The organism is Sorangium sp. So ce296 (assembly GCF_051529605.1).
Lineage (GTDB): Bacteria > Myxococcota_A > Polyangia > Polyangiales > Polyangiaceae > Sorangium > Sorangium cellulosum_D.
In genome coordinates, this window is sequence record NZ_CP150325.1 from 7,085,200 (window position 1) to 7,141,921 (window position 56,722).

Sequence of the window (56,722 nt, forward strand, 5' to 3'; positions counted from 1 at the left end):
TTCGCCTCCCGCGCGGCGTACCCGCTCGCGAGCGCGGCCTCGAGGTGCGAGAGCGCCTCCTCGGGCTCGTGCAGCGCGAGGTGCCCGCGCCCGAGCGCGTAGTGGCCCGGGCCCTCGACGAGATCGCCCCCGGCGTCGCGCAGGGCCTGCATCTTCCGGTCGATCTCGCCCATGCGCGCGCGGATGACCTCCTTTTCGCGCGACACCTCGTGGAGGGGGAGCGCGTACGCGTAGCGCATGAAGAGCTCCATCTCCTTCACGTCCTGCCCGAAGCCCTGGGCCAGCGACGCCATGTGCGCCGAGCGCTCGGCCTGGCGCGCGGCGGCGAGCTTCGCGCGCAGGGCGACGGCGCCCGAGAGGGCGAGCACGAGGAGGGCCGCCGCGGCCGCCGCGACCGCGAGCTTGTGCTTCTGCGCCCGCTTCAGCGCGCGGTACGCGAGGCTCGCGGGCCGCGCGTCGATCGGCTCGCCCGCGAGGTAGCGCCCGAGATCGAGCGCGAGCATCTTCGCGGAGTCGTACCGCCGCTGGGGCTCCTTCTCGAGGCACTTCATCACGATGGTCTCGAGATCGAGCGGGATGCGCCTGTCGATCTGGCGCACCGGCACGGGCAGCTCGTTCGCCACCCGGGCGACGAGGCTCGTCACCGACGGGTCGACGAACGGCGGGCGCCCGGCGAGGATCTCGTAGAGCGTGGCGCCGAGGGAGTAGACGTCGGTGCGGCGGTCGAGCTGGCGCTGGCCGCCGGACACCTGCTCGGGCGCCATGTACGCCGGCGTCCCCTCGCCGCTGGTCGTCGCCCGGCCGTCCGCGGCGATGTCCCGCGCGAGCCCGAAATCGAGGAGGTAGGGGCGGAAGGCGCCGTCGGCCGTCCGCTCGACGAGGATGTTCGCCGGCTTGATGTCGCGGTGGATCAGCCCGAGCCGGTGGGCGGCGTGGAGTCCGTCCGCCACGTCGGCCACGATCTTCACCCGCTGCTCGAGCGACGTCTGCTGCGCCACGCGGTGGAGCGGCAGGCCGTCGATGTACTGCATGGCGATGAACGGCTGACCCTGCGCCTCGCCGACCTCGTACACCTTGCAGACGTTCGGGTGCTCGACCCGGGCCTGGGCCTGCGCTTCCCAGATGAAGCGCTGGGCGAGATCCGGGTCGTTGCCCCGGATGAGCTTGAGCGCCACGTACCGCTGGAGCCGCGGGTCCTTGGCCTTGTAGACCGTGCCCATGCCGCCCCTGCCGATGAGCGACACGCACTCGTAGCGGTCCCAGTCGCGGATGGGAAACCGGCTCGGCACGCGCGACGACGGCGGATCGACGCACGCGAACACGGTGTCCTGCGTGGCGCCCGAGCCTCCCGGCGCCGCGGAGCGCGACGGCCCGCTCTCGGGCGCGAGCGGGACGGGCCTCGACGTGGGCTCCGGGTCCGCCGGACGCGCGACCTTCGCGCTCTCCGGGCTCGCTCTCCCCGCTCGGCTCATGAACCGGACCCTCTTCAACATCGAAGGCGGAGCCCCCCGGGCTCTGGGCGCCGATCCCGCCCGAGGAGGGGCGCGACGACCGCGCGCGAGCCGCTGCACGATTCATAGCTCATCGCCCGCGAGCGCACCGACATGAACCTTCGCATCCGCACCTGCCTCGGCAGCTCCCAGCGCGATGGCCTCGACTCGTCATCTCCCGAACGCCTGGTCGCCAGCCGGTGAGCGTCTCGCCTGGGCGTGAGCTACGAGCGATGTCGTTACAGAACTGTCGTGCAACGGTAAGCTGTGGTTTATGTCCATGTCAACACCCGGGCGGCCCGAGCCCCGGTATCGTGCTGTCGTTCAGGACGGCGCGGAGGTGCGATGCTGGCCGCGGGGCGATGTCCGCGCGGCGGGCGCGCAGGTGCGGGGGGCGCGCTGCTCAGGGCGGACGCAGGAGATTGACGCGAGCGACAACGTCCGTGGCGATTTTGGTGAGGCGCACGACGTGACGCCGGGGTGGGTCCAGATGCGATGCTGCGGATGGGCCCGCTTCCGGGGCGCTCAATACTTGACGGTGCAGCCGAACGCCTCGGTCTCTTTCGTGGAGACCGGCTTTCCGGCGGTGAGCTCGGCGAGCGCCGCGTCGACGTAGTTGGTGACCTGCTCGTCCGGCTCGGGCTCACCTCCCTTGGTGCTGTCGATGGCGCCCGCGTAGACGAGCGTGCCCTGCGGGTCGATGACGTACATATGCGGTGTGCGCTGGGCGCCGTACGCGCGCCCGACATCGCCCTTCTCGTCGATGAGGAGCGGGTAGCTCATCCCGAACTCCTGCTTTGCTTTCACGTTCTCCTCCCGGGTGGTGCCCTGCTTGCCCGGAGCGCCCGAGTTGATGGCGAGCCACACGACGCCCTTCTGGATGTGCTGCGCCGGCACGCCCTTCAGGCCGCCCTTCCTGTGGGAGAGCTGCACGAACGGGCAACCGGGGTTGAACCACTCGAGCACGACCGTCTTGCCCTTGTAGTCGGCCAGCTTGACGGGCTTCCCGTCGAGGTCCGGCAGCGTGAAATCGGGCGCGGGCTGGCCGATCTTCGCCTGGGTCGCCGGCGCCTGGGCCGCCTTCGCCTCCGCGGGCTTCGCCTCGGCGGCCTTGGCGGGCTGCGCCGCCGCGGCGCCGTTCGCCGCCGGCGCGCTGGGCTCGCCGGGCTGAGTGCACGCCGCGAGCGCCGCGGCGAGGAAGGTCAGGGGAATGAGCTTGTGCATGCCGAGACGCTTACCACGCCCCGCGATGAGCGCATGCGTCAGGGGAACTCCGGCCAGCGATCTCCCGTCGCCCACCGGTACCGCAAGCCGAGCTGCCCGAGATCCGCGCCCAGCAGGCCGAGCCGATCGGGCGTCGCCGCCACCACCATCGCCGTCCCCACCGCGTCCAGGTGGTGTGTCAGCGCGATGGCCAGCATCGGGCCGACGCGCACGACGACGCTGCCGCGGCCGGGGTTGCCGATCACCTCGGCGGCGGCGCCGAACCGGAGCTCGCCGAACTTGTCCATCTCCCCCATGAACCCGAGCCGCGCGCGGTAGAGGTACGGCGGCTTCATCACCGTGTGGAGCGCCTCTTCGTAGAGGTAGAACCCCTCGGGCGCGCCGAGCACCGCGTAGCCCGTGGCCACGCCGAACAGGCTGCCTCCGAGCAGGGGTATCGAGCCCGACACCTCGATCTCCCCCGCGACGTAGCGCGACAGGGGACCCTGCATGAGCTCGGTCTCCCTGCGCGTGTACGACGCCCGGGGCTCGAGGAAATACTGGCTCGCCGAGAAGGCGTATCGCGCGCCGCCGCGGATCTCCACGCTGGGCAGCGCCGCGCGGAGGCCGACGTACTCCGCGCCGCCGCTCGGCGACACGCTCGCGTAGCCCTCGATCCCGAGCCAGGACCAGTGCGGCTTGCCGTAACCGAGCGCGAGGCTCGGCCGGTAATAGATGACGCCGAGCTCCAGCACCGCGGAGACGAACGGGCGCGCGCCCGCGCTCCGCGCCCAGTACGAGCGCTTCTGGAGCAGGTCGACCCCCGAGGACACCGGCGGCGCATCGGCGGCGGGCGGCGGCAGGTCGGCCGGGTCCTGGGCGCGGGCCCCGGCGGGCGCGAGGGCGAGCGCGGCGAGCGCGGCGGCGGCGGCGAGCGTGCGGCGCAGCGCCATCGCTAGAACCTGCCCACGAGGTACCCGCCGAGCGGCGCGGGCACGAAGCGGATCGAGACGCCGTCCCCGCGCGGCGCGCGCGCCGACGTCGAGGCCGGGGCGCCGCCGCGGTAGTGCAGGAGCCACGGGAGCCCGAGGCCCGTGAGGGCGCCGACGGCCGCGCCGGTGAGCGCGTCGGTCGCGAAATGCTGGTCCGAGACGACCCGCAGCGTCGCCACGGCGGTCGCGGTGCCGAGCGACGCGGCGCACGCGAGCGCGTCGGGCGCGCCGCCTCCGTACAGGGGCAGGTGCGCGTGGTGCGAGCACACGAGGCCCGCCGCCGTGAACGCGGTCGAGCTGTGGCCGCTGAAGAAGCTCCGGTAGCGCTTGCTCCCCCGGCAGTCGTGGTCCTGCTGCTCCTCCGGCCCGGTGCACCCGGCGCGGTAGGGGCGCTCGCGGCTCGTGAGCCCCGCGACGACGCCGTTCAGCGCCGCGTTGAACGCGAGCGCCTCGATGTCGATCATCGCGATCTCCCACGCGACGCTGCCGCGCCCGTGCCCCCACCAGGTCACCAGCAGGGCGTCCACCGCGAGGTGGTTGGTCATCAGCGTGAGCAGGAGATCGCTCGCGTCCCGCGCCGTCTCGCGCTGGCGATCGCTCCGGATGCGGAGCGCCTCTCGCGCCGAGCCGTCGAAGCCGTTCACGGTCGTCCACCGGCCCTCCGAGGGCGGGATGGCCAGCGTCCCGAAGGCGGTCGCGGCCAGGAGGCCCGTGGCCACGTACTCGCTCACGCGGAAGCGCGGCCAGCGCGGGTCCCACGCGACCTCGCGCCGCGCGCGCTCCGGCGGCGCCGCGGTCGTCCATGCGGCCGCCGCGGCGCCGGGCGCCGCCGGGGCCGGCTCGGCCCGCGCCGCGCCGGGCGTCGCCGGGGCCGGCTCGGCCTGCGCCGCCGCCGCGCCGAGCGCCGCCGCCGCGGCGAGCGCGCCGGCGGCGGACCGTAGGGCAGCGGTGCACCTCAAGGGGCGGACCGCGCGATCAGAAGTCGGGGTGGCCGATGACGAGGAACTCCAGCGGCCCGGCGCCCGCGTTGCGCAGCCCGTGGTGCACGTTCTTGTCGACGTGCATCATCTGGCCGGGGCCGAGCGGCACCTCGCGGTCGCCGACGATGCCGAGCGCCTTGCCGGACAGAATGTAGATGGTCTCGCTCGTCTCGGTGTGGAGCTCGCGCGAGATCTCGCAGCCGGGGTCCATCGTGCCCTTGTAGAAGCCGAAGGCCTGCCCGAGCCCCTTCCCCAGCAGCTGCGCGAAGAAGACGCCTCTGTTGGGCAAATACTCGGTGGCGTCTTCGTCGGCCGCGGTCAGCACCACGGCCCCGTCGATCTGCTGCCTCATGGCGATCCTCCTCCTCGGCGAGTGAAGCTGCTGGAGAATCCATCAGTTACAGAAGCGTGCGGCGTCCTGTCAACGGCGCTCCTCGCGAGGAGCGCGACGGTGACGATGGCATTTCAGAACGGCAACACCACGCTCGCGGCGGCGCGGAGCTCGTAGCTGAACGACATCGTCTTCAGCCCCTTCGGCGGCAGCTCGACGCGGCCGCGGAGGAAGCCGTCCTCCTCGTCGAGCGTCCAGCCGGGGGCCTCGCCGAGCGCGATCTCGACGTCGGCCACCTCGCTGACCGGGATCCGCTCGGTGACCAGCACCCGCTTCACGTCGCTGGAGAGGTTGGAGAGCGAGAGCTTCACGCGCCGGCGGATCTTGCGGCTGCCGGTGATCGCCGAGGTGTCCTGCTCCTCGTCCACGGTGCGCCGCACGCGCACCGCGTCGTCCACGCCGAAGCCGAGCTCGAACGGCTCCCCGGCGCCGACGAAGTCGAGCCGGGCGCGGCCGATGAGGCTGCCGCCGCGCGCGACCTTGACCGGGCCCGCGAGCAGCGGGCGCGGCCGCCCGCCGGCGCCGCCGCCGTCCAGCGTCACGGTCGCGCGCAGGTGCGCCGCGGGGTGGGCCTCGGGGTACAGCACGAGCGCGAGCTCGGCCGGCAGCGCGCGCCGCGCGATCTCGATGCGCGTCGGGCGGCCGTCGGAGGGCAGGGTCACCGGCTCCGCCGCCTCGAAGATCAGCGGCTCGCCCCCGTCGTCCACGCCCGGCATCTCGTCGACCGCCCGCGCCCCGCGGCCGAGCCCGGCCGTGGCGATGGCCTGGTCGCGCGCCTCGACGACGACGCGGCGGCGGTCGACCTCCGCCCTGCGCCGCGCGCGGAGGACGTCGTCCGCGAGCAGCGGCGCCTCGGCGCTCCGCGACGGCCGCGCGGTCGAGAAGCGCGCGGTGACATTCTCCCAGGCCTCGCCCGTCGCCTGCCACGCCGCGGCCCAGGTGGTGAGCTCGACCGAGCCGCCGGCGCCCTGCGCCCCGGCGCCGCCCGCGCCGCCCGCGGTCGCGCCGGCTGCAGCGGCGCCCGCGGGAGCGACCGAGAGCCGCGCCAGGTGCTCGGGGCGCCAGATCGCGCACGCGACGCGGTACGTCAGCTCGATCTCGACCGGCTGCGGCGCGGGCGCGTGCACCTCGACCTCGACCACCGCCTCGTAGCGCGGCTGCTCGATCGACCCCTCGCGCAGCCGCGCCGCGGCGCGCCGGGCGTCGTCCTCGGCGTGCGCCCGCGCCGCGCGCGCGTCGGCCGACGCGCCGAGGGCCTCGGCCAGCGCCGCGTGCAGGGCCTCGACGCCGGCGCGCCACGAGGCGAGCCGCGCGGGCTCGCCGGCGTCCTTCGGGACCTCGCCCATCGCCTGCGACCACTTCGCCAGCAGCTGGTCGAGGTGCGCCTCGCGGCGCGACGCCCGGTCCCGCGCCCGCTCGGCGGCGCCGGCCCGGCGGGACGCCTCTCGCTGCTCGCGCTCCAGCGCGTCGATCGCCTCGCGCCCGAGCGCCGCCTCCCGGTGCGCCCTCCACCGCACGCGCGCCGCCGTCACCCGGACCGCGCCCTCGGCGCCCGCGCCCGCGACGCGCGCCTGCACGGTGCGCTCGTCGACGAACACCGACACCCCGCCGATCGCGATCCACTGCGCCCCGGCCCCGACCTCGACGCGCGCGGCGCGCACGACCTCGGCGCGATCCTCGAACAGCGTCACCACGCGCGCGGCGCTCGGGTGAGGCGCCCCGTCGGCGGCGCCCGCTGCGCCGGCGATCGCGCCGCCCTCGGCCCCGCCGCCAGCGTCCCCTCCGCCGGCGCTCCCCTCCGCCCGGTCCGAACCGATCGCACTCGTTGCCGTCGCCATGGCGCGCCTATTTCTCCTGTTATTCCCGACGGTTGCCGCCGACGATCTCGTTCTTGGAGGAGAGCGCCACGCGGTAGGTGAAGGCGACCGAGGCCTTGCCGCCGGGCGCGATCGGCACGCGCCAGCGCAGCCCGCCGCGCACGGGCTCGCCGAGGTCCTCCTGGGTGTACGGCTCGGCCCTCGGGTGCGACGAGACCAGCTTGATCTCGACGTCCTTGTCGTCGGTCACCGGGATGCGGTCGAGGACCTCGACCTCGACGCCCACGCCGAGCGACGAGGAGAGGTCGATGGTGATCGCGTGCTCGACGGAGAGCGAGCCGCCGAGCAGGCCGGCGCTCGACTCCTCGACGCGGGCGTTCCTCGCGACCCGGATCCGCTCCTCGACGCCGAGGCCGGCGCGGAGGAGGCCGCCCCGATCGACGTGCCCGAGCGAGGACTGCGCGGCGAGGGCGCCGTCGACGAAGATCTCGACCGGCCCGGCGAGCAGCGGGGCGTCGAACGGGTTCTCGACGCGCGCCTCGCGGTAGACCTCGGCGGCCTCGCGCGGCACGGCGACGAACCGCGGCGTCGCCGGGGCGCGCGCGGCGCTCAGCGCGACGCGGTGGAGCCTGCCGTTCGACGGCACGTCGGCGGCGCTCTCGCCCGCGTAGAGGTGGTCGAACTGCCCGCGCGAGTCGCGCGGGTCCACGGCCCGGGGCGGCGGTCCGAGGTCGTCGATGGCCATCTGCGCCCGCCGCGCGGCGCGCCTCGAGGGCCCGGGCTCGTCGCGCGCGAGCCGGCCGCGCTGCGGGCCCGTCCCGGGGAGGTGCAGCGCGTCGAAGTCGAGCCACCCTTCGACCTGCGCGGGCTCGACCGGCGCCGGGGCCGCGCCGGCGCCCTCGAGCTCGCCGCCAGGGTCGAGCAGCTCGTCGGCCGCGCCGGCCCAGCGCTCGACGCTCGCGTCGTGGGCGAAGGCGGCCATGGGCGCCTCGGGCGCGCTCGCCTGGAGCGCCTGCGGCGGGGGCGGGCCGCCGTAGCCGCCGCCGAACGAGGGGAGCGACAGCCCGCGCGACTTGCGCGCCGCGGCGGCCGGCATCGGCGCGGCGAGCGGCATCGGCGCGGCGGCCGGCGCCGGGGGCGGGGGCGGCTTCGGGGCCGCGGCGCGCTCCCGCCGCATCGGCGGCGGGGCGGCTCCGGCGCGAGGAGGCGGCGGCAGCGCGGCCCCGCCGGCCGGAGGCGCCATCCGGGCCATCGCCTCCCGCAGATCGTCGCTGGTCTGGCCCGGCGCGGCCCGGCTCAGCGTGGGCTCGTCGTCGTCGTCGGGCGCGGGGGGCGGGAGCTCCGCCGGGGCGGCCGTGGTCCTCGCGGCCGGCGGGGGGAGGGCGGCGACGAAGCGGTCGAACCCCTCGAACATGGCGTCGAGGCCCTCCGGCGCGGGGCGGTAGCCGCGGCGCGGGGGGCGCTGCGCGCGGCCCAGCCGGAGCGAGGCGAGCTCCGGCAGCCGCGTGTCCTGCACGAGATCGGCGGTGGCGAGCGCGACGCGCACGCCCTTCCAGTCCTCGCCGGACGCCTGTGCGACGAGGGCGTCGAGCTGCAGCGCGACCTCGGTCGCGCCGCGCGAGAACCGCGCCGCGTAGGCGGGCCACCACCGCGCGGCGCCGACCGCGTACTCGAGCCGGAGCGCCGGCGCGCCGCCCGACCCGTCGCGCGCCGGCGCGAGCCGCACGACCACGTCGAGGCGCGCCGGCGCGCGCTCCTCGATCTCGCCGCTGGTCGCCTGGGCGGCGTCGAGCTGCGCGGAGAGGAGCTCCTTGCGGGCGCGCTCGAGCTCGTCCTCGAGCGCGGCCAGGCGGGCGTCGAGCGCGGCGAGCTCGCCCGAGAGCAGGCCGCTCACCGCGAGGGCGTCGCGGATCCGGGCCGCGGGGTCGCCCGGCCGGAAGCGTCGCGCGAGCTCCGGGTGGAGCGCGACGGCCCCGAGCTGGTCGCGCCAGCGGCGGAGGTGGTCGTGCTCGGCCGACAGGCGCTCGATCGCGAGCTCGAGCGCGCGGAGCTGCGCCGAGAGCGCGCCCCGCGAGACGGGCGCCGGGGGCACGACGAGCCGCGCGCGCACGCCGACGACCTCGCGCGGCGCCGCCGCCGCCTCCGGCGGGCCGCCCGCGGCCGCCACGAGCGCGCGGAAGCTCCCCGGCTCGGCGAGGGGCGTGACCCCCGGCACCGAGATCTCGAGCGCCCCGCGGGGCAGGGGCGCCGCGAGCTCGACGCGGCGGGTGACGATCGCCCCGCGCGCGTACACGACGACCGACTCGATACGGCTAGCGCACGCGATCTTCTCCGCCGTCATCCGTTCGTCCCTCGCCCGCGAACGTTGTGTGGAGGCGCGACGGTATCACGCCGCGCCCGGCGCCCGATAGCGGGCTATCTCCTCCTGTCGAGGAAGCTGAACCCCGGGAGCGCGTCGATGCCGTACGCGCGGAGCGCGAGCGCGTCGAGGCGGTGGAAATCGCGCTCCCGGAACGAGCCGCGGAGATCGCCGATCAGCTCCTCGGGGACGCTCGCCGGCGGAGGCAGGCGGATCCGCCGCAGGTACTGGGCCTGGAAGCGCAGGTAGCCGCCGCGCATCTTGACCGCGTACGACCACACGAAGAAGAGGGCGACCCTGGAGCTGAGCAGCCCGCCGAGCGCCTCCATGTCCCAGGCCTCCGACGTGACGAAGTAGAGGTTGTGGTGCGGGAGGAACCTGCCCCCCTCGTAGACCACCTCGTTGGATCCTGCGATGTCGGGGATGAGGAGCTTCGGGGCGGAGGCGAGCTCGGGGACCACGCGATCGATGGTGCGAAACCAGCTCGCGGCGCTCCTCTGGGCGATGTAGCGTCTCCTGATCTCGGCCTCGTGGGCGCGCAGGTATCCGGCGAGCTTCGGATATTCTTCCAGATTGACCACCTTGCCGTCGTCGCCGAACGTGTTGATGACGAACCGCCCGGCGTCCCGGACGCGGCCGCCGTCGAGCTGGTCTCGCATGACGAGCGGCACGAGGCGATCGGGCTCGATATCGACCTCGTCGCCGACGATGTAGATCCGGTCGCTTCCGGTGGCGACGCCGATGCCGACGCGGGTCCCGCCCACCTCCTCGATCGGCGCGAACCGCGCCTCGAGGGCGCGCAGGGCCTCGAGGTGCTCCGGGGAGCTGAGCACCCACGGGTCGTCCCCCTCGAACCAGGAGGGGTACTCCGCCACGGCGACGCCGGCGCCGCGCTCCGGCGCGCCCCGCAGGGCCGCGGACGCGGCCTCGCACTCCTCCGGAGAGGCGGTGTGCAGCGTCGCGACCGGGACGCTCCCTGTCTTGCCGGGCGACACGGCGAAGATCGAAGGATAGGCGACGACGTCCGACTCGAACGGGGAGGCGCGGTGCAGGTCGACGTAGCACTGCACCCGGAACCACGTCGAGAGCATGCGGCGGAGCGGGGCGCCGTACCGGTTGAGGGTCCACCGGTCGGCGCAGATGAACGAGAGGACCCCGCCGGGCGCGAGGAGATCGAGGCCGCGCTCGATGAACGCGACGTAGAGATCGGCGCGGTCGTAGAGCGACCTGTACCGCTGGCGATACTCCTCCTGGAGCTCGGGCGAGAGCTGCTCGATCCGGACGTAGGGTGGGTTTCCGACCACCGCGTCGAAGCGGCGGCCCTGGCTTGTGAGCAGGAAGTCGCCGTGGGCGATCCAGGCCTCCGCGAGGCGCTCTGCGTCGCCGTGGGGCAGCCCGAGCCGGGCGAGCGCGCCGGCGACGGCGAGGCGCGAGCGGTCGACGTGATCGCGCGCGACGTCGTACGACCGGATCGCGGACGCGATTTGCAGGAGGTCGCGGTCGTGGCGCCGCGCCGACTGGATCAGGCGCTCGGCGGCCGGGACGAGGAACGCGCCGTGGCCGCAGGCCGGCTCGAGCAGCGACAGCGACGCGAGATCCCGGTCCGCCGTGTAGCCCGCGAGATCGAGGATGAGATTGACGACGTGGGGTTTGGTCAGCACCACGCCGTGGGTCTCGCCCGACGAGCGCTCGCCGTAGTCGTAGGCGCTCGGCGGGAGCATGACCGTCAGATCGAGGGCTGTCTGCATGGGCGCCGCGTGGAGATGCTAGCCGCGATCGGCGCCCTCCGGCGATGCCCGCCGCCGCGCTCGCCGCTCTGCGCCGGCGTCGGAGGCCGCGGCCGCCTGCCGCGCGCCGCCGCGAGGGCGTTTCTCCGCGATCGGGGGAGACGCGGATCGCGTTTCACGGGGCGTCGCCATTGAATAGGGTAGAGTCGCCCCGATGGCCTTCCCCCTGTGTCTCTGTTCCGGCGATCGCGCCGCGGCGAGCGCCGCCTGCGAGGGCGCCCCGCCGCCGCCGGCCGCCGCGCCCGTGCCGGGCCGCCGGCCGGTCGAGGTGGCCGCGTGATCCTCGGCATCGGCATCGACGTCTGCGGCATCGGACGCATGGAGGAGGCGCTCGCGCGGTGGGGGGATCGGTTCTGGGAGCGCGTGCTGTCCGAGCCCGAGCGGCGCTCGCTCGCGCACCGTGTCGACCGGGCGACGGCGCTCGCGGGCCGCTTCGCCGCGAAGGAGGCGGTGGTGAAGGCGCTGGCCGGGGCGCCGGGGGTCGGCTGGCACCACCTGGAGGTCCGCGGCGCGCCGCGCACGCCGCCGACGATGGCGCTCCACGGACCGGCGCGCGCGCTCGCGGATCGCCTGGGCGTCACGCGGGTGCACCTGTCGATCACGCACGACGCCGGGGTGGCGGCGGCGGTGGTGATCCTGGAAGGGGACGGCGAAGGCCGATCCCCGACGACGAATGACGCGGGCGGCGAAGGCCGATCCCCGACGACGAATGATGAGGACGGCGAAGGCCGATCCCCGACGACGGATGACGAGGGCGGCGAAGGCCGATCCTCGACGACGAATGACGCGGGCGGCGTAGGCCGACCCCACCTGGACGACGAAGGGAAAGAGCGCTCGTGATTCCGGTCCTCTCGCGCGCGCAGATGCGCGCCTTCGACAAGCACGCGATCCACCATTGCCACGTCCCCGGCGTGGTCCTCATGGAGAACGCGGGCCGCGGCGCCGCCGACGTGATCTCGGCGATCATCGAGGCGCGCAGCGCCGCGCCGTCCGGCCACGCCGCGCTCCCCGGCCACGCCGCGCGCCCTGCGCCGCCGCCGCACCTGGGCGCGCCCGCCAAGGCGCTCTGGCCCGCGACGCTGGCCTCCGGGGGCGGCCCTCGCTCCGGGAGCGTCCCGCCGCCGCCGAACGGCCGCCGCGACGCCGACGACGCCCGCGCCGCGCGGGTGCGCGCCTTCCCGGTGCGGCACGTCCCGAGCCCCGGCCAGCCCGCGACGTACCCGCTCCACGCCCGCGTCGTCGTCGTCTGCGGCGCCGGCAACAACGGCGGCGACGGCTTCGTCGTGGCGCGCCACCTCCTCGCCCGCGGCGCGGAGGTCCAGGTCTTCCTGGCGGCCTCGTCCGAGAAGGTCACCGGCGACAGCCGCATCAACCACGACGCGTACGTCGATCTCGGCGGCGCGCTGACCGAGCTCCCGCCGGGCGCGCCGCTCGCCCCGCTCGAGGCCGCGCTCGCGGAGGCCGATCTCGTGGTCGACGCCCTCTTCGGCACGGGGCTCGACCGCCCGATCGAGGGCCACCTCGCCGACGTCATCGGCGTCCTCAACACGGCGACCTGCCTCTGCATCGCGCTCGACGTGCCCTCGGGCCTCGACGCCGACAGCGGCGCGCCGCTCGGCGCCGCGGTGCAGGCCGACGAGACCGTCACGTTCGGCCACCTCAAGATCGGCCTGCTCACGCCCGAGGGCGCGCGGCTCGCCGGCAACGTCCATGTGGTCGATCTCGGCGTCCCGGACCGGCCGATCCTCGCCGAGGTGGGCCACGTCGCGGAGGTCATCCGCAAGGAGACGGTCGGCGCGTCGTTCCGCCCGCGCGAGGCGAGCGTCTACAAGCACCAGGCGGGCAACGTGCTCGTGATCGCCGGGTCGTCCGGCAAGCTCGGCGCCGCGCTGCTGACGGCGCGCGCGGCGATGCGCACGGGCGCGGGCCTCGTGACGATCTGCACCTGGGCCGACGCCGCGCCCGCGATGGAGTCGCGCGTCGTGGAGCTGATGACGACCTCGATCGATCCGGACCGCATCGCCGCGTCGCTCGACGGCGCGCTCGCCGGGCGGCGGGCGGTCGCGATCGGCCCTGGCCTCGGCCTCGACGAGCGGGCGCGGGCCGCGGTGGATCACGTCGTGCTCGGCTGGGACGGCCTGAAGGTGGTCGACGCGGACGCCCTGACGCACTTCGCTGGCCGCCCCGAGGCGCTCGCGACCGCGCGCGGGCGCCTCATCCTGACGCCGCACTCCGGCGAGCTCGGCCGGCTGCTCGGCCGCAGCGCGCGCGCCGTCGAGGAGGACCGCTTCGGCGCCGTGCGCGAGGCGGTGGCCCGCACCGGGGCGATCGTCCTGCTGAAGGGGGCGCGCACGGTCATCGCGCTCCCGGACGGCCGCATGCTCATCTGCATGGCGGGCAACCCGGCGCTCGCCACCGCCGGATCGGGCGACGTCCTGACCGGGCTGATCGCGGCGCTCCTGTGCTCGATGGAGCCTTCCGCCGCCGCGAGCGCGGGGGTGCTGATCCACGCGCTCGCCGGGGACGTGTGGCGCGCGCAGACGGGCAGCGATCGGGGGCTGCTTGCGAGCGAGATCGCGGAGCTCGTCCCGGGCCTGATCGCCGCGCTCGCTGCAGGAGTCGATCCGCTGTCCGGCCAGGTCTAGGCGAGGTGTCTCTCCGCATCGCGTACGGCGACGCGGAGAGGCGAAGACTGCCAGGGCGAAAGGGACGCTGAGAGAGCCCAGAAGAGCTCTTTTACGGCGTCGCCTTCGCCCCGGCGGATAAGCCCCTCTCGTCCGGTTGGTTCTCTTCTCTTCGCGTCCTCGGCGCCTCAGCAGCTGCTCCCCTCTCTTGGCGCCTTCGTGGTCTATGCGACCTTCGTTACTTCTTCAGCCGCTTGAACGCGTGCGTCCACCGGTTGTTCAGCAGGCCGGGGACGCACCAGAGCATGCAGAGGGGCTCGATCGCGCGCGCCGCTTCCGCGCTCTCCATGTCCTCGGTCTCCTACCCGAACGCGTCGAGGATGGTCTCCACCGCCATCTTCGTGCCGGCGTCGTCGCCGCAGATGAACATCGTCGGGCGGACGCCATCGAAGTCCGGATCGACCATCCATACGCTGCCGACGCACGAGAACGCCTTCACGAAGTGCGCGTCGGGCGCGCGCTGCGCGAGCCTCTCGAGCTACGACTCGTTCGGCCCCGTAAAGAACTTGAGCTCCCCGTCGACGGGCGGCTCGTCCGCGATTGGGGGTCGTCGCGTCGATCACCGTCTTCCCCGCGAGCGCCCCGGGGCCCGCGAGATCCACCGCCTGCTACGCCGCTGTCCCCTTCACGGCGAGCACGACGATCTCGCCGGACTGCGCCGCCTCTGCGAACGTCTCCACCGTCGCCATCGGGCCCGCGTCCGGTGGATGTCGAGATAGTTGTCCGGTAACTCGGTCAGGTCGTCATGAGTGCTTTGGCCTCGTGGCCTCCAAGTAGGGTTTGTTGTCGCTGACGCGAGGGCGGCTGAAGGAAGGCACGACGCACAGGCGCCGGAGGGGCGAGCATGGTCGAGCCCTTCATCCACCAGGCAGCCAGAGCCCACGTTCTCGAGGCCAAAGGTATGCTCGACGAGGCGAGCGGCAGCCAGCATCGACTCCTCGGTCTCGACCAAAAGCCGACAATCTTGCGGCTGAAGACGTCCACCACCAGGTACAGGAAGTAGAACTCTCCGCGCACCGCGCTCTTCATGTAGATGATGTTGCGTTCTTGCCGGCGGCGCGGCTCTATTGGACTGTTCGATAAGTTTTTTAACATATTCCCCGGGGTGGCGTAAGCTTCGGCATGCGAGGACGACCACCCAGGAAGATCGAGCTGTCGCAGGAGGATCGGGCGTACCTGGAGCGGCTGGTGCGCGATGGACGGACCGAGCAACGCGTGGCTCGCCGAGCTCGGGTGCTCTTGGCCATGGCAGACCCGGCGACGGTCGTGGAGGAACTGGCGACGCACGTGGAGCAGAGGCGCGAGAGCATCTGGCACCTCTGCCGTCGGTACGAAAAGGTGGGGGTTCGGGCGGTCGAGGACGCCCCTCGCGAGGGTCGGCCCCGGGCTTTTTCCCCCTCTGCAACGCGTCGGCCTCGAGATGCTCGCCTGTTGTGAGCCCGCAGGGCTCGGGCTGCACATGACGCACTGGTCGACGCGCAGCCTGGCGAAGGTGGCGGCTGAGCGTGGGCTGGTGCCGAAGATCGCGCACTCGACCGTCTCGCTGATCCTGCGTACCGCCGATCTGCAACCCCACCGTTCGCGGTACTGGAAGACGCCCACGATCGATGCCGACTTCGAGAGGAGGGTGACGCGCATCCTGTGGTGCTACGAAAGAGCCTCGGATCTAGCCGCGCGCGGCGAGCTTGTACTTTGCTTCGACGAGAAGCCGAACATCCAGGTGCTCGAACGCCGGCGACCGACGCGCCCCGTGAGGCCCGGCCAGGCCGAGCACCAGGAGTTCGAGTACATCCGGCACGGGACGGTGAACTTCGCCGCGGTCCTCGATGTGCACACGGGCAAGATGCGCGGATGGTGCCCCAACCGGAACGATAGCGAGCACCTGCGCGCGATCCTGCCCGAGTTACTCCACGAGTGCTGCGATGCGCGACGCGTGCACCTGATCTGGGACGGAGCCCCGTCCCACGTCGCACAGGAGACCACCACCCTGCTGCGTACCCTCTACCCGCACGTCCGCGTGCTCGTGACGCCAGCGCACGCCTCGTGGCTCAACCAGGCTGAGTTGCTGCTCCGCGCGTTCAGCGAGCGCTACCTGAAGCGCGGCAGCTGGAACAGCCGCCAGCAGCTCGTCGAGCACCTGGACGCGAGCTGGCGAGAGTACGACCAGCTCTACGCTCACCCGTTCAGGTGGTCCTGGACGCGGCAGAAAATGCACCGCTGGGTTGAGCGGCATGCCGCGTGATTATGTTAAAAAACTTATCGAACAGTCCACTATGAGCGGATGATCGAGGAGGGCGACGCTGTGGCGGAGAGCGACGCGTTCCGGGCGCGCTATGCGGCGGGACGGAAGGCGTTCATGTGTGTAAATGGGCTACATTTATGTACATGCATGGCGAGCGATGCCCCACAGCAGGGTTCGAGATTTACTTCTCTCCGTGGCCGGATACGCTTGCGCCGTCCGGCCCTGAGTCCCTGATGACATCAGGTATATCCGTCGGGCTGTGACCAGGAGGCTGCCATGAGGATCAAAGTGTGTGTGACGCCGAAGGTGAAGAAGACGAAGAACGTTGCGCTCGTCGGTATCACCTGATTCGATCATTACCAAAGATTCGGCTCTTGCCCGGATACCGACCACCGGGTCTGTGACCAGGAGATTGCCATGAAGATCAGAGTGTGTGTGACGCCGAAGGTGAAGAAGACGAAGAACGTTGCGCTCGTCGGCATCACCTGATTCAACCAGTATCGAAGGAGGGGCGCGGCGTTCGTCGAGCGATAGGCGCCGCGTCCCTCCGCCGTTTTGGGGGCGCCGCTCGGAGCTTCGGCGGTGAAGAAAGAGCCATGTCGATCCATCTGCGCCAGGATATCGAGATCATCGTCCACGACGACATCACCGAGATTGCCGACCGCGCCACCGGGCTCATCATCAACCTCGACGGCCGCCATCCGCCTCCCTTCGATCCCGGGAACGCAGAACTCTGGGACACGCTCCGCGCGCTCGCCTTCCTCGAGGAGGGGCTCTCGCCGTCCGAGGTGCGCGAGCGGCAGCGCGTCCATCGAGAGCAGGCGCTCGCGGTCGCGCAACAAGAGCGCTTACGAGCGCTCGTCGCCTTTGCCGTCGAGCACGTGCCCCATTATCGCGAGCGGGCCGCGCAGTACGCCCCAGGCCTCTCCGATGTACCCGAGATCACGAGGCTGCCCATGCTCCGCAAGTCGGATATCCGCGCCGGCTTTCCGCGGGGCCTGGTCGCCGAGGGCATCGACGTCGCCCGAGGCCTCGAAGACAAGAGCCTGGTTTGGGTTGCGACCAGCGGCACCACCGACGAGCGCCTTCAGGTGGTCTCGGACACCACGCTCGATAGCCTGCCCCCGCAATACGAAGAGCTCTGGGGCCTCGCGCTCGGCGACGAGACGCCCAAGACAGCCGTCTTCACCTCGCCCACCTGCGTCGATGCCGAGTGCCACCTCGGCAAGTCTTCGTACGAAGATCGGCTGCGCGGCGGGTACACGCTCTTCCTCAACTCTTCCGACGACCTGTTCGCCATTGGCAGAGACCGAATCAATAACATCGCGGAAGAGCTCCATCGCTTCAAGCCCGATTTTCTCTGGATCAACCCGGTTTATGCCCACTGGCTCGGGCGGCGCTGTCGCGAGCTCGACATCGCCCTGCCCAAGGTGAAGCTGCTGGTCTCGACCTATCAGTACCTCTCCGTCTTGCAGCGCCGCGCGCTTGCCGACCTCTTCTCGGCGCCCGTCTTCAGCTACTATGCCGCGACCGAGCTCGCCGGCTGCCGCGCGGGTATCGAGTGCTCGCGCGGGCGCCTCCACGTCCGCGGCGATCAGGCGCTCATCGAGACCGTGGACGCGCAGGGCCGCTCCACCGACGGCCGCCTCGGCGCGCTTGCGATAAGCACGCTCGAAGGACGCGTCCTTCCGCTGATTCGGTACCTGGTCGGCGACCTGGGGCGATGGACCGGCGAAGCGTGCGACTGCGCCGCCGCGGATTGGCCATGCTTCGAGCTGCACGGGCGCGCCAAAGATCTCTTGCGCCTCGAAGACCGCTGGATCACCACGCGCCAGGTGGATGATGCCATCGGTGATGCCCCCGGGCTCGACTTCTACAAATGCGTCCAGACCGGCGCCTCGGAGCTCCGCATCGAGGCCATCCCCGCGCTCGGCGCCGAGCTGCGCATGGGCGATATCGAAGAGCGCCTCCGCAGCCGCCTCGGTTTTGCCATTGCTCGCGCCAAAATCGTTAAACGCCTCGACCCCGAACCGTCGCTCAAATACCGCTTCACCCAATCGCGCGTCCACCCGCCCGTCGAGTTCGTATGAATCCCGCACTCCGGGCCGACTTCCCCTTGCTCGAACGCACTCTCGACGGCCGTCCCCTGGTCTACCTGGACTCGGCCGCGACCGCGCTGAAGCCCCGCGCGGTGCTCGCGGCAGAAGAGGCTTATGCCACGCAGATGACGGCCAACGTGCACCGGGGAAAGCATGCCCTCTCCGAAGAGGCTTCGGTCGCCTACGAAAGCGCGCGCAAGCGCATTGCGCGCTTCTTCAACGCCGACCCCGAGTGCCTGGTCTTCGTCAAGAACACCACCGAGGCCATCAACCTCGTCGCCGTTGGGCTCTGCCTTTCGAGCGATGATGTCGTCCTCAACGCCGGTGGCGAGCACCACGCGAACCTCGTCCCCTGGATGCGGCGTGCCCGCGTCGAGCTTGTGCCCGGTGATCCCTGCGAGCCCGTTTCGCTCGACGCGGCCATGGCGGCCATCGCTCGTCATCGGCCCAAGGTTCTCGCCATCGGCCATGCCTCCAACATCACCGGCGTCATCCAGCCAGCTCGCGCGCTCTGTGAAATGGCCCGGGCCCATGGCGTCATCACGGTGGTGGACGCAGCGCAGTCCGCGCCGCACCTGCCGATCGACGTCGAGGAGATGGGCTGCGATTTCTTGGCCCTGAGCGCGCACAAGATGCTTGGTCCGACCGGCGTTGGCGCGCTCGTCGGCCGTCGTGAGGTGCTCGAGGCGCTCGAACCTCTGTGCGTCGGCGGCGGCGTGGTCGAGCGAGTCACGGCCACCGGCTATACGCTCAAGAAGATCCCCTACCGCTTCGAGGCGGGAACGCCGCCCATCAGCGCCGCGCTGGGCTTCGCGGCGGCGGTTTCATACCTTGATGAGCTCGGCTTCGACGATATCGTCGAGCACGAGCGTCGCCTCGCCGCCGCGCTCAGCCAGTCTCTCTGCGAGATCCCCGGCGTCGAGGTCTTGATGGCGCGGCGCGAGCCGCGCCTCGCCATCGCGGCGATTGCGCCACGCTCTGCGCTCGTCGGCCCCGATGCGCTCGCGCGCCTGCTCAGCGATGGACACCAGATCATGGTTAGGTCCGGCTTTCATTGCGCGCACCCGCTCTTCGATCGCCTCGGCCTAGAGCACGGCGCTCTCCGCGCCTCAGCGTACGTGTACAATACCGTCGAGGAGGTCCAACGCTTCGGTGAGGTGCTGCGTGACCTCGCCTCGCGCATGGTGGTCTGATGTCGAATCCTTCGAGCGAGCAGAGATTCGTGTTGTCTGCCGGCTTTCGGGTGAGCGTCGGCAAGGGTCGCCTGGTCATGCAGCGCGTGACCAGCGGACTCGAACTGAGCATCGACGGCCCGGGCGCCGACCTGTGCGCGGCGACGCTTGTGCTGTTGAAGACGCCCACGAGCGAGCGAGCGGTACTCGATCTTCTGCGGCCCGTCGACGAGGGGCAGGCTCAGAGCTTCTGGGCCTTGCTTCAGGAGCACGAGGTGGTGCGCCCGTATCACCACGAAGCGCGCGCTCCTCGTGTCCGTGGCACAGGTTCCTTGCTCGACGCGCTCGCGCCGCTGCTCGCCGAAGGGGGATGGTGCCTCCCGCCGCTGCTCGTCGGCGCGACGTGGCCTGTCGAGCCTGCGGTGAGCGCCCGTAAAGACGAGGTGGCCTTGCTCCTTTGCGGCGGTGACCTCGTGGCGAGCCTCGCCCGAACGCGCCCGTGCCCGCGCTGCCTCATGCTCCGACGACTGGCCTACCTGGGAAAAGAGGGGGAAGAGCAGACTCTGCTCCTTCAGGGCAAGGGCCGGATCCCTAACCGTCAAGCGCTTCGGGCGCTCGGCGCGGACATGTTGCTGGAGCTGCAAAAAGAGCCCCTCGGCTCGGGCGAGGCCATCGTCGTCCAGCCGGGTGAAGGCAGCGGCCGCGCCGTCTTTCTCGTCCACCCAGACTGCGATTCCTGTGCCCTGCGGCGCCCGCCGAGCGAGCGAACCTTCGCGCGTGATCTGCTGAAAGCCCTCGATGATCCCCAGCCTCTCACCCCCATTCCAGGAAGCCGCCAGGCGCTCATCGATCCTTTTCTGGGCCCACTGGTCCTTGAGGTTGATCCAGGTCGGCGAGGGCTTTATCCATTTAATAGCTCCTTCGTCTGGGGCAGCGTTCGCCTGACGCGATGGCTGCACGAGAAGGCCTATTCGATGTCGACCTGGGGTGGCATGCACTCCACCCACCCCGCCGCTGCCATGGCCCAGCTCATCGCCCTGAGCGAGGGCGCCGAGCGGCTTGCCACCAAGAGCGTGCGGCCGCACCTTCATGCGCGTCCCGGTAGCGATCCGCGCATGATCGCGTCATCGGCCTTCGACCCTAGGTTCCGCGACGAAGAGCGCGAGCGCGCATATTGCTTCGCCGTGGATCTGGTCACGCGCGCGCCGCGCCTCGTGCCTTATGAAGAGGTCGTGGTGGGCCTGCCCAAGGAGCTATACGCAAAGGCACGCCGCATCGAGCCATTTTATTCGGGGGCGGCCTCGCACACGACGATGGCGCAGGCGGTGGTGCACGCGACGCTGGAGCTGCTCGGTCGCGACGCATACATGATCAGTTGGTATCGGCGTCGGGCGCTGAGGCGCCTCGAGTGGCCCAAGGAGCCAAGCAATATTGCGCGAGAGCGGGCGCGATATCTCCGTAGCCGAGGGATAGGGATCGAGATCTTCGACATGACCCTGGATGCACCGGTCACGGCGCTGCTCGTGCGGGTGACGGCCAAGAGAGCACGGGGGAACTGGCCCGAAGGCGGGGCGCTGCTCGTGGCGGGCGTGGGCTTCGACGCCATGGCCGCGCTCGAGCACGCGCTGGGGCTTGTGTGCGGTCAGTTCATCTCCTTCGCGTTGCAGCCCTCTCCTGCCAAAGATCCGCTGGATCCTGCGGCCGTGCGACGCACGGCGCGCATGGTCCCGTTCTGGCGGTTGATCGTGCGTTACCTCAATCCTCGGCGCAGCGACGCCCACGCCTTCTTGGGGCAGGGCAAAGCCCGCTTCGAAGAGGTGGGGCATCGCGCGCCCAGCGCCATTTCCGAGAAGATGGAGGTGCTTCGTCGCTTCTTCGAGGAGCAATCGTTATCCTGGCTGGTGACGCGCTTGACCGATAAGCCCGCGAAGGAGGCGGGCTTCGAGGTTGTGAAAGTGGTGGTGCCGGGCCTCGTGAGCCTCGCGCCCTCGCGTGCGGATGTACCCTTTGCGCTCCCCCGGATGCAGCGCGGCTGGCCGGACGCGACGCGTGAAACGCCGAACCCCGACCCGCACCCGCTGTATTGAGCGTATCTCCCGATCTCTCACCGCTCGCGCGTCAATCGTCCTCGTCGTCTTCGCCCGCCGCTGTGGCCGTCGCCGGATGTGATGACGAGGACTGGTTTCCCTCTCCCGACAGCTCCACGGCGACGGGGGGCTTCGCGGGGGGGGCTTCTCGGTGGGCGTCGGGGGGGGCGGAAGCGGGTTCGCCGAGCAGAGCGTCGACGTGTCCGCCGTGCCGCCGCCGCCCATCAGCGGCGGCACGCTCCTCGTGACGGCCGACAAGAACCTCGTCGTCGCCGCGGACCCGGATCGCGACAGGATCTGCATCATCAACCTCGACACCCTCGAGGTGGACGCCGTCCTCCCCCTGGAAGCGGGCGACGAGCCGGGGCGCGTGATCGAGGGCGCGCCCGGCACGGCCCACGTGGCGCTCCGCCGCGGCGGCGCCGTCGTCACGATCGATCTCTCGACCCGGCAGATGCACCGCAGGCCCGTTTGCCCCGCGCCGCGCGGCCTCGCCTACGACGCCGCGGCCGGCCTGCTCCACGTGGCGTGCGCGGGCGGGGAGCTCGTCACGCTCTCCTCGGACCTCGAGGCCCCGCCCGTCCGCGAGCTGCGCCTCGAGCGCGACCTGCGCGACGTGGTGATCGAGGGGGACGCGCTCCTCGTGAGCCGGTTCCGGTCGTCCGAGCTCCTCGTCGTCTCGGAGGACGGCGCCGTGGCCGAGCGCGTGAAGCCGCCGGTCCACGTCCAGGAGCGGTTCGGGCGCACGTTCGAGCCGGCGGTGGCCTGGAGGACGATCCCGCTGCCCAGCGAGGCCAACCCGACGCCCGCGCCGCCCGCGCCGGGCGCGGACGGCCTCCCCCTTGGCCTGCTCCCCGTCGACATGGCGATATCGCCCGACGGGTTCCGCGGCGCCATCGTGATGGCGGGCAGCCGCACGGTGATCGAGACGCCGCTCGACGTGCTCGAGCAGACCGAGGCCGTCGACGACTGCGCGTCCTTCCGCGACCAGCGCTCCCTCACGGTGCCCGGCGAGCCGATCGCCGTCGGTTACGACGAGGCGAGCAACCTGCTCGTGCAGCTGCGCGAGCCGCCGAGCGTCCTCCGCTTCGGGGCCGTGAGCGGCGCCGTCGCCACCTTCCTGCTCCCCGGCGAGAGCCGGCTCGACTCGGGCCACGCCATCTTCCATGGCACCCAAGACGCACACGTGCAGATGGCGATCGCGTGCGCGTCGTGCCATCCGGAGGGGCAGGACGACGGCCGGACGTGGTCCTTCAAGCCCATCGGAGCGCGCCGCACGCAAACGCTCGCGGGCGGCATCCTCGAGACGGCGCCGCTGCACTGGGACGGCGACATGACCGACCTCGACGCCATCATGAGCGAGGTCTTCGAGCAGCGGATGGGGGGCATGCGCCAGCGCCCCGAGCGCGTCGAGGCCTTCGCGTCGTGGCTCGACACGATCAAGCCCGTGCCCGTGTCGGAGCCGGCGGATCCGGCCGCCGTCCAGCGCGGCGAGGCGCTCTTCAACGACGCCGCCGTGGGCTGCGCCTCGTGCCACTCGGGCGAGAAGCTCACGAACGATCAGACCGTCGACGTGGGCACGGGCAAGGCCTTCCAGGTGCCCTCGCTGCGCGGGCTCGCCGCGCGCGCCCCGTACATGCACGACGGCTGCGCCGCGACGCTCCGCGATCGCTTCGGGCCCTGCGGCGGAGGGGACAAGCACGGCGTCACGTCGACGCTCGCGCCGGCCCAGATCGACGACCTCGTCGCCTACCTCGAGACGCTCTGACGACCGGAGCCACCCGGGGCAGCGCAGGGGGGCGCGCCGGGCTTCGCGCTCGCCTGCGCAGGTCCCGCGGGCGCGCCGGGCCCGCGAGCGCGCCGCTGAACGCCTGCGCGGCGCCCCCGCCGGCTCGGCCGCCAGTCCGGCGCGCGCCGCGGGCCTCTTCGCCACTCTGACGGGCCGCGGCGACCTGCTGTCGATTTGACACGCGCCCGCGTGCCTCCGCCCGCGCCATCCAGCGCCTTTCGCGCCCTTCGCGCGTTCCCCCCGGTGGCACCTGCCTTGCCAGCGCTCATCGCAGGAGGTCCCGCCATGCTCGTCCACCCCGCCCATGCCCCCGCCCGGTCCCCGAATCCAGCGCCGTTGTCGCCCGGCGTGACACGCGCGGTCGGGCGCGGGCCGTCGCTCGGCGCGGCCCGGACGGCGCCGGGCGCGGGCGCGCGGGCGGCGGTCGACGAGCTGCTCCGGGGCCTTGTCGAAATGACACCGGAGCTCTTCGGCCGCGCGCTGCGGCTCTCCCGATCGCCCGCGACGGCGGAGGACCTCGTGCAGGACACGGTGGAGCGCGCCATCCGGTTCGCGGCGAGCTATGAGCCCGGGACCAACCTGCGGGCGTGGGTGCACCAGATCCTCTTCAGCGTCTTCATCACCCGCTGCCGGCGCAGCCGCCGCGAGCGCAACGCCCTCGACGTGCTCGCGACCGACCCGTGCGCGTGGACCGCGCCCGAGCGCCGCGCCGACATGCACGCCCTGTCGCCCGGCGTGCGGCGCGCGCTCGCGACGCTCCCGCCGAGCTTCCGCGACACCGTGGTGCTCGTGGACCTCGAGGAGCTTTCCTACAAGGACGCAGCGACGCAGCTGGGCGTCCCGGTCGGCACCGTCATGAGCCGCCTGCACCGCGGCCGGAAGCTGCTCGCCGAGGCGCTGCGCGGCGAAGCCCAAGGCCCGAAGATCGACCTGAAGACCGACGCGCCCACGGACGTGCAGGCCGCCGCGTGATCGGCGGCCGCGCCCTCCGCGCGCCCGGCTTGCCCCCCTGATCGGCGGCCCCTACCATCGGCGTGCCACCGAGGAGGCGTTCCTCGCCAGGAGGCACCATGGCAACGACGGCGAAAGAGCCCCACGTCGTGATCGTCGGCGGAGGCTTCGGCGGCCTGAACGCGGCAAAGGCGCTTCGCAACGCGCCCGTCCGGGTCACGCTCATCGACAGGACCAATCACCACCTGTTCCAGCCGCTGCTCTACCAGGTGGCGACCGCCAGCCTCTCGCCGGCCGACATCGCGGTCCCGATCCGCTCGGTCCTGTCGCGCCAGCGCAACGTGCGGGTCCTGCTCGGCGAGGTCACGAGCGTCGATCTCGCCGGGCGGCGCATCACCGTCGACGCCGACACGATGAAGTACGATTACCTCATCCTCGCGGTCGGCGCGGCGAACAACTACTTTGGCCACGAGGAGTGGGCCCGCTTCGCGCCGGCGCTCAAGAACCTCGACGAGGCGCTCACCATCCGCGAGCGCATGCTGCTCGCCTTCGAGGCCGCCGAGCGCGAGGCGGACCCCGTCGCGCGGCGGCGGCTGCTCACGTTCGTCGTCATCGGCGGCGGCGCCACCGGCGTCGAGATGGCCGGCGCCTTCGCCGAGCTCGCGCGCTACATCCTCGAGCGCGATTTCCGCTCCCTCGACGCCTCGCTCTCGCGCGTGCTGCTCGTCGAGATCGGCCAGCGCATCCTCCAGGCCTTCCCCGAGAGCCTCTCGGCGAGCGCCGAGGAGCAGCTCACGTCGCTCGGGGTCGAGGTCATCAAGGGCCGCCGCTTCCGGACCATCGACGAGCAGGGGGTCGAGTTCGAGGACGGCGAGCGCCTCCCCGCCGCGACGGTCATCTGGGCGGCGGGCGTCCGCGGCACCCCGCTCGCGCGCGCCCTCGGGGTCGAGCTCGATCGCATCGGCCGCGTGAAGGTCGAGCCGGACTGCTCCCTGCCCGGCCACCCGAACGCCTTCGCGATCGGCGACATGGCCATGCTCCGCGACCGGAACGGCGTCGAGGTGCCCGGCCTCAGCCCCGCGGCGATCCAGGAGGGGCGCTTCGTCGCGCGCAGCATCCTCGGCGACCTCGCCGGCCGCCCGCGCGGGCAGTTCGCCTACCGCGACAAGGGGACGATGGCGACCATCGGCCGCTCGCGCGCCATCGCCAGGGTCGGGCACCTGCAGATGTCCGGCACCATCGCGTGGCTCGCGTGGCTCGGCGTCCACGTGCTGTTCCTCATCGGCTTCAAGAACCGCTTCGCCGTCATGTTCGCGTGGATGTGGCAGTACGTCACCTTCAAGCGCGGCGCCCGGCTCATCACCGGCCACACCACCCCCGCCGCGCTCCCCGCGGCGGCGCCCGCGGCCGTCCCCCCGGCGCCCCGCCCGTCGGCCAGGAGCGCGGTGGCGGACGCCGTCTCCGGCGGCGCCTGAGCGACGTCCGCGCTCGCTTGCTTGACGCGCGGCCTCCACCATGGCGGATACGCTTCCAGTGAAGGCACGCAGAGCCCAGCCATCCGCGCGAGCGGCGACCGCCGAGCCGCCGCCCCCGCCCCCGGCGAGCGAGCCGGGCGGGGACGACCTCGCGCTCGACGAGTCCTCGGACCTCACGCCGGTCGTCGCCACCAACCTGAAGCGGTTCCGGGCCGAGCGCGGCCTGTCGCTCGAGCGCCTGGCCAAGGCGTCCGGGGTGAGCCGGGCGATGCTCGGGCAGATCGAGCTGGGCCAGAGCACGCCGACCATCAACGTCCTCTGGAAGATCGCGCGCGCCCTCGGGGTCCCGTTCTCGGCGCTGATGAGCCAGGCGACCTCGCCGGTCACGACCGTGATGCAGGCCTCGCACGCGCGCATCCTCCGCTCGCGCAACGGCGACTTCTCCTCCCGGGCGCTCTTCCCGATGGATCGGCCGCGCAACGTGGAGTTCTACGAGCTCCGCCTCGCGCCGCGCTCCGTGGAGCACGCCGACGCGCACGCCCCCGGCACCTCGGAGAACCTGATCGTCACGGAGGGCTCGGTGGAGATCACCGTGTCCGGCGAGCGGCGCGTCCTCGAGACCGGCGACGCCATCCTGTTCGAGGCCGACAGCCCCCACAGCTACCGCAACCTGGGCGGCACCGAGGCCGTCATGTACCTCGTCATGACCTACGGCTCGCGCGGGTAGCCCCCCCACCGTTTCCGGACCCCGGCCGCCACGTGTCCCTCCGGTATCCAAGACGTGTCCTCCGTTATATTGTCAGATTCCGCTTGCGCCCTCTGCTGTAGCGTGAGATATGTCCGTTATAGCGGCGGGAGCCCGCTGCTGGTAGCAAGGAGTCGGCGCGATGCGGATCACCTGGATCGGGGGGTTGGATCGCAACCAGGCGCAGCTGGAGCGGATGGCGTTGCAGGCCGGGCACCGTCTGGAGTTTCACACGGGCAACACGGGGGGCCGCGGGGCGGCCGAGATGCGGGCCGCCATCGAGCGGGCCGACCTCGTCATCGTGCTGACCGACGTGAACAGCCACGGCGGCGTGCTGCTCGCCAAGAAGCTCTGCCAGAAGCTCGGCCGGGCGGCCTTCATGGCCCGCCGCGTCGGCGCGTCGCGCTTCCAGCAGCTCCTCGACGCGCTCGCGCAGCGGGAAGCGCGGTATCTGGCGACCGGATGAGGGAGTAGGGACGAGCGATGCGATGCTTGATCATGGTGCTCTGCTGCGTGCTTGCGCTGGCCGGGTGCTCGAAGAGCGAGGCGAGCAAATCGGGCTCGGTGCAGCTGCTGAACGTCTCGTACGACCCCACGCGCGAGCTCTACGAGGAGGTGAACGCCGCCTTCGCGAAGCGCTGGAAGGAGCAGGGCGGGCAGGACATCACCATCAAGCAGTCGCACGGCGGCTCGGGCAAGCAGGCCCGGTCGGTGATCGACGGGCTCGAGGCGGACGTGGTCACGCTCGCGCTGGCCTATGACGTCGACGCGCTCGTGCCGAGCGGTCGCCTCAAGGAGGGGTGGCAGGCGCGCCTCAAGGACAACAGCGCTCCTTACACCTCGACCATCGTCTTCCTGGTGCGCGCGGGCAACCCGAAGGGCATCAAGGACTGGGACGATCTCGTGAAGGAGGGCGTCGCGGTCATCACGCCGAACCCGAAGACCTCCGGCGGCGCGCGGTGGAACTACCTCGCCGCGTGGGGGTACGAGCTGAAGCGGACGGGCGGCGACGAGGCCAAGGCGAAGGATTTCGTCGGCCGCCTGTTCAAGAACGTGCCCGTCCTCGACACGGGCGCGCGCGGCTCGACCACGACGTTCGTCGAGCGCGGGCTCGGCGACGTCCTGATCGCCTGGGAGAACGAGGCGCTGCTCGCGGTGAAGCAGAGCGGGCAGAACGGTAAGGAGAAGTTCGAGGTGGTCGTGCCGTCGATCAGCATCCTCGCCGAGCCTCCTGTCGCGGTGGTCGACAAGGTCGTCGACAAGCGCGGGACGCGGGCGGCGGCGGAGGCGTACCTCAACTTCCTCTACACGGAGGAGGGGCAGCGCATCGCGGTGAAGCACTTCTACCGTCCGCGGCATCCGGCGGTCCTCGCGGCGGCCGAGTCGGAGGGCGTCTTCCAGAAGGTCGCGCTCTTCTCGATTGACGAGGTGTTCGGCGGGTGGCAAAAAGCCCAGAAGGCGCACTTCTCCGACGGCGGCGTCTTCGACCAGATCTACCAGGCCGGCAAGTAAATTTCTGTGGCTCTCCTCTGGCGGCGACAGAGCGTTCTGCCCGGCTTCGGGCTCGCGATGGGGATTACGGTAACGTACCTGTCGCTGCTCGTGCTCGTCCCGCTGTCGATGATCTTCCTCAAGACAGCGACGCTGGGGCCCGGCGAGATCTGGGATGTGGTGACGTCTCCGCGCGCCATCGCCTCCTTGAAGATCAGCTTCTCCGCGTCGCTCCTCGCGGCGGGCATCAACGCGGTCTTCGGCGTGCTCGTGGCGTGGGTGCTCGTGCGCTACAGCTTCCCGGGCAAGTCGATCGTCGACGCGCTCGTCGATCTGCCGTTCGCGTTGCCGACGGCGGTCGGGGGCATCGCGCTCACGGCCATCTACGCGCAGCAGGGGTGGGTCGGCCGGTTCCTCTACCCGCTCGGGATCCAGAGCGCGTTCAGCCGCCTCGGCGTGGTCATCGCGCTCACCTTCGTGGGGCTCCCGTTCGTCGTGCGGACGGTCCAGCCGGTGATGGAGGAGCTCGAGGTGGACCAGGAAGAGGCGGCGGCGTCGCTCGGGGCGGGCCGCTTCGAGATCTTCCGCCGGATCCTCCTGCCGGCGCTCTGGCCCTCGATCCTCACCGGGTTCGCGATGTCGTTCGCGAGGGCGTTCGGCGAGTACGGCTCGGTCGTGTTCATCTCGGGGAACATGCCGCTCAAGACCGAGATCATGCCGCTCGTCATCATGACGAAGCTCGAGCAGTACGACTATGCGGGGGCGACGGCGCTCGCGCTCCTGATGCTGATCTGCTCCTTCGTGCTCCTGTTCGTGATCAACCGACTCCAGCGCTGGAGCGGCTCGCGCGTCTCGTCGCGGAGCCCGGTCGAGGCGCCGCGGGCGGCGCCCGCCGGGGCCGCGGGGGCCGGCGCGCCCGGGGTCGCGTCGTAATGGCGGGCGCGGCGGGCAAGCTGCGGGTGAGGTCGCGCGGGGCGGTGCGCGGCGCGACGTCGGAGCCCGCGCCGGTGCGCTGGGCGCTCACGGCGGCGGCGCTCGCGTTCCTCGGGTTCTTCCTCTTCCTGCCGGTCGTGGCGGTGTTCATCGAGGCGCTGAAGGACGGCCTCTCGGGCTACTGGCGGGCGATCACCGCGCCGGACGCCGTGGCCGCGATCCAGCTGACGCTCACCACCGCGCTCATCGCGGTGCCGCTCAACCTGGTCTTCGGCGTGGCCGCGGCCTGGGCGATCGCGCGCTTCGAGTTCACCGGCAAGAGCCTGCTGGTCACGCTGATCGACCTGCCGTTCGCGGTCTCGCCGGTGATCTCCGGCATGATCTTCGTGCTCCTGTTCGGGGCGCAAGGGGTGATCGGCCCCTGGCTCCTCGATCACGACATCCAGGTGATCTTCGATCGCCCCGGGATCATCCTGGCGACGACGTTCGTGACGTTCCCCTTCGTCGCGCGCGAGCTCATCCCGTTCCTGGAGAGCCAGGGGGCGGACGAGGAGCACGCGGCGCTGTCGCTGGGCGCGAGCGGGTGGAGCATGTTCTTCCGCATCACCCTGCCCAACGCGAAGTGGGGGCTGCTCTACGGGGTGGTGCTCTGCAACGCGAGGGCGATGGGCGAGTTCGGCGCGGTGTCGGTCGTCTCCGGCCATATCCGGGGTCAGACCAACACGATGCCGCTGCACGTCGAGGTGCTCTACAACGAGTTCCACTTCTCGGCGGCGTTCGCCGTCGCCTCGCTGCTCGTCCTCCTCGCGCTCTTCACGCTCGTGGTGAAGCGCCTGATCGAGCACCGGGCGCAGCGCGAGACCGGCCCGGAGCTGGACGAGACGGCGAAGGCCGGCGCGGGCTGACGGGCTGCGCCCGGCTTGCGATGGGCCCCCAGCGCTCCAGGTTCGAGCGAGGGGGGCACGATGCGGTTCTTGGATGCGATTGGGCGTGCGATCGGGGGAGTCCTGTCTCCGATCGCCTGGCAAGGCAGCTTTCTCCGGGGAGCGAGGCTGTTCCACCCGGACGGCGTGGTCTACTGCGCGGGGGTGAAGCCGCTCGCGGTGGAGGGCGAGGTCGGCGCGCTGGCGCAGCGGCTCGGGGGGCCGGCGCTCGTGCGGCTGTCGGGCGGGATCTGGCGATGGCGGAGCGCGAAGGTCGAGCGCCGTCCGGACGTCCTGGGGATCGCGGTGCGCTTCCGGGACAGCCAGGAGGTGACGCCGGCGGCGAGCGCCGGCGATCAGGATCTCATCTTCTTGAGCGCGCGGCGCCTGTGGCTGCTTCCGATCGCGGTCTTCACGACGAAGACGCGTGATTTCTTGGACAACCACTATTACGCGCAGCTGCCGTTCGACGTGGAGGGCTTCGGTCGCGCGGAGTTCCGGCTGATACCGCTGCGCCCGTCGACGGTGAAGGGCAATCGCCTGGAGAGGCTGGAGCGCTCGGCTGCGGTGGGGCTCGCGCTGCTGCGGCTCGAGGTCCGGCGCAGGGGAGCGCGGGCGCGCTGGATGCCCGTGGCCGATATCGAGCTGTACGAGCCGGTGGACATCGACCAGAACACCCTGCGCTTCAACCCGTTCCAGGCGGGGAAGGGGATCGTGCCGACCGGGTTGCTCCAGTCGACGCGGCTTTGGACCTACTGGGGCAGCTACCTCGGGCGGGTGCTCGGGGCGCGGCTACGGGCGAGGCGGGCGAGCGCGCGAGCGGCGCGAGCGGCGCGGAGAGCGCGGCGGAGGGGGCAGGAGGAGTAAGGGGCGCTCTCCGGAACGCAGCGGCGCAGCGGCCGGCGGAAGGCGGAGGGGGGAGGGCGGAGGGCGGAGGGGCGAGGGCGGAGGGCGGAGCGGGGCGGGGAGCGCACGGCGCGCGCTGGGGCCCCGCCCCGCGGCGGGACTCCCGTCGAGGCGGCTCGGACGCCTACGTAAATGCTGGTGGGGCGCGGTAAGGCGTTGACAGCTGGGCAGAAGTGAGGCATGACCTCCCGCCGCTTCGAACAGTCGGTGAGGTAGCCAAGTGGTTAGGCAACGGTTTGCAAAACCGTTATACGCGGGTTCGAATCCCGTCCTCACCTCCGCAAGGACGAAAGTCCGGCCCGAGCGCTGAAACGGCCCCAGGGGAGAGCGATGGGCCACGCTGGAGCGCGAGCGCCGGTATCCTCGGAAGGCTCATGATCCGTCTCCTGACCCCGGCCGACGAGCCCTTGCTCTGGGAGATGCTCTACCAGGCCATCCACGTCCCGGAAGGCAGCCCGCCGCCCCCGCGGGACATCGTGCACCGGCCCGAGCTCTCCAGGTACGTGCAAGGCTGGGGACAGCGGGACGATCTCGGCGTCGTGGCGCTCCAGGAAGGCGAGGTCGCTGGCGCCGCCTGGCTCCGGCGGCTCACCGGCGCGCTGCGAGGGTACGGCCACGTCGACGACGAGACCCCGGAGCTCTCCATCGCGCTCCTGCCCCATCACCGGGGGCGAGGGCTGGGCACCCGGCTGCTGACCTCCCTGCTGGAGGAGGCCCGGAACCGCTACCCGGCCATCTCGCTCAGCGTCTCGCCGGACAACCCCGCGCTGCGGCTGTACCGGCGCCTCGGGTTCGTCGAGGTGGGCCGGAACGGCGCGTCGCTCACCATGGTGCTCACGCTCGCGGATCAGCGAGGTTCGAACCAGGTGTACCCGTAATCGAAGCAGAGCTCCTCGCCCTCGTGGATGTCGCGGAGCGCGATGGCAGCCATCGAGTCCGGCACCGGACCGTCGTTCATCTCGATGTTGGGCGTCGACGAGTGGTTGTACAGCGCGAGCAGCCCCCACGCATACGCCTTCTCCCGCCCGGGCTCCTGTCCCCACGTGAACACGTGATGGAGCGCCTGACAGTCGCGGTGCTCCTCGGTCTTCAGATCCGACGCCGGGAAGCAGCTGACGGCGGCCCACTCGACGACGGCGCCCTTCGGCAAGAACCGGCGAGCGAAGACCCCGCGGCCCTTGCCGGGGATGCGGCGCCAGACGACGTTCGGATGGAACTGGTTCTCGGCGATGAGGGCGTCGATTTCCTGATCGGTCATGGCGGGCGCCGCGGACGCTACCACGCCCCGCCGCGGCGGGACATCGCCCCGCCGCGAGGGCGCCGGCGAGCCGCGCTGTGCCGGCGCGCACATCGGGCAGGATCTCCGGCGGCGCGCCGCGCTGTTCCCGCCCGCCAGATGCCCGGCCGCATCTAGCCCAGTACGTCAGCGATCCCTGGCGGGATTTCTCACGCGCTGAACTACACTCGGCGCCGCATGAGACGCCTGCCGCGCGGTTCCGCCGTGGTGATCGCCGCGATCGCCGCCTTCGTACTGCTTGGATTCGTGCTCTTCTCCGCGCCGGGACACGACGACAGCCACATCACCTACTGGGCCGCGCACACCCTCAAGGAGCACGGCCAGATCCTCAATTACAACGGCGAGCGCGTGGAGCAGAGCTCCAGCCTGGCCCACGTGCTCCTGCTCGCGCTGCTCGGCGCCGTCACGCGCGTGTCGCTGCCGACCCTCGGCCCGCTCACGTCGATCGCGGCCGGCGCCGCCGCGATCGCGCTCACCGCGCGGCTCGCGCGCGCGGCCGTCCCGGCGGCCCCGCGCGGCGCCGAGCTGCTCGTCGCGACGGCCTCGTGGTTCATCTACTGGGGCTTCGGCGGCCTCGAGAGCACGCTCGTCGCCGCCGCGGCGGTGTGGCTCGTCCTCGAGCTCGACGGCTACCTCGCGGCGCCCGGCCGGCGCGCCCTGCTCCGCTTCGCCGGCGCCTCGCTCCTCTTCCTGTGCGCGCGCCCCGAGAGCCCCCTCGTGCTCGCGTGCGTCCTCGCCGCCGCGCTCGCCTACGCCCTCCTCCGGGCGCGCTGGGCCGATCCCGCCGCAGGCCGCCTGCGCGAGGCGCGGACGGCGCTCGTCGCCGCCGCGGTCGCGGGCGCCGAGGTCGCGCTCCTCTTCGGCGCGCGGCGGCTCTACTTCGGCGCCTTCTTCCCGAACCCGGTCTACTCCAAGGCCGCCGGGATCGACGTCGCCGACGGCCTGTCCTACCTCTGGGCCAACCTCTATCCGACCGGGCTCTGGCTCATCGCGGGCGTCGCCGTGGGCATCGTCCAGATCGCGCGGGCGGCGCTCCGCGAAGAGCCGTGTTACGCCGCCGTCCTGTCGGCGGCGTTCGCCGTCGCCTACGTGGCCTTCATCGTCCTGACGGGCGGCGACTGGATGACCGGCGGGCGCTTCATCTCGCACGCGCTCCCCCTCCTGGTCGTCGTCACCATGGTCGGCCTCTCCGCGACCCTGGGCAGCGCGCGCCGCGTGCACATCGCGCTCGTGCCGCTCGTCGCGGTGAACCTGGTCGGCGTCGTCGCGCTCGCCGACTCGAGGTCGTCCGGCCGGCCGATCTGGTCGACCTTCGGCCTGCGCGAGGCGCTCAAGGCGCGCGTCGGGGACCGCGACTACTCCTGGTTCGAGCTCGCGAACAAACCGCACCTCCGCGACACGACCATCACCGATGTCGTCCTGGACGCCATGCGGGAGATCAAGGCCAAGAAGCCGGATCACCGCTTCGTGGTGATGTCGTCGCAGGCGGGCATGACGGCCTACCACGTCTTCAAGGAGCATTACGGATCAGCGGAGTTCATCGACACGTGCTCCCTCGCGACGCGCGATTTCCTGACCTGCCTGCCGCCCGGCATCCTCAGCCGACGCCGCATCGGGATGGTGCTCAACTTCCGCACCTACTTCGACAAGCAGGCGATGATCGACCAGCGCTGCGGCACCCGCCGTCCGGACATCGTGTTCGACCACAGCGGCCGTGGGGTGGAGGCGATCCTCGAGCGCAAGGGGTACTCGATCGTCTACCGGCAGCGCGGCCCTATCAAGAACGAGGGGCTCGGCCCGTGGCTGCGGAACACCGTGCCTTCGGACACGTTCGTGGCGATCGACACGGCGCTGCTCGCCGGCACGTCCCTCGAGGGCAAGCGGACGAGCTACAAGTGGAACATCCAGTGATCGTGGGCGTCCGCGGCGCGCGGGCCCGTGATACCGTGGCTCGGCCGGAACACCTCACCCGCGACGCGAGCGCGCTGCGGGCTCCGGCGCGCTGACGCATGGCCTCGGATCCCCCGCGACGACCCGCCGTGCTGCCCGAGGCGCAAGGCCCCCGACCAGGGCCGAGCGCCCCGTCGGCGCCGCTGGAGCCCACGCTGCCGTACGACGCAGGCGCGGCGAGCTCCGATCCGACGCCGAGCGAGCGCGCGCCGACGCGGCTCTGGTCGCCGCAGCGCCCTGCGACACCGCCGTCGCCGCCCGCGGCCGTGCCTCCGCCGCCGTCGCCGCCCCTGGCCGTGCCTCCGCCGCCGTCGCTGCCCGCGGCCGTGCGTCCGCCGCCGGCGCGGGTCGCCGCGGCGCTTCGCGCGGCCGTCGCGGCGCTCGGCAGGATCCTCCAGCGGAAGCCCCGTGGCGCCGGTCCCAGGCCGCCGCTCCGGCCGCAGCTTCTCCGCTGGGGCAAGCGGCTCGCGATCGCCTTCGCCGGCCTCCTCGCCGCCGCGGTGATCGCGTTCTTCCTCGTCGTCCGGCGCTACGAAGCCGACCTGCCGACCACAGCGGAGCTGAAAAATTACAACCCGCCGCAGGTGACGCGGTTCCTCGCGCGCGACGGCACGGTGCTCGGCGAGCTCTTCGTCGAGCGCCGGACGCTCGTGCCCGTCACCGAGATCCCGCCGGTGATGAGCCTCGCGGCGCTCGCGGCCGAGGACGCCAGGTTCTACAAGCACGACGGGCTCAACTACCTCGGCATGCTCCGCGCGCTGCTCGTCAACCTGCGCTCCGCGGAGGCGCGCCAGGGCGGCAGCACGATCACCCAGCAGGTCGTGAAGAACGTGCTGCTCACGCACGAGCGCACGCTGGACCGCAAGATGCGCGAGCTCCTCCTCGCCCGCCGCATCGAGCAGGAGCTCACGAAGGATCAGATCCTCGAGCTTTACCTGAACCACATCTACTTCGGCCACGGGCGCTACGGGGTCGAGGAGGCGGCGCGGTTCTACTTCGGCAAGAGCGTCCGCCAGGTGACGCTCGCCGAGGCGGCGCTCCTCGCGGGCATCGTGAAGGGGCCCTCCATCTACTCGCCGCGCGTGAACAAGGAGCGCGCCGAGAAGCGCCGCGCCTTCGTGCTCGGCCAGATGCGCGAGAAGCGCTTCGTGCCGGCCGCCCAGGTCGACGCCGCCCTCGCCGAGCCGATCCGCCTCGCCCCCGAGCCGGAGCACTCGGACGAGCTCGCGCCCGAGGTCCTCGCCGAGGCCGAGCGCGCGCTGCGCAAGGCGGTCGGGCCCGAGGCCAGGTACGGCGGCTACACGGTCGTGACGTCGATCGACCCGAAGATGCAGGCCGCGGCGCGCGCGGCCGTGCGCCAGAACCTCGACGCCTACGCCGCGCGCCACGGCCTCGTCGCGCCGTTCGTCCGAAAGAAGGGGGATCCGGCGCCGTTCCAGGGCGCCCCCAGGGATCAGAACCGCGCCTACCTCGGCGTGGTGACGGGCGCCGACGACGCGCGCGGCACGCTCGCGATCCGCGTGGGCGCGGGGCAGGGGACCGTCGACCTGCGGAGCGAGCGCCGGTACAACCCGCGCGGGCTCCCGCCGAGCCGCTTCGCCGAGGTCGGCAAGGTGCTGCGCGTGCGCTTCGCGGGCGAGCCCGAGGCCGGCAAGCTGCGGCTCGACCTCGGCCCGCAGGGCGCGCTCGTCGCGCTCGACGCGCGCACGCGCGAGATCGTCGCGCTCGTCGGCGGCTACGAGGGCGCGCGCGGCGGGCTCGATCGGGCGAGCCACGCGCACCGGCAGCCGGGGTCGACGTTCAAGGCCATCGTCTACGGCTACGGCATCCACGCGCGGAAGCTCACCGCCGCGTCGATGCTCGAGACGAACCCGGCGGCGCTCGAGGGCTACAAGCCCGGCAACTACGACGAGAGCGAGGGGCAGAGCCCGAAGCGCCTGCGCGAGGCGCTCGCCCACAGCGTGAACGTCGCCGCGGTGGCGGCGCTCCGGGACGTGGGCCCCGAGGCCGTGGTCGCGTGGGCGCGCGAGCTCGGGATCGCGTCGAAGCTCGGCGCCGACCTGTCGCTCGCGCTCGGCGCCTACGAGGTGACGCCGCGCGAGATGGCGGGCGCCTACGCGACGTTTGCGGCGGGCGGCGTGGTCCAGGAGCCCGTCCTCGTGACGAAGATCACGGGCCCGCGCGGCGAGGCGCTGCCCTTGCCGGCGCGCCCGCCGCCGCGGCCGGCGATGACCGCGGCGGAGGCGTACGTCACGACGGACCTGCTCACGTCGGTCGTGAAGGTCGGCACGGCGAAGCAGGCGCTCTCGCTGCGCCGGCCGATCGCGGGCAAGACGGGCACGACGAACGACGCGAAGGACGCCTGGTTCGTCGGCTACTCGACCGACATCGCGTGCGCCGTGTGGACCGGCTTCGACGACGCCACGCCGCTCGGCGGCGGCGAGGTGGGCAGCAGCGCCGCCCTGCCGGCGTTCATCGCGTTCATGGACAAGGCGCACGCGGGGCGGCCGGCGACCGATTTCCCGGAGCCGCTCGGGATCGTGCGCCTCCCCATCGACCCGGAGACGGGCGCGCTCGCGATGCCCGGCCAGGAGAACGCCGTCGAGGAGGTGTTCCTCGAGGGCACCGAGCCGACCGGGGTGGCCCTGCCCGACCCGTCCGCGATCGGGCAGGGGATCCTGGACCTGTTCAAACCGCAGTGACCGTCGCCCGCGCCGCCGGGCTGGCCAGCCGCCCGGCGCCCCGGCGAGCCCTGCGTCACGACGTCGCGTTCCTTCGGCGCGCGGTCGCGCTATGTTCCCGCTCGCCGCATGACACGGTCGCCGATCCTCGCCGCCCTGCTCTTGCTCGTGGCCGCGTGCAAGGGGCCGGCTCCCGACGAGGGGGTCGCGCTCTCGCCCCAGGCCGCGAAGGGCAAGGCCCTCTTCTCGACGCTCTGCGCGTCCTGCCACGCCCCCGCGGCCAAGCTGGTCGGCCCGCCGCTCAGCGAGATGGCGGCCCTCTACGCGACCGATCCCGCGGGCATCGTCCGCTGGGCCGTGGCCCCGGGCCGCAAGCGCGCCGACGTCCCGCCGATGCCCAGCTTCCGCGGGGTCCGCGAGTCGGACCTCGCCGACGTGGCGCAGTACATCATCGAGGCCGGCACCGCGGCCGGAAAGCAGGCTCCATGATCTATTCGTTCGTCCTCGTCGTGCACTCGTGGCTGCGCTGGGCCGTCCTGCTGCTCGGGCTCCTCTCGCTCGTGCGATCGGTCCAGGGCTGGACCCAGCGGAAGCCGTGGACCCCGGCGGATCGCAAGGCGAGCGCCGCGTTCGTCGGCGCGCTCGACGCCCAGCTCCTCCTCGGCCTCCTGCTCTACGTCGTGCTCAGCCCGCTGCGGCCCACCTCGCTGGCCGCGCTGAAGGCCGCGATGCCCGTCGCCGCGCTGCGCTTCTTCGCCGTCGAGCACGTCTTCCTCATGATCGTGGCGGCGGCGGTCGCCCACGTCGCCTCGGCCCGGGCGAAGCGGGCCGAGGACCCCACGGTGCGGCACCGGCGCATCGCGCTCGGCGTCCTGTTCTCGCTGCTCCTCGTGCTCGCCGCCATCCCCTGGCCGTTCCTGCCCTACGGCCGCCCGCTGTTCCGGTTCTGAGCCGCAGCGCTACGCCGCCGCTCTCCCGGCCTTCCAGCCGGCCGCGAACTCCTCGATGCGCGCCTTCAGGGTCGCGCACTCGCGCCGGACGATCCTCGACGCGAACACGTCCCGCAGCAGCCGGTCGGCGACCTGCCCCAGGACGGGGAGGTTGAGCGAGCCGCGCAGCTCGTCCGTGACGAGCGTGGCGCCGGCGGGCAGCGGCTTCAGCCGGTACTGCGAGGAGTGCGGGAAGGCGCTCTTCGGCGCCTTGAGATCCGTCTCGACCCAGCCGATCCCCGCGCCCTCTTCCCAGTGGGTCACCCGCGCGCCGCGCGCCTCAGGGGCGCTGCCGAAGAACGAGTGATCGATGAGCACGCGCGTCCCCTTGCCCCGGCGCACGTCGGTCTCGAAGCGCACCGCGACGTGGAACTCGTTCACCTGCATGAGGCGCTCGAGATCGCTCATCCACGCCCACGCCACCTCGATCGGCGCCTCGATATGGATGCTCTCCTGGATGTACAGCACGAGGACCCTCGCTTTCGCCCGGGGAAGCCGGCGCGGTCACCGTAGCACGGCGGGAGCGGCCGAAAGCGCCCGCGGCCGCCGTCACTCGCGGATCTTCGTGTCCCTGTTGTAGCCGCGCGGGTGGAGCGGCGACAGCTTCTCCAGCCAGATCTGCTCCAGCAAGGTGAGCTCGTCGGTCAACGAGAAGCTTGGATCGTCCTTGGTCTGCACGACCTCGAGCACCTCGAACGTGAAGGCCTCGGCGCCGTGCTCCTTCCAGTCGCGCTGGAGCTCCTGGTTCGTGTGAGCGCCGAGCGACAGCATGAAACGGTGCTTGTTGAGCGGCCCGTGGAGGTTCGTGCTGCTGCCGAGCAAGACCTTGCCGTTCACCGTGTTCTTCACCTGGAAGATGCCCGCCTGCTTGGGGGTCTCGAGGTACTTCCGCTTCAGCTCCTTGCGCGTTTCCATCCTGCTCGCTCCCTGGATGGGCTTGCCGGTCGCGGGGGGTTCCTTCCCCGGCTCCGGGGCCTCGCTCCGTGTCTCGGGCGCCTTCGCTTCCTGCTCGATCAGCCAGTAGCGCTGGCCGTCGCGCGCCATGTACCCCTCGTCCACGAGCAGGCGCCGGATGGTGCAGTGGTCGGGATACAGGGTCTGGATGATCTCGTTCACCTCGCGCTCGCGGTAGCGCCGGCCCGCCTGGAACTTGCCGACGAACTGCTCGAGCACGATGCGCCGCTTGCGCCATTGCTTCGGCAGCTGGACCAGCGCGCCGTCGCGGAAGTAGGCGCGCGTCACCTTGTTCCGCGATCGCTCCACGCGGCGCTGCTCCGGGTCGCCCTCGGCGCGCGGCAGCGCGGCGAGCTCCCTCAGCCGCAGATCGAGCAGATCGGCGCGCAGGGCATAGACCAGGTAATACTGGGTCTTGCGCTTCGTCACGAGGCCCGCCTCGTCGAGCTTCCGCAGGTGGAACGACACGGTGGACGGCGCGCGCCCCAGCCGCTCGGCCAGCTCCTCGGCGCAGTGAGGCCGCTCGATCAGGGCGCTCACTACCTGGAGCCGCGAGGCGTCGGCGAGCGCCTTGAGCACGCCGATGCGCTCCTCGACGCTCAGGGCGCCCGCAGCGCCCGGCGTGGGCCCCGCAGGATCTGGTTCGACAACCATCGAATCAGAATAGCGAGCGCCCGCGCCTGGTCAATCTGTTTCGACGGATGTCGAATCAGTCTCGCTGGGCGCGCTCGGTGGGCGCGCCCGGTGGGCGCGACGAGCGCGGTCGCGCCACGTCGGCGGACGCCGGCGGGCTCGCCGCCGGCGGGCGGACGCGTGCGGGCGGATGCCCGCGGGGCTCGCCGCCGGCGGGCGGGCCCCGCGGGCGCTGCGCGTCACGCCACGCTCACGCCGCGTCTTCCCGGCTCATCCGGAGCAGCCACAGCGGCGCGAGCGCCTGCGACAGGCTCCCCGCGAGCGACGCGTCGGCGAAGCCCCGCCCGCGATCGCGTGCTCGGGCCAAGACCGAGCGTCACGCCCTCGGCGTTCGTGGTGCGGCGTTCGAAGAGCGGGATCGTGAAGTGCACGGCGGCGAGTGCAGCGGGCTGCGCAACCGGCCACCGCGGAGGCGTTCTTCCGAAGGCGGCGGAGCGTCAGCGCCCCTCTGGGTTCGCGAGCCATGCCGCGAGGGTCTCGCCGTCCAGGGTCAAGACCACCTCATCCAGACGCTCTTCCCCGAGCCGCGCCAACCTCTCGGCCAGGGTGCTGCGCTCGTCGTCCGTCATCGCCCTGCCGAGCCGCTTCTCGAACAGCCGCGTCAGCGCCAGCCGCTTGCCCTCGTCCAGGCCGAGCCGCTTGCCCTCGTCCAGGCCGAGCTGCCGCTGCTCCGCCTGGTAGCTCTTGAACCACTCCTGGATCTCCATGATGACGTCATCCTCCACGTCTTCCGGGAGCTGCCCGGGGATCTCGTAGCCGAAGTGTACCAAAAGCGGCAGGGCGACGCTCCGCTCCCAGGCGTCCTCCGGCAGCGCCATCAGGTCCTGCAGCGCCTCGCGCAGCACCCAGCGTGCACCCATCAGCCGCAGGATGAGCGTGCTGCGCGTGCGCGGCAGCTCGGAGAGCACCACGACGCGCACGTGCAGCGCCGGCGCCGGACCGTACACACCCGGGCTCAGCGCCTGGCAGCCGTATCCGTCGAGCACCGTCTCGGGCCGTCCCGTGCTGACGACGATGAGCCACGGGAAAGGCACCTCGTTGCGAGATGCCGGCGGGGCCTCGATCCGATCGGGCGCGGTCCGCGCCCGCCGCTCGAGCTCGTGATGCCACGCGAGCTGCTTGCGCAGGCAATCGCGCATGTGCCGCAGGCCCGGGGTGTTGCGGAAGACCTCGAACATACATGGCCCGGCCGCCAGCTCGCCCAGCACTCCAAGCTCGCGCCGCACCGCCTCGCGCGCCGGATCGGGCACACACCAGACGTCGATCCGCTGGGTGGCCGCGGCGACCTCGACCTCGGTGTCCGACTCCGCCATGCGCCGGAGCGCGTCGCGCAGCAGACTCTTGATGAACTGGTCGGAGCGTTCGCGCATGGGACCAACATCCCCTCTCGATGCAGGCCATCGCACGCACTGGTGTGCGCGACGCGCGGCCAGCGCGGCTCATGCATTGGTCTACGGAGCGCTGCACGAGAAATCGTGGAGGTAGCGAGCGATTTTTATCGGAAAAATCGGTGAAGGCAGCGGCGGATTCCCGAACGAACGAGTGGTGATGCCCGTAAAGGTGAATGGCCCGCCTAGGAGAGCTCGCGACGCCGACTCATGCGCTGCGCCGTCAGGCAGGCAAGAGGTCGAACACGGCCCGGTGGGCCTTCTCGATCTCGTCGAGCAGGAGCACGCAGGACGGCCGCTCGCGCACGCGCTGCGTGAGCAGGCCGCCCGCGCCGTCGGTCCCGCGGATCAGGCGATCGGCCGCGCCCTCGCTCGACCTCCAGGCGGTGCGCGCTCCCGGGCAGGAGCCCCAGGTGCTCTCACGTCGACAGCGCCCGCGAGGCGAGCAGCCGGCGCACCTCGTGCCGGATCGCCGGCGCGATCGGCTCGCCAGCCTCGACGTGGAACGCGTGGCCGAGGCTCGGCACGAGCACTCACGTGAGGACGTCCTCGTCGCGGCCGAAGCTCGCGGCGTCGGGCGCCGCGACGGCGAAGGCGACGCACACGCCGTCGAAGCGCTCGCGCACGACGACGAGCGCCCGCGCGGTGCGCCCCTCGCGCGCCTCGGGAGCGCCGTCCGCGGAGGCGCCCGCTCCGTTCTCAGGAGCGGGCGCGGATCGCCCCTCGTCGCCGGCGCCCGTGCTCATCCGAGGGGGCGGAGCTGACCCGATCGGCCCGGTCGGCGCTATCGGATCGGCGCGCCGCTCACGACGGGTCGGCCTTGGGCGTCGCGGGCGTGCTCGGAGGCAGCTCGGGCTTCTTGATGTACTCGGTCGGGAGCTCGCCGGTGAGCGCCTTGAGGAACGAGACGATCGCCTTCACCTCCTCGGGCTTGGCCTCCACGCCGAGCTGGTGCCACGCCATCTTGGTCACGGTCTCGTCGAGCGTCGCGATCGAGCCGTCGTGGAAATAGGGGAAGGTCTTCTCGATGTTCCTGAGGCTCGGGACGCGGAAGAAGAACTTGTCCTTCTCGTCCTTCGTGGCATCGAAGCGCCCGTTGTCCTTGAGGCCGGCATACTCCTTCACGAGGCCGAGCTTCTGGAACGTCGAGCCGCCGACGGCGACGCCCGTGTGGCAGGTCGGGCAGCCGAGCGAGATGAACTTGTGGAACCCGGCCTTCTCCTCGGCGGTGAGGGCCTTGTCGTCGCCGTCGAGGTACTTGTCGAAGCGCGACGGCGTGACCAGGCCGCGCTCGAACGCGCCGATCGCCTTGGCCATGTTGTCGTAGGTGATCGGCTCCTTGTCGTCGGGGAAGGCCGACTTGAAGAGCTTCACGTACTCGGGGATCGACTTGAGCGTCGTGATGACCCGCTTCTCGTCGGGCATGGCCATCTCGACGGGGTTCAGGATAGGCCCCTTGGCCTGGTCCTCGAGGGTGGCCGCGCGGCCGTCCCAGAACTGGGCGATGTGGTGGCCCGCGTTGTAGGCCGACGGCGAGTTGCGGCCGCCCAGCTGGCCCTTGTGCCCGGAGGAGAAGTTTTTGTTGTCCACGCCGTAGTTGGACAGGTCATGACACGAGTTGCAGGAGATATCGTGGTTCTTCGAGAGGCGCGTCTCGTACCAGAGCATCCTGCCCAGGGTCACCTTCTCATCGGTGATCGGGTTCTTGTCGTACTCGAATTTGGCGGGCAGGACCTTGAAGGACTTGACGTCGTCCGGATTGAAGACGAGCGGCTTCACGTCGCCCGTCGTCGAGGGCTTTGCCGTGGTCGAGGCCGGGGGGGCCTGATACTCGTACTCCGCGGATCGTTCGCAGGCGCCGAGGCCGGCGGCGACGAGGAGCACACAGACGAGAGATGAGGGCGAACGCATGATGTCTCCTGGCTCGTGAGGACGAAGTCCACGGTAGATAGAGCCGCCTGCCACGTCAACGCGCGCCTCAGCCGCGCCGCCGCCGCGACCGTCGGCCGAGGCGCGCTGCGCGGTCGCGCGGGGCGCCCGGCGACGCGGTGCGTGTTACGGCCAGGTTGCGACTCCTGGTCTCGAGGGTAGCGCAATGGGCGCTGAGGTGCTGCCTTCGCGTCCATCTCCCCCCGAGGTGCGCATTTTCCGTTTCATCCGATTTATCCAGGCGATCGCGGGGCGCGCTCGCCGGCGCGGCGCAGCGGACGCGGGCCGCGGCGGGCGATCCGGGGGAGGTGGCGACGGCGCTCGGCCTCGGGGCCCTTGCGCGGCCCGGGCGCGCTGGGCAACCCTTGCGGCCGTGCAATCGCCGATCGACAGCGGGGTCGTGCTCATCACCGGCGCGTCGTCGGGCATCGGCCGCGCGCTGGCGCGCGAGGTCGCCGGCCGCGCCCGGGCGCTCGTGCTGGTGGCGCGCCGCAGGGATCGCCTGGAGGCGCTGCGCGCCGAGCTCGCCGCGGCGCGTCCGGGGCTCGCCGTGCTCGTCTTCGGCTGCGACGTCACCGATCGGGCGGCGGTCGACGCGATGCTCCTCGCCGTCGCGGCCGAGGTCGGGGGGGTCGACGTCCTCGTCAACAACGCCGGCTTCGGCGATCTCAGCCTGTTCGACCTCTCGGCGTGGTCGCGCACCGAGCAGATGATCGCGCTGAACGTGACGAGCCTCGCGTACCTCACGCACCGGCTCGTCGGCCCGATGGTGTCGCGCGGGCGCGGCGTGATCGCGAACGTGAGCTCCGGCTTCGGGCTCACGTTCGGGCCGGGGATGGCCGCGTACATCGGCACGAAGCACTTCGTCACGAGCTTTACCGAGGGCCTCCGCCTCGATCTGGCCGGCACCGGCGTGCGGGTGACGCAGGTCTGTCCCGGGCCGGTGCAGACCGAGTTCACGGAGATGGCCGGCAATTTCACCGGCCTCGAGCCCCCTCTGCTCCTGTCGATCTCCCCGGAGCGCTGCGCGCGCTCCCTCGTCCGCGCGGTGGACCGGGGCCGCGCGCTCGTCGTGCCCGGGGTGGTGGCGTGGTTCGTCGTCTACCTCGGCGCCCTCTGCCCCCGCTGGCTGCTCCGGCTCGTCTACCGGCCGATCGCGCGCATGCTGCGCAAGAAGCAGCTCGCCGTGCGCGGCGCTCCGGCGCCTCCCTGAGGCGGATCGCCGCCGCGTCCGCGCGCGGAAGACGCAGGACGCAGAACGGAGCGCTGCTGGGCCGGCCGTCGCGCCGCGCGGCACGGCGCGGCGCGGCGCGCCAGGTTCATCTCCGGGGCGATAGCCCTTGTGGTAGCGTCGTGCGCGGCTCGCCAAGCCCCTGAGGAGAACCACGGATGAAGAAATATCGGTGCCTGGTCTGCGATTTCATCTACGACCCGGCGGTCGGCGACCCCGACAGCGGCATTGCGCCGGGGACTTTGTTCGAGCACCTGCCCGACAGCTGGGCTTGCCCGGAGTGCGGCGCGACCAAGGCGGACTTCGAGCCGATCGAGGACTGAGCGCGCTGCCCCGCCCGGTGCCGCGGCGGGGCAGGGGACACGGAGGCGCGGGCGAGCACATCGATGGTCCGCCCGCCGTGCCCCCGTGTTGTCGCGACACCGTCCGCGCGCGGCCGCGCGATCGACCTCGGGTCGGGCGAGCTCGGCGCCTCGGATGGGCCAGCCGCAGCGCTCTCGCGGTGCGCTCGGCACGCCGCGGCGAGCGCGGCAAGCAGCGCGCGGGAGCGCTCCGCGGTGACCGAAGTACGCCGCGGCGAGCGAGATGCGTCCTGCGGCGGCCGAGAGGCACGCCGCCGTGCGTGAGGACGGCGCAGCGCGGTGCCGTGGAGCCAACTGCGGCGCAAGCTCGGTGCGCGCCCGCTAGCGACGGTACCGAGGGTGGAAAGAAGAACTGTTAAGAAAGAGAATCGAGCGAATTCGAGGGTGGACCTGACAGGGATCGAACCTGCGACCTCTAGAGTGCGATTCTAGCGCTCTCCCAACTGAGCTACAGGCCCTCGCTTTCGAGAGCGCGGACTCTACCCGCCTGGGCGCGGCTGTCAAGCGAAGAAAGCGGTTTTCTGTCCGGGGTCGCCGCACCTTGCCTGAGCGGCGACCCCGTGTGCCTTCTCCGGCCTCTTCCTCCTCGTCGTCCGGGCTCGTTTCTGGTTCCGGGAGGAGGGGAGGCCCTCGGCGGGGGAGCTCGGCACCACCTCTCGCGCAGCCCTCGCGGGGCCTGCGCCGCGAGCGACGCCTAGTTGGCCGGGCTCTGGTCCGTCTGCGCGGGCTCGCCGGGCGGCTCGGCCTGCGCGCGCGCCTGGGCCTTCGGGTTCTGGAAGGAGAAGAGCCGCTCGCGCTCCTCCCCGTAGCTCTGGGTGCTCCCCCACTTCGGGTTCCAGTCCTTCACCCAGTACACGTCCCCCGAGACGATCGCGTCCTCGGGCCGCCCCGTGCGCTCGGGGTAGCGGTACATGTACTCCTTCATCGCGTCGCGGTACGAGGTGTTCGCCGGCAGCTTGATGCGGGCGAAGTAGTCGCACCAGATCTGGGTGTACGCGAAGCTCTTCGCGTTCAGGAGGTCGAAGTTCGGCGGCTTGCCCGTGAAAGGATCGATGTGGCGGCCGTCGACCGTGACGGCGTCGACCACGATCGTCCCGTCGTCCATCACCGGGTTGGGCGAGAACATGAACCAGCCCTGAAGGAACCGGAGCTTCTGCGCGAGGACGCGCGTCTCCTCGGGGTGCGGCACCTTCCAGCGGTTCTTGATGACCCAGAGCTCGACCGCCGCCTGGTTCACGGCGCCGACGAACATCACGAGCGCGCCGATCTCGCGCAGCGCGACGAGCCCCTTCCGGCCGGCGAGCCGGAGCGGCGCCGGCGGGGGCGCGACCTCCGAGCGCTCCGGGACCCGCACGCCGAGCGCCCGGCCCAGGCTGCGGCGGTGCGCCGCCGCCATCGCCGCCGTGACCGCGTCGCGCACGAGCGGCAGGCGGAGCGCCCACGCGACCGCGGGGCCGAGCGGGATCGCCGCGACGAGGTCCGCGAGCGCCAGGGCGCCCTCGACCCCGTTGCCGTCGGGGCGACGCGCCGCGAGCCCGTGCGCCGCGGAGCTCGACGCCTCGAACGTCAGCAGCCCGAACCGGTCCATCCGCTTCAGCACGCGGCAGGCGAGGACGGCGCCCGGCGACCGCGGGTCGAACAGCACGACGCGGGCCCGGTGCGCGCGCCGCATCGTGCGCGCGGCGATCTCCCAGTCCTCGCGGCCGAAGAGGAGCGTCGAGAACACGCAGAGCGCCCACGCGAACGGCCCCAGCACGAACGTCGTGCCGAAGCCGACGTGGAGCACGTTCATCATCACGAGCGCGAGCCGCCGGGCCCACACGCGGCCGAGCGGCGAGAGGAGGCACACCGGCATGGCCGCCTCGAACGCGATCACCATCTTCGTCATGAACAGGATGAGGAAGTTCGGCGCGTAGTCGCGGATGTCCGCCACGATCGGCGTCACCATCCGGTCGACGTAGAGCACGTAGTGGATCGCGGTCCCGTTCTTCCAGGCGGGGCCGGTCTTGTGCACCACGTTGAAGAAGTAGATCGCCGCGATCTGGATCAGCAGGATGGGCCCGACGAGGGTCACGAAGTCGTTCGGCTTGAGCGGGTCGTCGACGGCGGTGCGGTCGTTGAGATCGTCGGCGGTCCGCTCGCGGCTCCGCTTCATCGACGCGAGGAGCGCGTCGAGCGAGAAGCGATCGCCCAGCGGCAGGAAGCACGTCCAGAGCAGGAGCAGGTTGTGGACGACGTAGCCGCCGTTCTCGATGAGCAGGACGCGCCCGTTCATGCTCGTGACGAACACGAGCGAGAGCACCTGCATGAGCTTCGTCTTCCAGCCGATGAGCAGGCAGACGTAGGTCGCGAAGATCACGACCCAGAGGACCGCGAGCTCGCCCGGCGTGGAGAAGGCGTTGACGAGCGAGAAGTTCCCGCTGCCCTGCGGGCGCCAGAGGTTCACGTGGTTCGGCAGGACGCCGATGTCCGCGAACATGTCGTTCCACGCCCACGTGCGGCGGAACAGGTCGCCGATCAGGAAGAAGCCGAGCAGGATGCGCGTGAAGCCGAGCGTCCGCCGATCGAACGTGAAGAAGCTGTCCCGGAGGATGTCCCACATCGATGGCCCGCGCGGCGGGGGAGCCGCCTCCGGCTCGCCCTCGGCGTCGTCGTCGTCCGCCGCGGCGCCGTCGTCGGCCGCGGCGCCGTCGTCCGCCGCGGCGCCGCCGTCCGCCGCGGCGCCGCCCTGCTCCTCGTCGCGCGCGGCGCTGCCCGTGGGCGCGCCCTCGCCTGCGCCGGAGCTCCCCTCGGCGGCGGCCTTCCGGCCGGCCGCGTGGCTCCCGCTGGGGTCCTCGTCCCGGAGCGCGCCCTCGGGCCCGCGCTCGTCGCGATCGTCGTTTGCGTTCATAAGGCGTCGAGGTCGGTGCTGCGCGAGCGGAGCGCTCGCCGCTGTCGGTTCCTACCTACCGCAACCGCGCGGGCGCCGCACGAGGCGACCAAGGTCGCGACGCGCGGGCGCGCCGGGGCCCTGGTCGCCTCGCGCGGCGCGCTCGATGCGCGGGGCTCGCGCGGCGGCGGCGCGGCGTGCTTGATGCGCGCGGCGCGGGGCGGTAACGGGGAGGGAGGTGCCCCCGATGCCCGACGCGGAAGAGCGCCTTGCGCTCGCGGCCTGCGCCTTCCTGGCCGGCTGCCTCCTGCTCGCGCCGCGCGAGTGGGTCTCGGCGGCGCTCGCGCTCGCGCTCGCGGCGGCGCTCTTCGCCTGGCATCTCCGGCTGCGCGCGGGAGCCCGTCGGGGCGGGCCGGCGGCCGCGACGGCGGCCGCCGGCGCCCAAGGCGCGCCGGTCGAGGCGGCCGCTCCGGGCCTGCCGGCCGCCGCGGTCCTGCCGGCCGCCGCGGGCCTGCCGGACGCCGCCCAGGGCTCGCCGGGCGAAGCGAGCGCTCAGGCCTTGCCGGGCGAGGAGCGGCGGGAGTCCGGCTGAACGCGCAGCGGCGGGCGGCCGAAGCGGGCGCGCACGCGATCGGCGACCGACCGCATCTTCGGCGCCCCGAGGAACCGCCGCTCCAGCCGCCGCTTGCCAGGGATGTCGAGGAGCATCACGCCGATCAGGATCACCAGCGCGCCCGGGCCCGGAACGCCGGGCAGCGAGAGCAGGATCCCGAGCGCCACGGCGACGACGCCGAGCAGGTTCTTCCCGACGCGCGCCGACACGCGCATCCAGGCGGGGCGCCCTGGCAGGAACGGCTCGTCCTCCTGCTTCTGCAGGTAGTCCTCGGGCAGACGGACGAGCACGAACGCGACGAGCGCCGTGCCCGCGACGAAGCTGGCGGCGCACACGCCCACCCCGATCGCGATCTGCCCGCGATGCGCCTGCACGAACGAGATCGCGGAGCGGACGGCGTCCATCATCGAGGATGGGCAGGAGCATACGGCGCGCGGCCGGTCGGGGCGAGGCCGGCCGCGGTCCTCAGGGGACGAGCACGGTGCCGATCGATCCGGGCGCGCTCGCCTCGCGCTCGAGATCGCCCGGGCGGAGCCGCCCCAGGATGTGGATGCGGCGGACCCCCTCCGCGAGCGCGGCGAACGACTCCTCGAGCTTCGGGATCATCCCGCGCGTGACGGCGCCGCTCGCGATGAGCGCGCGCCCCTCGGCGACGGTGAGGCTCGGGATGCGCGAGGCGGGGTCCGAGACGTCGCGCAGCACGCCCGGCACGTCGCTCACGAGGAAGAGCCCCGCGGCGCCGAGCTCGATGGCGACGCGGTTGGCGACCGTGTCGGCGTTGATGTTGTAGACCTGCCCGTCCGCGCCGGCGCCGAGGCAGGCGAGCACGGGCACGTAGCCGCCGCGCCCGAGCAGCTCGAGGAGCCCGCGGTCGACGCCCGTGATGTCGCCGACGAGGCCGAGGTCCACCGGATCGGGGCCGGCGCTGCGGTAGACCTGGGGCGGACGCTTGATCGCCGAGAGGGCGGGCCCGCTCGCGCCGTGGAGCCCGACGGGCCGCGCGCCCGCGGCGAGGAGCGCGGCGCAGAGGTCGACGTTGAGCTTGCCGGCGACGACCATCTTCATGACGTCGAGCGTGTCCGCGTCGGTGACGCGCTGGCCGGCGACCTGCCGGACGGGGATGCCGAGGCGCTCCTGCAGCCGGGTCGCCTGCGCGCCGCCGCCGTGGACGACGACCGCGCGCGCGCCGGCGCGGGTGAGCGCCGCGAGATCGCTGGCGAGGACGGCGAGGGCCGGGCTGCCCACGACCTCGCCGCCGAGCTTGATGACGAGCGGGCCTTCCGACGCTGTCACGGGTGCCTCCGCGTTGCTCTGGGACGGTTCATGGGCGGACACGTATCACTTCTGCAGCGGGCAGGGCAGAGGCCGCCGGGCCCCCGCGCGCCCGCGCTCCCCGCGCGCGGGCTTCCGCGGCGCTGCGGCGCCCGCGCTTCCGCGGCGCGGCGGCGCCCGGGCTTCCGTGGCATGCTGGCGCGGTGATCCAGGCCCTCCGACAGGCGCTGTCCAGCCGCACGGCGCCGATGCTCGCGCTCCTCGAGCGGCTGGTGAACCTCAACTCGTTCACGGACAACCCGCGCGGCGGCGATGCGGTGGGCGAGGTCCTCGCCGACGAGCTCGCGACGATCCCCGGCCTGTCGGTGCGCCGGTTCCCGAGCGCGCGGTTCGCGGCGCACTGGGTGGTGGAGAGCGAGGCGGCGAAGGCGTCGCCGGCGGGGCACGTCGCCCTCGTCGGGCACCTCGACACGGTGTTTCCGCCGGGCGTCTTCGAGGGCTTCCGCCTGGACGGCGATCTCGCGCGCGGGCCCGGCGTGCTCGACATGAAGGGCGGGCTCGTGGTGGCGATCGAGGCGCTCCGGGCGCTCGAGCGGATCGGCGCGCTTGCGGAGATCCCGGTGCGGCTCGCGATCGTGTCGGACGAGGAGGTCGGGTCGCCCGAGGGGCGCCCGCTGCTGCAGCGCGAGCTCGCGGGCGCGGCGTGCGCGCTCGTGTTCGAGGCGGGGCGCGAGGGCGACAGGATCATCACCGCGCGCAGGGGCACGGGGGGGGCGACGGTGCGGGCGACGGGCAAGGCGGCGCACGCCGGCAACGCGCACGAGCAGGGCGCGAACGCCATCTGGGCGCTCGCCCGCTTCATCGACTGGGCGCAGCGGCTCACCGATTACGCGCGGGGGGTCACGGTCAACGTCGGCAAGGTGAGCGGCGGGCAGGGGAGGAACACGGTGCCCGACGCGGCTGAGGCGGCGGTCGATTTCCGCTTCGTGAGCCTTGCGGACGGCGAGGCGACCCTCTCTGCGCTCGCCGCGGCGGCGCACGAGGCGGCGCTCGAGGTGCCTGGCACCTCGGTGCGCGTGGACGGCGAGGTCGCGCGGTCGCCGCTCGTGCGGACCGAGGCGAGCGCGGCGCTCTGCCGGGAGTATGCGGCCTGCGCGCGGGCGGCGGGGCTCGGCGACGCCGAGGCGCCGCTCATCGGCGGCGGCTCCGACGCGAGCTCGACGGCCGAGATCGGGATCCCGTCCATCGACGGTCTCGGGCCGCGGGGCAGCGGTTTTCACACGAAGGACGAGCTCATCGAGGTGGGGACGCTCGTGCCCAAGGCGGAGGCGCTTGCGGCGTTCCTTGTGGGGCGTCGCGCCTCGGCGACGGGGTAGCGCGACGGCGCTCCGGCGAGCGAGGAGCGAGTCCCGCCGTGTGGCGTGTCGGCCTATGCTGACTGCGGCTCCGCGCGACTCCGTATCTGAACGACTCCGGATCTGTCCTTCGAGGGCGTCGAACAGAGGACCACGGCAACGACAGATGCCCACCCCCGGCCCGTGCTCGGCCCTTCGGGCCTGCGCGCGGTCCGCCCCTCCCAAGTCCCGCGCTCCGCGCGGGACGGGAGGGGTGCGTCCGTCGCCGGCGTCTCGGTCGTCCACGCGAGCGAGAGCTCCAGCCGCAGCATCGTCGCAGTCGCGCACGTCACCCACCTCCGAGGCGCGCCAGCACACACGTGACGTTGTCCGGCCCGCCGTGCTCGTTGGCCAGATCGACGAGCAAGCTCGCCGCCAGGCCCAGGTCGCGATGCGCCTCGAGCACGCCGGCGATCTGCCCCTCCGGCACCGGCCCCCAAAGCCCGTCCGAGCAGACGAGGAAGATGTCTCCCGGCGCTGTCGCTTCCACCCGCGACTCGATCGCGACGCTCTCGTCGCATCCGAGTGCCCGCGTCACCGCGTTGGCCCGGTCGCTCAGCGCCTCGAGCGCCGCGAGCGCGCCGTCGCCGTCGCGCAGCAGCTCCTCCATCAGCGTGTGATCCCGCGTCAGCCGCTCCAGCTTGCCGCCGCGCATCCGGTAGACGCGCGAGTCGCCCACGTGCGCGATGTAGGCCATGCCGGGCCCCAGCAGCACGCCCGCGAAGGTCGTCGCCATGCCGCGCATCTCGTCCTCTTGCTGGCTCGCCTCGTAGATTGCCCGGTTGGCGCGCCGTACGCTCATCACCAGGCGCACCTCATTCCGGTTGTTCGGCCTCGCTGCGCCGTAGGGCCACGTGTCCTCGAGATCTTCATCCTCCTCGATGCAGCTCTTGACCACCTCGATGGCCATGCGCGATGCGACCTCGCCGGCCGCGTTGCCCCCGAGTCCATCGGCCACCATGAACAGCCCGAGGCACGGCAGCGCTGCGAAGCTGTCCTCGTTGTGGCTGAGGCGGCGCCCCACGTCCGACTGCGCTGCCGCCTCAATGGCGAGCTGCGGATACACGATCGTCCTCCTCGCGCGCTCGCCTTCAGGACGAGCCGAGCCAAGGCGCGCTGCAAGGGCAGGGCGCCGGGTCCTCTTCTGGGGCAGCGCGCCCGGCGCTGCCGCGGGTCGTCAGCGCACGCGAGCCGTGCTCGCAGCGCTCGCGTGCTGCCTTAAAGGGGGGCCTCTACGGCGGCGCCCCTCGATCAGGTCTCGTTGCGCTCGGGCCGCGGCGGTCGCACGAGCTTCAGGTGCCGCGGCATGCCGCCGCTTCCGCTGGGGCTCCGTGGCGGGCCACAGGACGGCGTGGCGTGCTCGCCATCGTCCCGCACGAAGAGGTTGGGCCGCGCTTTCGAGGGCGGCGCGAGTTCCTCGACGGCCTCTCCGAGGGCGGCGCGCTCCGCTCTGCAGCAAACGCAGTAGCGCGCCGGGTCCCAGTCGATGTCCTCGAGGCCCATCTTCCGCACCCACGACAGCTCCCACATCAGCGTCGGGCTGACGTGGATCACGTTTCCCGAGCGATGCATGCCGTTGCTGCTGAACCATCGACGCTTCGACATGGGCGCACCTCTCGAGCTGAGGGCACCCATCCTGCCGCTGATGCCGCTGCTCGCCAACCGCTGTCCCGACGACATCTCTGGCGCTGCGCTGCCTTACGCCGGGCCTCGTGAAATCGTCACGAAAAAACATGATGGCGCTCACTGCCCGCAGCTCTTGCCGGTGGCGAAGTCCCAGCAGCTCCCGGCGCTCCCCGGCGCGCCGGCGCTCTTCGGCGGGCCGCCGGGCGCGATGCTGCCGCCGTTGCCGGCTGTGCCCGGGGTGAACTGCACCGCCGGCGCCTCGCTCGGTGTCGCGGCATAGGCGATGCCCACGGCGTGGCCGCCCCGGCCTCCGGCGCCGGGTCCGCCGGCTCCGCCTCGGCCGCCTCGACCGCCGTCGCAGCCGGGGATGGAGGGGGGCTTCTCCGATGCCGTTCCACCGGAAGCTCCGGCGCCGCCGTTGGCCCCGTTCTGCCCGTCAGCACCATCTCCGCCCTTGCCGGCCTTGCCCACGGCGACGGTCACGTCGATGAGCACCAGCTTCGTGCCCAGGCTGAGGATCCCGATGCTCGAGCCGCCGGCCTTGCCGCCGCCTCCTCCTTTCCCACCGCACCCGCCGGCGCCGCCCCCGCCGCCGCTGGCGCCGGGGCCCTCGACGGTGCTGGCGCCGGCGGGGCAGAACAGCCCCGCCTTCGCGCCGCCGCCACCACCTCCCCCTTGACCTTTCTTCCCGTTTGTGCCGTCGTCGCCGTCACCGCCGGTGATGCCGTCCAGTGTCAGCACCGTAGCGGTGCCCGCGTCACCTGCGACGCCGGGATCGCCGCTCTTGCCGTTCTCGCCGGCCTCGCACTCGCCAGCCGCATCGGTCTGACCGATGCCACCGAGCCCCCTGTTGTTCGGGTTCTCCTCCGGTAACGGCGCGCCATCCTCCCCGCGTTGCCCATTCCCCTCATCGATCCCCGGGCTTCCTCCGCGCCCGCCCGGGCCGCCGCGCGTCTCGCCGTCCTCGCACGTCGTCACGCCGGCCTCGCCGCCGAAGACCAAGTCGCACGCGTTCGACACCGCCCCCGCCGGCGCTCCCGCCTGCGGTGCCTCCGCCGGCGTCTCGCCCTTCGCGCCGTCCATCCCGTCACCCGCGATCACGTCCACCTGCGAAAGCTTCGCCTCCACGTCCGCCACGGCCACGCCGATCGATGACCCGCCCGCCACGGTCGCGCTCGCCGCGCGCACCGCGAAGCTCCGCACCTTGGCCCCGCTCGCGCCCTCCGCCAGCGTGAGCCCGATCTCGTCCGCGGGCCCCTCGATCGCGCTCCGCGCCTCCGGGCTGAAGCTCCACCCCGCCGTGCAGTCGAGCCCGCCGTAGATCGTCACTCCGCTCTTGACTTCCACCACTTCCTTGAACGTCTCCGCGCACACGTACACGCGCCGCGTCCCGTTCTGCTCGGCCAGAGCGAGCGCTGCGGCGAGCGTCTTCACCGGCGCGTCCTTCGCCCCGTCGCTGGCGTTGTCGCCTCCCGTCGCCACGAACACGCCGCACGCATCGTCTACCGCGTCGCCGCCCGCGCTTGGAACGCAATCCGGCGGCGTGTCGCCGCCTTCCCCGTCGGGCAGGAAGTGCGGGCACGTCAGCATCTGCTCGCAGTCATCGGCAATGTGGCTCCAGCAGCCCTCACAACCAGCGGCGGTGAGCAGCAGCGCCGCACACCGTGTTCCCCATCGCATCCGTCGCTTCTTCATCGCGTCACCTCTCGCGTTCACCACACGCCCATCGCATCGACGCCGAGGCGGCCGCTCCGCACATCGACCTAGGCGCCCGACTGCGCCGAGCCGTTCGGCTTTCTCGACGGCCACAGCACGTACCCCACCGTTGCGACGGCCAGAGCTCCGGCCGCGATGTACGCCACGCGCGCCGCGTTGCCGACGCGCTGGCTGGGAGTGGATGCCTTGCTCGTCGTCTCGCTGCTTATCCGTCCCTTCGCTTCTTTCGTCCCACGCTTTGCCGTGGACACACCGCGTCCTGCCGCAGGCGCACCTCGTCCCTACGCGTGCCGCGCTCGCATCGATCCATGCGCACGTCACCGCTCTGCTCCGCGCCATGGCGGGGCATCGTCTCGCCTCGCTCACCCGCCGCGCGCGATCTGCTCGCGCGCACCTTCGCTTCGCTTCCACGCCGCATCACGCCGCGACAGCGGCGTCGCTCTACACGGCGCCTGGTATCACCTCACCTGAGAGCGCTCACGGAAGCTCTTGCTCCGCGGCTGCGACCCCATCAGCTCCAGCGTTCATCGCCGCGTTGTTGCTCCCGCCGAGGCCACCTTTGCCTGGGGCACTGGGCGCGAGCGTCGTCTTGCCTTCCTGCTTCACCGACCCACCGCGGAACGCGATCGCGATCGAGGGGCCGCCGAGGCCGCCGCCGCCAGGTCCGCCGTTGCCGCCCTTGCCACCTTGGCCACCGGCGCAGCCGTCGCTGGAGCCACCAAAGCCGACGCCACCTTGGCCACCCAAGCCACCAGACGCCCCCGGCTGGAGGTTGCCCCCCTTGCCACCGTTGCCTCCGTGTCCGGCGGTGAGGGTGCAGTCGATGAGGGTGACGTTGGCGTCGACACTGGCGAGGGCGATGCTCGCGCCGCCTGGGCGGCCGCCCAGTCCGGGCAGGCCACCGCAACCGCCGGCTCCACCGCTGCCGCCGCTGGCGCCCGCGCCTGAGATGCCGCCAGCACAGACTAGGCCGCCCTTGGCGCCGCCGCCGCCTCCGCCGCCCTGTCCGGGCTTGCCGGGTGTGCCGTCTTCGCCGGGCACACCGATGTAGCCGGTGGCGCTCAGCGTGCCGAGGCCGCTGGCGCCGGCGCCGGCGGGGCCGGAGCTGCCGTTGGCACCGGCGCTGCCGCCACCCTTGGTCGGATCATTCGGGATGGCGCCGCAGCTCCAGCTCTCGTTCATCGACGGCGGCTCGCCGGCGCCAGCCTGTCCCTCGACGCCGGTCTGGCCTGCAACGCCACCGGCTCCGTTGTTGATGTTGCCATCGCCGCCGCTGCCGCCGATGGACAGCTCCACCCCGCACTCGTTGACCACTTGCGCGCCACCCGACAGCGTCGCGTCAGGCCCTTCCGTGCCGTCGAGGTCGCTGCATGCATCGACGCCGTTGCTGCCGCTCGGCGCGCGCTCGGGTGCCTCGCTCGGCGCGTTGTCGCCGTCCGCCCCGTCCGCCGCGTTGCCCGCGACGAGCGCGCAGCGCTCCAGCTCCGCGGTGGAACCGTAAGCGAGGACCGCGATCGATGAGCCCCCCTTCGCCTGCGCGTCGGGCGCGACCGCCTCGACATCCTCGATGCGCGTCGTGCCCTCGCCGCGCGCCAGCGTCAGCGGGATCGCCTCGACGCCGGGCGCGACGATCGTCTTCTTCTCTTCACCGATCCATCGCCATCCGTTCGCACAGTCCAGCCCGCCGAAGATCATCACGCCGGCGGGCACGTCGATCGCCTCGGCGAACTTCTCCGCGCACGCATACACTCCGCCCCCCTTGTCCGCTGCCCGCGCGATCGCCTCGCTCAGCGTCTTGACAGGCTCTTCCTTCGTCCCCGCTCTGGCGTCATCGCCGCTCGCCGCGACGAACACGCCGCATCGATCCTCTACGGCGTTAGCCTCTTCGCTCGGCACGCAGCCCGCAACGCTCGCATCGCGGTCCCAGAGCCCACCGTACTCCTCGCACATCAGTGTGAGCTTGCAGTCGTTCGCACGATCGCTCCACACGCCGTCGCAGCCGCCCAGGAGGGCAACGGTGAACCCGACCATGCCGAACGTCGAGGTCGGCGTCCGTGCCGAGCTTGATTGCTTGCGATATCCCATCACCAAGCTCCATGCGCGATGATGCCGGCGCCGCGTGCACCGAGGCTGGGAACCAACTGCACACGACTCGCGTTTCCCGACGGCGTGGCTGGCCACAGCCAATACGCCAGCGCTCCTGCCAGCAGTAGCCCCGAGGTCGCGTAGGCGATGCGCGCTCCGTTCGAGAAGGCATCGACGCGCGCTTCTCCATCACGAAGCTTTGCGCACGCTCCGACGTGCTCCGCTGGAGCGTCGATGCAGCCGCCGCCCGCGTTCCAGATTGCGGCTCGCTGAGAGCTCGTCTCCGCGCTCGCGTCGTTCGCGGTGAGGGTCAACGCCACCCCTACGCCGAGCCCCACGACACTCGCCGCCCCGAGCACGATCACCGGCACCCAGCTCCTCCCTTCCGGCGGCGCCGCGGTGGTCTCCGGTAGCTTCGCCGTAGGCGCCTCGCGCGCCGCTCGCGGCCCTTCGGCCGATGGCGCGCCCAGCGCGGCCTGCGCCTCCGCGCGAGCCGGCTCCAGGTGCAGCGTGATCCCGCCCGTGTACCCCGCCGCCGGCTCGATCTGCTGCCGCTCCGCGGTGTACCCGTCGAGCGCCGCGCTGATGGCGTGCGGTCCCGGCTCCAGGAACACCGGCAGCGCGAGCGGCGTCCGCCCCACCACGGCCCCGTCGACCGTCACCTCCGCGCCTTCCGGCTCCGTCGCGATCGTGATCGCCGCGACCTTCGCCAGCGCCTCCTTCAGCAGCACCTCCGCGCGCTGCCGCTGCACCGTCCTCTCCGCGGGCGCCTCGCGCAGGTACCACGACAGGTGCTCCGCCGCGTCGCGGTGCTTGCCGAGCCGCAGCTCGGCCACGCCGAGGTTCGACGCGATCTGGTAGTGCTGCTTGATGCGCCACGCCGCCAGGAACGACGCGTGCGCCTCGGCCCAGCGCGACCGGTTGAGCGCCGCGAGCCCTTCGTCATAGAGCTGCCGCGCCTTGTCCGTCAGCGCCTCCGTCTCGGTCGCGCCTCGGGCGCCGGCGTCCGCCTGCGCGCTGCTCGCGGGGGCGACCAGCGCGATCGCGAGGCCGAGTGAGCACAGCAATGCATGCCTCTTCATGGTCAGAACTCCGGGACTCCTTCGACATAGACTGGCGGCTGCGGTGGCACGACCTCCGGCTTCACCGGTACCTGC

49 protein-coding genes, 2 tRNA genes and 1 pseudogene (2 of these 52 running past the window's edge) are annotated in these 56,722 nt (G+C 72.2%); 26 read left to right on the plus strand and 26 right to left on the minus strand.

Annotation, left to right across the window (positions count from 1 at the left end; genetic code table 11):
• From WME98_RS26345 to WME98_RS26380, 8 genes are all read right to left on the minus strand, one after another.
• Window positions 1-1,472 carry the beginning of a protein kinase domain-containing protein gene (locus WME98_RS26345; RefSeq protein ID WP_437953806.1) on the minus strand. The gene continues 1,849 nt to the left of window position 1, outside the view, so the window shows 1,472 of its 3,321 coding nt (coding positions 1-1,472); the start codon lies at window positions 1,470-1,472; its stop codon lies beyond the left edge, outside the window.
• A 543-nt stretch (window positions 1,473-2,015) separates the two neighbouring features.
• Window positions 2,016-2,714 (minus strand): thioredoxin family protein, encoded by a 699-nt coding sequence (locus WME98_RS26350; protein WP_061624571.1) that lies wholly within the window; start codon window positions 2,712-2,714, stop codon window positions 2,016-2,018.
• Window positions 2,715-2,752: 38 nt separating this feature from the next.
• A complete protein-coding gene (locus tag WME98_RS26355) occupies window positions 2,753-3,646 on the minus strand; it encodes a hypothetical protein (RefSeq protein WP_437953807.1) in 894 nt (297 codons plus the stop codon).
• 2 nt (window positions 3,647-3,648) lie between these two features.
• Window positions 3,649-4,644 (minus strand): phosphatase PAP2 family protein, encoded by a 996-nt coding sequence (locus WME98_RS26360; RefSeq protein ID WP_437953808.1) that lies wholly within the window; start codon window positions 4,642-4,644, stop codon window positions 3,649-3,651.
• A 16-nt stretch (window positions 4,645-4,660) separates the two neighbouring features.
• The gene (locus WME98_RS26365) at window positions 4,661-5,017 is read right to left on the minus strand and encodes a cupin domain-containing protein (RefSeq protein WP_437953809.1); all 357 of its coding nucleotides are present in this window, start codon (window positions 5,015-5,017) and stop codon (window positions 4,661-4,663) included.
• 113 nt (window positions 5,018-5,130) lie between these two features.
• Window positions 5,131-6,894, minus strand: coding sequence for a DUF4139 domain-containing protein (locus WME98_RS26370; RefSeq protein ID WP_437953810.1), 1,764 nt, complete (start codon window positions 6,892-6,894; stop codon window positions 5,131-5,133).
• 19 nt (window positions 6,895-6,913) lie between these two features.
• Window positions 6,914-9,214 (minus strand): DUF4139 domain-containing protein, encoded by a 2,301-nt coding sequence (locus WME98_RS26375; protein WP_437953811.1) that lies wholly within the window; start codon window positions 9,212-9,214, stop codon window positions 6,914-6,916.
• A gap of 74 nt (window positions 9,215-9,288) precedes the next feature.
• Window positions 9,289-10,980 (minus strand): Eco57I restriction-modification methylase domain-containing protein, encoded by a 1,692-nt coding sequence (locus WME98_RS26380; RefSeq protein WP_437953812.1) that lies wholly within the window; start codon window positions 10,978-10,980, stop codon window positions 9,289-9,291.
• 193 nt (window positions 10,981-11,173) lie between these two features.
• On the opposite strand from WME98_RS26380, the gene WME98_RS26385 reads away from it, so the two are divergent.
• The 3 genes from WME98_RS26385 to WME98_RS26395 are packed head-to-tail and all read left to right on the plus strand — an operon-like array spanning window position 11,174 to window position 13,664.
• Window positions 11,174-11,299, plus strand: coding sequence for a hypothetical protein (locus WME98_RS26385; protein WP_437953813.1), 126 nt, complete (start codon window positions 11,174-11,176; stop codon window positions 11,297-11,299).
• Window positions 11,296-11,859, plus strand: a complete 564-nt coding sequence (acpS, locus tag WME98_RS26390; protein ID WP_437953814.1) for a holo-ACP synthase — start codon at window positions 11,296-11,298, stop codon at window positions 11,857-11,859. Before WME98_RS26385 ends, acpS begins: the two co-directional genes overlap by 4 nt.
• Entirely contained in the window at window positions 11,856-13,664 is a 1,809-nt protein-coding gene (locus WME98_RS26395) for an NAD(P)H-hydrate dehydratase (RefSeq protein WP_437953815.1), read from the plus strand. The genes acpS and WME98_RS26395 overlap by 4 nt, the downstream gene beginning before the upstream one ends.
• Window positions 13,665-14,004: 340 nt before the next feature.
• On the opposite strand, the gene WME98_RS26400 is transcribed toward WME98_RS26395, so the two are convergent.
• Window positions 14,005-14,142 carry a hypothetical protein gene (locus WME98_RS26400; RefSeq protein ID WP_437953816.1) on the minus strand — a complete coding sequence of 46 codons (138 nt, stop codon included), beginning with the start codon at window positions 14,140-14,142 and terminating at the stop codon, window positions 14,005-14,007.
• 981 nt (window positions 14,143-15,123) lie between these two features.
• Here WME98_RS26400 and WME98_RS26405 point away from each other — a divergent pair.
• From WME98_RS26405 to WME98_RS26475, 15 genes are all read left to right on the plus strand, one after another.
• Entirely contained in the window at window positions 15,124-15,945 is an 822-nt protein-coding gene (locus WME98_RS26405; RefSeq protein WP_437948501.1) for an IS630 family transposase, read from the plus strand.
• 596 nt (window positions 15,946-16,541) lie between these two features.
• Complete coding sequence (locus WME98_RS26410; protein ID WP_437953817.1) at window positions 16,542-18,035, plus strand: phenylacetate--CoA ligase family protein; 1,494 nt, start codon at window positions 16,542-16,544, stop codon at window positions 18,033-18,035.
• Window positions 18,032-19,237, plus strand: coding sequence for an aminotransferase class V-fold PLP-dependent enzyme (locus WME98_RS26415; RefSeq protein ID WP_437953818.1), 1,206 nt, complete (start codon window positions 18,032-18,034; stop codon window positions 19,235-19,237). The genes WME98_RS26410 and WME98_RS26415 overlap by 4 nt, the downstream gene beginning before the upstream one ends.
• Window positions 19,237-21,303, plus strand: a complete 2,067-nt coding sequence (locus WME98_RS26420; RefSeq protein ID WP_437953819.1) for a YcaO-like family protein — start codon at window positions 19,237-19,239, stop codon at window positions 21,301-21,303. Before WME98_RS26415 ends, WME98_RS26420 begins: the two co-directional genes overlap by 1 nt.
• A gap of 151 nt (window positions 21,304-21,454) precedes the next feature.
• On the plus strand, window positions 21,455-23,071 hold the full coding sequence (locus WME98_RS26425) for a c-type cytochrome (RefSeq protein WP_437953820.1): 1,617 nt from the start codon (window positions 21,455-21,457) through the stop codon (window positions 23,069-23,071).
• A gap of 369 nt (window positions 23,072-23,440) precedes the next feature.
• Window positions 23,441-24,064 carry an RNA polymerase sigma factor gene (locus tag WME98_RS26430; RefSeq protein ID WP_437953821.1) on the plus strand — a complete coding sequence of 208 codons (624 nt, stop codon included), beginning with the start codon at window positions 23,441-23,443 and terminating at the stop codon, window positions 24,062-24,064.
• A gap of 98 nt (window positions 24,065-24,162) precedes the next feature.
• Window positions 24,163-25,518, plus strand: coding sequence for an NAD(P)/FAD-dependent oxidoreductase (locus WME98_RS26435; RefSeq protein WP_437953822.1), 1,356 nt, complete (start codon window positions 24,163-24,165; stop codon window positions 25,516-25,518).
• Window positions 25,519-25,558: 40 nt separating this feature from the next.
• Entirely contained in the window at window positions 25,559-26,245 is a 687-nt protein-coding gene (locus WME98_RS26440; RefSeq protein WP_437953823.1) for a helix-turn-helix domain-containing protein, read from the plus strand.
• A 160-nt stretch (window positions 26,246-26,405) separates the two neighbouring features.
• Entirely contained in the window at window positions 26,406-26,729 is a 324-nt protein-coding gene (locus tag WME98_RS26445; RefSeq protein ID WP_437317733.1) for a DUF2325 domain-containing protein, read from the plus strand.
• A 17-nt stretch (window positions 26,730-26,746) separates the two neighbouring features.
• Window positions 26,747-27,775 (plus strand): sulfate ABC transporter substrate-binding protein, encoded by a 1,029-nt coding sequence (locus tag WME98_RS26450; RefSeq protein WP_437953824.1) that lies wholly within the window; start codon window positions 26,747-26,749, stop codon window positions 27,773-27,775.
• Window positions 27,776-27,832: 57 nt separating this feature from the next.
• Window positions 27,833-28,687: a sulfate ABC transporter permease subunit CysT gene (gene cysT, locus WME98_RS26455; protein ID WP_437953825.1), complete on the plus strand. Its 855-nt coding sequence runs from the start codon at window positions 27,833-27,835 to the stop codon at window positions 28,685-28,687.
• Window positions 28,687-29,592, plus strand: coding sequence for a sulfate ABC transporter permease subunit CysW (cysW, locus tag WME98_RS26460; protein WP_437953826.1), 906 nt, complete (start codon window positions 28,687-28,689; stop codon window positions 29,590-29,592). The genes cysT and cysW overlap by 1 nt, the downstream gene beginning before the upstream one ends.
• A gap of 60 nt (window positions 29,593-29,652) precedes the next feature.
• Window positions 29,653-30,477, plus strand: coding sequence for a hypothetical protein (locus WME98_RS26465; RefSeq protein ID WP_437953827.1), 825 nt, complete (start codon window positions 29,653-29,655; stop codon window positions 30,475-30,477).
• Between the two features lie 245 nt (window positions 30,478-30,722).
• Window positions 30,723-30,794 (plus strand) — tRNA-Cys (locus tag WME98_RS26470).
• Window positions 30,795-30,890: 96 nt separating this feature from the next.
• Window positions 30,891-31,394: an N-acetyltransferase family protein gene (locus WME98_RS26475; protein ID WP_437335670.1), complete on the plus strand. Its 504-nt coding sequence runs from the start codon at window positions 30,891-30,893 to the stop codon at window positions 31,392-31,394.
• On the opposite strand, the gene WME98_RS26480 is transcribed toward WME98_RS26475, so the two are convergent.
• Entirely contained in the window at window positions 31,364-31,774 is a 411-nt protein-coding gene (locus tag WME98_RS26480; protein WP_437335671.1) for an SET domain-containing protein, read from the minus strand. The two genes, WME98_RS26475 and WME98_RS26480, sit on opposite strands and share 31 nt — an antisense overlap.
• Before the next feature lie 216 nt (window positions 31,775-31,990).
• On the opposite strand from WME98_RS26480, the gene WME98_RS26485 reads away from it, so the two are divergent.
• From WME98_RS26485 to WME98_RS26500, 4 genes are all read left to right on the plus strand, one after another.
• Entirely contained in the window at window positions 31,991-33,724 is a 1,734-nt protein-coding gene (locus tag WME98_RS26485) for a hypothetical protein (protein ID WP_437953828.1), read from the plus strand.
• Window positions 33,725-33,852: 128 nt separating this feature from the next.
• Window positions 33,853-36,465 (plus strand): penicillin-binding protein 1A, encoded by a 2,613-nt coding sequence (locus tag WME98_RS26490; protein WP_437953829.1) that lies wholly within the window; start codon window positions 33,853-33,855, stop codon window positions 36,463-36,465.
• Between the two features lie 108 nt (window positions 36,466-36,573).
• Entirely contained in the window at window positions 36,574-36,933 is a 360-nt protein-coding gene (locus tag WME98_RS26495) for a c-type cytochrome (RefSeq protein ID WP_061625582.1), read from the plus strand.
• Window positions 36,930-37,394 (plus strand): hypothetical protein, encoded by a 465-nt coding sequence (locus WME98_RS26500; protein ID WP_437953830.1) that lies wholly within the window; start codon window positions 36,930-36,932, stop codon window positions 37,392-37,394. Before WME98_RS26495 ends, WME98_RS26500 begins: the two co-directional genes overlap by 4 nt.
• A gap of 9 nt (window positions 37,395-37,403) precedes the next feature.
• Here WME98_RS26500 and WME98_RS26505 read toward each other — a convergent pair whose 3' ends face one another.
• From WME98_RS26505 to WME98_RS26530, 6 genes and pseudogenes are all read right to left on the minus strand, one after another.
• Window positions 37,404-37,901 carry an SRPBCC family protein gene (locus WME98_RS26505; RefSeq protein WP_437953831.1) on the minus strand — a complete coding sequence of 166 codons (498 nt, stop codon included), beginning with the start codon at window positions 37,899-37,901 and terminating at the stop codon, window positions 37,404-37,406.
• An 81-nt stretch (window positions 37,902-37,982) separates the two neighbouring features.
• Entirely contained in the window at window positions 37,983-39,041 is a 1,059-nt protein-coding gene (locus WME98_RS26510) for a metalloregulator ArsR/SmtB family transcription factor (protein WP_437953832.1), read from the minus strand.
• Between the two features lie 476 nt (window positions 39,042-39,517).
• Window positions 39,518-40,450, minus strand: coding sequence for a hypothetical protein (locus WME98_RS26515; RefSeq protein ID WP_437953833.1), 933 nt, complete (start codon window positions 40,448-40,450; stop codon window positions 39,518-39,520).
• Between the two features lie 250 nt (window positions 40,451-40,700).
• A pseudogene (locus tag WME98_RS26520) lies at window positions 40,701-40,829 on the minus strand (AAA family ATPase); the annotation flags it as partial.
• A 172-nt stretch (window positions 40,830-41,001) separates the two neighbouring features.
• Window positions 41,002-41,214: a hypothetical protein gene (locus tag WME98_RS26525; protein ID WP_437953834.1), complete on the minus strand. Its 213-nt coding sequence runs from the start codon at window positions 41,212-41,214 to the stop codon at window positions 41,002-41,004.
• 58 nt (window positions 41,215-41,272) lie between these two features.
• Window positions 41,273-42,379, minus strand: coding sequence for a cytochrome-c peroxidase (locus WME98_RS26530; RefSeq protein WP_437953835.1), 1,107 nt, complete (start codon window positions 42,377-42,379; stop codon window positions 41,273-41,275).
• A gap of 391 nt (window positions 42,380-42,770) precedes the next feature.
• Between WME98_RS26530 and WME98_RS26535 the strand changes: the two genes are divergently transcribed.
• Together WME98_RS26535 and rd are read left to right on the plus strand one after the other, a co-directional pair.
• Complete coding sequence (locus tag WME98_RS26535) at window positions 42,771-43,610, plus strand: SDR family NAD(P)-dependent oxidoreductase (protein ID WP_437953836.1); 840 nt, start codon at window positions 42,771-42,773, stop codon at window positions 43,608-43,610.
• A 176-nt stretch (window positions 43,611-43,786) separates the two neighbouring features.
• Window positions 43,787-43,951, plus strand: coding sequence for a rubredoxin (gene rd / locus WME98_RS26540; RefSeq protein ID WP_020732538.1), 165 nt, complete (start codon window positions 43,787-43,789; stop codon window positions 43,949-43,951).
• 424 nt (window positions 43,952-44,375) lie between these two features.
• Here rd and WME98_RS26545 read toward each other — a convergent pair.
• Window positions 44,376-44,448: transfer RNA gene (locus tag WME98_RS26545), tRNA-Ala, on the minus strand.
• A 236-nt stretch (window positions 44,449-44,684) separates the two neighbouring features.
• Complete coding sequence (locus WME98_RS26550; protein WP_437953837.1) at window positions 44,685-46,880, minus strand: hypothetical protein; 2,196 nt, start codon at window positions 46,878-46,880, stop codon at window positions 44,685-44,687.
• 226 nt (window positions 46,881-47,106) lie between these two features.
• Here WME98_RS26550 and WME98_RS26555 point away from each other — a divergent pair, with 226 nt between their 5' ends.
• Window positions 47,107-47,451, plus strand: a complete 345-nt coding sequence (locus WME98_RS26555) for a hypothetical protein (RefSeq protein ID WP_437953838.1) — start codon at window positions 47,107-47,109, stop codon at window positions 47,449-47,451.
• Here the strand turns inward: WME98_RS26555 and WME98_RS26560 are convergent.
• Complete coding sequence (locus WME98_RS26560) at window positions 47,412-47,879, minus strand: hypothetical protein (RefSeq protein WP_129572861.1); 468 nt, start codon at window positions 47,877-47,879, stop codon at window positions 47,412-47,414. The genes WME98_RS26555 and WME98_RS26560 overlap by 40 nt on opposite strands.
• A gap of 58 nt (window positions 47,880-47,937) precedes the next feature.
• Window positions 47,938-48,765: an acetylglutamate kinase gene (gene argB, locus WME98_RS26565; protein WP_437953839.1), complete on the minus strand. Its 828-nt coding sequence runs from the start codon at window positions 48,763-48,765 to the stop codon at window positions 47,938-47,940.
• 182 nt (window positions 48,766-48,947) lie between these two features.
• Between argB and WME98_RS26570 the strand changes: the two genes are divergently transcribed.
• Window positions 48,948-50,120: a M20 family metallopeptidase gene (locus tag WME98_RS26570; RefSeq protein WP_207217727.1), complete on the plus strand. Its 1,173-nt coding sequence runs from the start codon at window positions 48,948-48,950 to the stop codon at window positions 50,118-50,120.
• Window positions 50,121-50,427: 307 nt separating this feature from the next.
• Here WME98_RS26570 and WME98_RS26575 read toward each other — a convergent pair whose 3' ends face one another.
• The 6 genes from WME98_RS26575 to WME98_RS26600 all read right to left on the minus strand — a co-directional run.
• Window positions 50,428-51,204 carry a PP2C family protein-serine/threonine phosphatase gene (locus tag WME98_RS26575; RefSeq protein WP_437953840.1) on the minus strand — a complete coding sequence of 259 codons (777 nt, stop codon included), beginning with the start codon at window positions 51,202-51,204 and terminating at the stop codon, window positions 50,428-50,430.
• Window positions 51,205-51,389: 185 nt separating this feature from the next.
• The gene (locus tag WME98_RS26580; protein ID WP_437953841.1) at window positions 51,390-51,743 is read right to left on the minus strand and encodes a hypothetical protein; all 354 of its coding nucleotides are present in this window, start codon (window positions 51,741-51,743) and stop codon (window positions 51,390-51,392) included.
• A gap of 138 nt (window positions 51,744-51,881) precedes the next feature.
• Window positions 51,882-53,459, minus strand: a complete 1,578-nt coding sequence (locus WME98_RS26585; RefSeq protein ID WP_437953842.1) for a hypothetical protein — start codon at window positions 53,457-53,459, stop codon at window positions 51,882-51,884.
• 498 nt (window positions 53,460-53,957) lie between these two features.
• Window positions 53,958-55,565 carry a PGRS family protein gene (locus WME98_RS26590; RefSeq protein WP_437953843.1) on the minus strand — a complete coding sequence of 536 codons (1,608 nt, stop codon included), beginning with the start codon at window positions 55,563-55,565 and terminating at the stop codon, window positions 53,958-53,960.
• Window positions 55,565-56,647 carry a PEGA domain-containing protein gene (locus WME98_RS26595; RefSeq protein ID WP_437953844.1) on the minus strand — a complete coding sequence of 361 codons (1,083 nt, stop codon included), beginning with the start codon at window positions 56,645-56,647 and terminating at the stop codon, window positions 55,565-55,567. Before WME98_RS26595 ends, WME98_RS26590 begins: the two co-directional genes overlap by 1 nt.
• Window positions 56,648-56,649: 2 nt before the next feature.
• Window positions 56,650-56,722: the final stretch of a hypothetical protein gene (locus tag WME98_RS26600; RefSeq protein ID WP_437953845.1), read on the minus strand. 1,013 nt of this gene lie beyond the right edge of the window; 73 of the gene's 1,086 nt are visible here — the last part of the coding sequence; its start codon lies beyond the right edge, outside the window; the stop codon is at window positions 56,650-56,652.

Excerpts from the sequence above, each read along its gene's own strand:
- WME98_RS26350 (WP_061624571.1), bottom strand. The coding sequence starts at position 2,714 with ATGCACAAGCTCATTCCCCTGACCTTCCTCGCCGCGGCGCTCGCGGCG.
- WME98_RS26355 (WP_437953807.1), bottom strand. The coding sequence starts at position 3,646 with ATGGCGCTGCGCCGCACGCTCGCCGCCGCCGCCGCGCTCGCCGCGCTC.
- WME98_RS26365 (WP_437953809.1), bottom strand. The coding sequence starts at position 5,017 with ATGAGGCAGCAGATCGACGGGGCCGTGGTGCTGACCGCGGCCGACGAA.
- WME98_RS26370 (WP_437953810.1), bottom strand. The coding sequence starts at position 6,894 with ATGGCGACGGCAACGAGTGCGATCGGTTCGGACCGGGCGGAGGGGAGC.
- WME98_RS26375 (WP_437953811.1), bottom strand. The coding sequence starts at position 9,214 with ATGACGGCGGAGAAGATCGCGTGCGCTAGCCGTATCGAGTCGGTCGTC.
- WME98_RS26380 (WP_437953812.1), bottom strand. The coding sequence starts at position 10,980 with ATGCAGACAGCCCTCGATCTGACGGTCATGCTCCCGCCGAGCGCCTAC.
- WME98_RS26385 (WP_437953813.1), top strand. The coding sequence starts at position 11,174 with ATGGCCTTCCCCCTGTGTCTCTGTTCCGGCGATCGCGCCGCGGCGAGC.
- WME98_RS26405 (WP_437948501.1), top strand. The coding sequence starts at position 15,124 with ATGCTCGCCTGTTGTGAGCCCGCAGGGCTCGGGCTGCACATGACGCAC.
- WME98_RS26410 (WP_437953817.1), top strand. The coding sequence starts at position 16,542 with ATGTCGATCCATCTGCGCCAGGATATCGAGATCATCGTCCACGACGAC.
- WME98_RS26415 (WP_437953818.1), top strand. The coding sequence starts at position 18,032 with ATGAATCCCGCACTCCGGGCCGACTTCCCCTTGCTCGAACGCACTCTC.
- WME98_RS26420 (WP_437953819.1), top strand. The coding sequence starts at position 19,237 with ATGTCGAATCCTTCGAGCGAGCAGAGATTCGTGTTGTCTGCCGGCTTT.
- WME98_RS26435 (WP_437953822.1), top strand. The coding sequence starts at position 24,163 with ATGGCAACGACGGCGAAAGAGCCCCACGTCGTGATCGTCGGCGGAGGC.
- WME98_RS26440 (WP_437953823.1), top strand. The coding sequence starts at position 25,559 with ATGGCGGATACGCTTCCAGTGAAGGCACGCAGAGCCCAGCCATCCGCG.
- WME98_RS26445 (WP_437317733.1), top strand. The coding sequence starts at position 26,406 with ATGCGGATCACCTGGATCGGGGGGTTGGATCGCAACCAGGCGCAGCTG.
- WME98_RS26450 (WP_437953824.1), top strand. The coding sequence starts at position 26,747 with ATGCGATGCTTGATCATGGTGCTCTGCTGCGTGCTTGCGCTGGCCGGG.
- cysT (WP_437953825.1), top strand. The coding sequence starts at position 27,833 with ATGGGGATTACGGTAACGTACCTGTCGCTGCTCGTGCTCGTCCCGCTG.
- cysW (WP_437953826.1), top strand. The coding sequence starts at position 28,687 with ATGGCGGGCGCGGCGGGCAAGCTGCGGGTGAGGTCGCGCGGGGCGGTG.
- WME98_RS26465 (WP_437953827.1), top strand. The coding sequence starts at position 29,653 with ATGCGGTTCTTGGATGCGATTGGGCGTGCGATCGGGGGAGTCCTGTCT.
- WME98_RS26475 (WP_437335670.1), top strand. The coding sequence starts at position 30,891 with ATGATCCGTCTCCTGACCCCGGCCGACGAGCCCTTGCTCTGGGAGATG.
- WME98_RS26480 (WP_437335671.1), bottom strand. The coding sequence starts at position 31,774 with ATGACCGATCAGGAAATCGACGCCCTCATCGCCGAGAACCAGTTCCAT.
- WME98_RS26485 (WP_437953828.1), top strand. The coding sequence starts at position 31,991 with ATGAGACGCCTGCCGCGCGGTTCCGCCGTGGTGATCGCCGCGATCGCC.
- WME98_RS26495 (WP_061625582.1), top strand. The coding sequence starts at position 36,574 with ATGACACGGTCGCCGATCCTCGCCGCCCTGCTCTTGCTCGTGGCCGCG.
- WME98_RS26500 (WP_437953830.1), top strand. The coding sequence starts at position 36,930 with ATGATCTATTCGTTCGTCCTCGTCGTGCACTCGTGGCTGCGCTGGGCC.
- WME98_RS26510 (WP_437953832.1), bottom strand. The coding sequence starts at position 39,041 with ATGGTTGTCGAACCAGATCCTGCGGGGCCCACGCCGGGCGCTGCGGGC.
- WME98_RS26515 (WP_437953833.1), bottom strand. The coding sequence starts at position 40,450 with ATGCGCGAACGCTCCGACCAGTTCATCAAGAGTCTGCTGCGCGACGCG.
- WME98_RS26525 (WP_437953834.1), bottom strand. The coding sequence starts at position 41,214 with ATGAGCACGGGCGCCGGCGACGAGGGGCGATCCGCGCCCGCTCCTGAG.
- WME98_RS26530 (WP_437953835.1), bottom strand. The coding sequence starts at position 42,379 with ATGCGTTCGCCCTCATCTCTCGTCTGTGTGCTCCTCGTCGCCGCCGGC.
- rd (WP_020732538.1), top strand. The coding sequence starts at position 43,787 with ATGAAGAAATATCGGTGCCTGGTCTGCGATTTCATCTACGACCCGGCG.
- WME98_RS26550 (WP_437953837.1), bottom strand. The coding sequence starts at position 46,880 with ATGAACGCAAACGACGATCGCGACGAGCGCGGGCCCGAGGGCGCGCTC.
- WME98_RS26555 (WP_437953838.1), top strand. The coding sequence starts at position 47,107 with ATGCCCGACGCGGAAGAGCGCCTTGCGCTCGCGGCCTGCGCCTTCCTG.
- WME98_RS26560 (WP_129572861.1), bottom strand. The coding sequence starts at position 47,879 with ATGATGGACGCCGTCCGCTCCGCGATCTCGTTCGTGCAGGCGCATCGC.
- WME98_RS26580 (WP_437953841.1), bottom strand. The coding sequence starts at position 51,743 with ATGTCGAAGCGTCGATGGTTCAGCAGCAACGGCATGCATCGCTCGGGA.
- WME98_RS26585 (WP_437953842.1), bottom strand. The coding sequence starts at position 53,459 with ATGAAGAAGCGACGGATGCGATGGGGAACACGGTGTGCGGCGCTGCTG.
- WME98_RS26590 (WP_437953843.1), bottom strand. The coding sequence starts at position 55,565 with ATGGGATATCGCAAGCAATCAAGCTCGGCACGGACGCCGACCTCGACG.
- WME98_RS26595 (WP_437953844.1), bottom strand. The coding sequence starts at position 56,647 with ATGAAGAGGCATGCATTGCTGTGCTCACTCGGCCTCGCGATCGCGCTG.